The organism is Pseudomonas sp. HD6422, assembly GCF_025377065.1.
In the GTDB taxonomy this organism is placed as follows: domain Bacteria; phylum Pseudomonadota; class Gammaproteobacteria; order Pseudomonadales; family Pseudomonadaceae; genus Aquipseudomonas; species Aquipseudomonas putida_U.
The window spans coordinates 170,529-227,443 of sequence record NZ_JAHWIW010000004.1 but is presented as its reverse complement, the minus strand read 5'-3'; the positions used below and the strand labels follow the sequence as shown (position 1 = coordinate 227,443).

General features: G+C 62.4%; 54 protein-coding genes and 1 tRNA gene (2 of these 55 cut by a window edge). 36 read left to right on the top strand and 19 right to left on the bottom strand.

Features of this window, described 5'->3' with window-relative positions; translation table 11 throughout:
- The 3 genes in view from KY379_RS04550 to KY379_RS04540 are tightly spaced (at most 47 nt apart) and all read right to left on the bottom strand, a layout consistent with a single transcriptional unit that may run on beyond the window.
- A protein-coding gene (locus tag KY379_RS04550) for an IlvD/Edd family dehydratase (protein WP_261239106.1) crosses the window boundary here: on the bottom strand, positions 1-790 show its 5' end (the start). It extends 998 nt beyond the left edge of the window; the window shows 790 of its 1,788 coding nt (coding positions 1-790); it begins with the start codon at positions 788-790; the stop codon falls past the left edge of the window.
- A gap of 30 nt (positions 791-820) precedes the next feature.
- Positions 821-2,209 carry an MFS transporter gene (locus tag KY379_RS04545; protein ID WP_261239104.1) on the bottom strand — a complete coding sequence of 463 codons (1,389 nt, stop codon included), beginning with the start codon at positions 2,207-2,209 and terminating at the stop codon, positions 821-823.
- 47 nt (positions 2,210-2,256) lie between these two features.
- A complete protein-coding gene (locus KY379_RS04540; RefSeq protein ID WP_133326541.1) occupies positions 2,257-3,438 on the bottom strand; it encodes a fumarylacetoacetate hydrolase family protein in 1,182 nt (393 codons plus the stop codon).
- Positions 3,439-3,555: 117 nt separating this feature from the next.
- On the opposite strand from KY379_RS04540, the gene KY379_RS04535 reads away from it, so the two are divergent.
- From KY379_RS04535 to KY379_RS04520, 4 genes are all read left to right on the top strand, one after another.
- Positions 3,556-4,500: a LysR family transcriptional regulator gene (locus tag KY379_RS04535; RefSeq protein ID WP_133326539.1), complete on the top strand. Its 945-nt coding sequence runs from the start codon at positions 3,556-3,558 to the stop codon at positions 4,498-4,500.
- A gap of 100 nt (positions 4,501-4,600) precedes the next feature.
- Positions 4,601-6,184, top strand: a complete 1,584-nt coding sequence (locus tag KY379_RS04530) for an aldehyde dehydrogenase (NADP(+)) (RefSeq protein WP_196171886.1) — start codon at positions 4,601-4,603, stop codon at positions 6,182-6,184.
- Positions 6,185-6,267: 83 nt separating this feature from the next.
- Positions 6,268-7,635, top strand: a complete 1,368-nt coding sequence (locus tag KY379_RS04525; protein WP_230385289.1) for an MFS transporter — start codon at positions 6,268-6,270, stop codon at positions 7,633-7,635.
- Positions 7,632-8,552: a 2-hydroxyacid dehydrogenase gene (locus KY379_RS04520; protein ID WP_196171885.1), complete on the top strand. Its 921-nt coding sequence runs from the start codon at positions 7,632-7,634 to the stop codon at positions 8,550-8,552. The genes KY379_RS04525 and KY379_RS04520 overlap by 4 nt, the downstream gene beginning before the upstream one ends.
- Positions 8,553-8,597: 45 nt before the next feature.
- On the opposite strand, the gene KY379_RS04515 is transcribed toward KY379_RS04520, so the two are convergent.
- The 4 genes from KY379_RS04515 to KY379_RS04500 form a co-directional block, all read right to left on the bottom strand.
- Positions 8,598-11,084, bottom strand: a complete 2,487-nt coding sequence (locus tag KY379_RS04515) for a TonB-dependent siderophore receptor (protein WP_196171884.1) — start codon at positions 11,082-11,084, stop codon at positions 8,598-8,600.
- A 102-nt stretch (positions 11,085-11,186) separates the two neighbouring features.
- Positions 11,187-12,134 carry a FecR domain-containing protein gene (locus KY379_RS04510; RefSeq protein WP_261239101.1) on the bottom strand — a complete coding sequence of 316 codons (948 nt, stop codon included), beginning with the start codon at positions 12,132-12,134 and terminating at the stop codon, positions 11,187-11,189.
- 3 nt (positions 12,135-12,137) lie between these two features.
- Positions 12,138-12,650: a sigma-70 family RNA polymerase sigma factor gene (locus KY379_RS04505; protein ID WP_261239099.1), complete on the bottom strand. Its 513-nt coding sequence runs from the start codon at positions 12,648-12,650 to the stop codon at positions 12,138-12,140.
- A 431-nt stretch (positions 12,651-13,081) separates the two neighbouring features.
- A tRNA-Leu gene (locus KY379_RS04500) sits at positions 13,082-13,166 on the bottom strand.
- Between the two features lie 107 nt (positions 13,167-13,273).
- On the opposite strand from KY379_RS04500, the gene queA reads away from it, so the two are divergent.
- From queA to KY379_RS04470, 6 genes are all read left to right on the top strand, one after another.
- Positions 13,274-14,323, top strand: coding sequence for a tRNA preQ1(34) S-adenosylmethionine ribosyltransferase-isomerase QueA (gene queA / locus KY379_RS04495; RefSeq protein ID WP_133326523.1), 1,050 nt, complete (start codon positions 13,274-13,276; stop codon positions 14,321-14,323).
- 14 nt (positions 14,324-14,337) lie between these two features.
- Positions 14,338-15,453, top strand: coding sequence for a tRNA guanosine(34) transglycosylase Tgt (gene tgt / locus KY379_RS04490; RefSeq protein ID WP_176510082.1), 1,116 nt, complete (start codon positions 14,338-14,340; stop codon positions 15,451-15,453).
- A gap of 40 nt (positions 15,454-15,493) precedes the next feature.
- Positions 15,494-15,829 (top strand): preprotein translocase subunit YajC, encoded by a 336-nt coding sequence (yajC, locus tag KY379_RS04485; protein WP_110735801.1) that lies wholly within the window; start codon positions 15,494-15,496, stop codon positions 15,827-15,829.
- A gap of 64 nt (positions 15,830-15,893) precedes the next feature.
- Positions 15,894-17,756, top strand: a complete 1,863-nt coding sequence (gene secD / locus KY379_RS04480; protein WP_133326519.1) for a protein translocase subunit SecD — start codon at positions 15,894-15,896, stop codon at positions 17,754-17,756.
- 10 nt (positions 17,757-17,766) lie between these two features.
- On the top strand, positions 17,767-18,675 hold the full coding sequence (gene secF / locus KY379_RS04475; protein ID WP_133326517.1) for a protein translocase subunit SecF: 909 nt from the start codon (positions 17,767-17,769) through the stop codon (positions 18,673-18,675).
- Positions 18,676-18,795: 120 nt separating this feature from the next.
- Positions 18,796-19,338, top strand: a complete 543-nt coding sequence (locus KY379_RS04470) for a glycine zipper 2TM domain-containing protein (protein WP_133326515.1) — start codon at positions 18,796-18,798, stop codon at positions 19,336-19,338.
- 68 nt (positions 19,339-19,406) lie between these two features.
- Here KY379_RS04470 and suhB read toward each other — a convergent pair whose 3' ends face one another.
- A complete protein-coding gene (gene suhB, locus KY379_RS04465) occupies positions 19,407-20,225 on the bottom strand; it encodes an inositol-phosphate phosphatase (protein ID WP_133326513.1) in 819 nt (272 codons plus the stop codon).
- 150 nt (positions 20,226-20,375) lie between these two features.
- Here suhB and trmJ point away from each other — a divergent pair, with 150 nt between their 5' ends.
- The 21 genes from trmJ to KY379_RS04360 all read left to right on the top strand — a co-directional run bounded on the left by trmJ (position 20,376) and on the right by KY379_RS04360 (position 39,049).
- Positions 20,376-21,146 carry a tRNA (cytosine(32)/uridine(32)-2'-O)-methyltransferase TrmJ gene (gene trmJ, locus KY379_RS04460; protein ID WP_196171880.1) on the top strand — a complete coding sequence of 257 codons (771 nt, stop codon included), beginning with the start codon at positions 20,376-20,378 and terminating at the stop codon, positions 21,144-21,146.
- Positions 21,147-21,149: 3 nt separating this feature from the next.
- Positions 21,150-21,935, top strand: a complete 786-nt coding sequence (gene cysE, locus KY379_RS04455; RefSeq protein WP_196171879.1) for a serine O-acetyltransferase — start codon at positions 21,150-21,152, stop codon at positions 21,933-21,935.
- 179 nt (positions 21,936-22,114) lie between these two features.
- On the top strand, positions 22,115-22,606 hold the full coding sequence (gene iscR, locus KY379_RS04450; RefSeq protein ID WP_133326507.1) for a Fe-S cluster assembly transcriptional regulator IscR: 492 nt from the start codon (positions 22,115-22,117) through the stop codon (positions 22,604-22,606).
- 53 nt (positions 22,607-22,659) lie between these two features.
- The gene (locus KY379_RS04445; RefSeq protein ID WP_133326505.1) at positions 22,660-23,874 is read left to right on the top strand and encodes an IscS subfamily cysteine desulfurase; all 1,215 of its coding nucleotides are present in this window, start codon (positions 22,660-22,662) and stop codon (positions 23,872-23,874) included.
- Positions 23,875-23,920: 46 nt separating this feature from the next.
- Positions 23,921-24,307: a Fe-S cluster assembly scaffold IscU gene (gene iscU, locus KY379_RS04440; RefSeq protein WP_007929523.1), complete on the top strand. Its 387-nt coding sequence runs from the start codon at positions 23,921-23,923 to the stop codon at positions 24,305-24,307.
- 32 nt (positions 24,308-24,339) lie between these two features.
- Positions 24,340-24,663 (top strand): iron-sulfur cluster assembly protein IscA, encoded by a 324-nt coding sequence (iscA, locus tag KY379_RS04435; RefSeq protein WP_008092567.1) that lies wholly within the window; start codon positions 24,340-24,342, stop codon positions 24,661-24,663.
- A gap of 8 nt (positions 24,664-24,671) precedes the next feature.
- Positions 24,672-25,193, top strand: coding sequence for a co-chaperone HscB (gene hscB / locus KY379_RS04430; protein WP_133326503.1), 522 nt, complete (start codon positions 24,672-24,674; stop codon positions 25,191-25,193).
- 42 nt (positions 25,194-25,235) lie between these two features.
- On the top strand, positions 25,236-27,098 hold the full coding sequence (gene hscA / locus KY379_RS04425) for a Fe-S protein assembly chaperone HscA (RefSeq protein ID WP_261239087.1): 1,863 nt from the start codon (positions 25,236-25,238) through the stop codon (positions 27,096-27,098).
- Between the two features lie 3 nt (positions 27,099-27,101).
- A complete protein-coding gene (fdx, locus tag KY379_RS04420; protein WP_133326499.1) occupies positions 27,102-27,443 on the top strand; it encodes an ISC system 2Fe-2S type ferredoxin in 342 nt (113 codons plus the stop codon).
- 10 nt (positions 27,444-27,453) lie between these two features.
- Positions 27,454-27,654, top strand: coding sequence for a Fe-S cluster assembly protein IscX (gene iscX, locus KY379_RS04415; protein ID WP_133326497.1), 201 nt, complete (start codon positions 27,454-27,456; stop codon positions 27,652-27,654).
- A gap of 89 nt (positions 27,655-27,743) precedes the next feature.
- Positions 27,744-28,175, top strand: a complete 432-nt coding sequence (gene ndk / locus KY379_RS04410; protein ID WP_013971021.1) for a nucleoside-diphosphate kinase — start codon at positions 27,744-27,746, stop codon at positions 28,173-28,175.
- Between the two features lie 24 nt (positions 28,176-28,199).
- On the top strand, positions 28,200-29,345 hold the full coding sequence (rlmN, locus tag KY379_RS04405; protein WP_133326495.1) for a 23S rRNA (adenine(2503)-C(2))-methyltransferase RlmN: 1,146 nt from the start codon (positions 28,200-28,202) through the stop codon (positions 29,343-29,345).
- A gap of 13 nt (positions 29,346-29,358) precedes the next feature.
- Positions 29,359-30,120, top strand: coding sequence for a type IV pilus biogenesis/stability protein PilW (gene pilW, locus KY379_RS04400; RefSeq protein WP_133326493.1), 762 nt, complete (start codon positions 29,359-29,361; stop codon positions 30,118-30,120).
- Positions 30,117-31,142, top strand: coding sequence for a RodZ domain-containing protein (locus tag KY379_RS04395; protein WP_261239084.1), 1,026 nt, complete (start codon positions 30,117-30,119; stop codon positions 31,140-31,142). Before pilW ends, KY379_RS04395 begins: the two co-directional genes overlap by 4 nt.
- Before the next feature lie 3 nt (positions 31,143-31,145).
- The gene (gene ispG / locus KY379_RS04390) at positions 31,146-32,255 is read left to right on the top strand and encodes a flavodoxin-dependent (E)-4-hydroxy-3-methylbut-2-enyl-diphosphate synthase (RefSeq protein WP_133326488.1); all 1,110 of its coding nucleotides are present in this window, start codon (positions 31,146-31,148) and stop codon (positions 32,253-32,255) included.
- A gap of 24 nt (positions 32,256-32,279) precedes the next feature.
- The gene (gene hisS, locus KY379_RS04385) at positions 32,280-33,569 is read left to right on the top strand and encodes a histidine--tRNA ligase (RefSeq protein ID WP_261239082.1); all 1,290 of its coding nucleotides are present in this window, start codon (positions 32,280-32,282) and stop codon (positions 33,567-33,569) included.
- Positions 33,570-33,608: 39 nt separating this feature from the next.
- Positions 33,609-34,250: a tetratricopeptide repeat protein gene (locus KY379_RS04380; RefSeq protein WP_133326484.1), complete on the top strand. Its 642-nt coding sequence runs from the start codon at positions 33,609-33,611 to the stop codon at positions 34,248-34,250.
- Between the two features lies 1 nt (position 34,251).
- Positions 34,252-35,394 carry an outer membrane protein assembly factor BamB gene (gene bamB / locus KY379_RS04375; RefSeq protein ID WP_133326482.1) on the top strand — a complete coding sequence of 381 codons (1,143 nt, stop codon included), beginning with the start codon at positions 34,252-34,254 and terminating at the stop codon, positions 35,392-35,394.
- Between the two features lie 117 nt (positions 35,395-35,511).
- A complete protein-coding gene (der, locus tag KY379_RS04370) occupies positions 35,512-36,975 on the top strand; it encodes a ribosome biogenesis GTPase Der (protein WP_133326480.1) in 1,464 nt (487 codons plus the stop codon).
- A 146-nt stretch (positions 36,976-37,121) separates the two neighbouring features.
- The gene (locus KY379_RS04365; protein ID WP_133326478.1) at positions 37,122-38,270 is read left to right on the top strand and encodes a pyridoxal phosphate-dependent aminotransferase; all 1,149 of its coding nucleotides are present in this window, start codon (positions 37,122-37,124) and stop codon (positions 38,268-38,270) included.
- On the top strand, positions 38,258-39,049 hold the full coding sequence (locus KY379_RS04360; RefSeq protein ID WP_133326476.1) for an amidohydrolase: 792 nt from the start codon (positions 38,258-38,260) through the stop codon (positions 39,047-39,049). Before KY379_RS04365 ends, KY379_RS04360 begins: the two co-directional genes overlap by 13 nt.
- A gap of 268 nt (positions 39,050-39,317) precedes the next feature.
- On the opposite strand, the gene KY379_RS04355 is transcribed toward KY379_RS04360, so the two are convergent.
- A complete protein-coding gene (locus tag KY379_RS04355) occupies positions 39,318-41,873 on the bottom strand; it encodes a sulfite reductase flavoprotein subunit alpha (protein WP_261239079.1) in 2,556 nt (851 codons plus the stop codon).
- A 102-nt stretch (positions 41,874-41,975) separates the two neighbouring features.
- Positions 41,976-44,210, bottom strand: a complete 2,235-nt coding sequence (locus KY379_RS04350) for a TonB-dependent receptor (protein ID WP_261239078.1) — start codon at positions 44,208-44,210, stop codon at positions 41,976-41,978.
- A 221-nt stretch (positions 44,211-44,431) separates the two neighbouring features.
- On the opposite strand from KY379_RS04350, the gene KY379_RS04345 reads away from it, so the two are divergent.
- A complete protein-coding gene (locus KY379_RS04345) occupies positions 44,432-45,112 on the top strand; it encodes a Fe2+-dependent dioxygenase (protein WP_133326470.1) in 681 nt (226 codons plus the stop codon).
- Between the two features lie 3 nt (positions 45,113-45,115).
- On the top strand, positions 45,116-45,865 hold the full coding sequence (locus tag KY379_RS04340; RefSeq protein ID WP_261239076.1) for a tetratricopeptide repeat protein: 750 nt from the start codon (positions 45,116-45,118) through the stop codon (positions 45,863-45,865).
- A 150-nt stretch (positions 45,866-46,015) separates the two neighbouring features.
- Here the strand turns inward: KY379_RS04340 and KY379_RS04335 are convergent, their stop codons facing one another.
- The 5 genes from KY379_RS04335 to KY379_RS04315 form a co-directional block, all read right to left on the bottom strand.
- A complete protein-coding gene (locus KY379_RS04335; RefSeq protein WP_133326466.1) occupies positions 46,016-47,179 on the bottom strand; it encodes a type III PLP-dependent enzyme in 1,164 nt (387 codons plus the stop codon).
- Between the two features lie 530 nt (positions 47,180-47,709).
- Complete coding sequence (locus KY379_RS04330; protein ID WP_261239075.1) at positions 47,710-48,867, bottom strand: betaine/proline/choline family ABC transporter ATP-binding protein; 1,158 nt, start codon at positions 48,865-48,867, stop codon at positions 47,710-47,712.
- A complete protein-coding gene (locus KY379_RS04325; RefSeq protein WP_261239073.1) occupies positions 48,864-49,517 on the bottom strand; it encodes an ABC transporter permease in 654 nt (217 codons plus the stop codon). Before KY379_RS04325 ends, KY379_RS04330 begins: the two co-directional genes overlap by 4 nt.
- Positions 49,514-50,425, bottom strand: coding sequence for a glycine betaine ABC transporter substrate-binding protein (locus KY379_RS04320; RefSeq protein WP_133326454.1), 912 nt, complete (start codon positions 50,423-50,425; stop codon positions 49,514-49,516). Before KY379_RS04320 ends, KY379_RS04325 begins: the two co-directional genes overlap by 4 nt.
- A gap of 15 nt (positions 50,426-50,440) precedes the next feature.
- Positions 50,441-51,151, bottom strand: coding sequence for an ABC transporter permease (locus KY379_RS04315; RefSeq protein ID WP_133326452.1), 711 nt, complete (start codon positions 51,149-51,151; stop codon positions 50,441-50,443).
- 416 nt (positions 51,152-51,567) lie between these two features.
- On the opposite strand from KY379_RS04315, the gene KY379_RS04310 reads away from it, so the two are divergent.
- The 3 genes from KY379_RS04310 to KY379_RS04300 all read left to right on the top strand — a co-directional run bounded on the left by KY379_RS04310 (position 51,568) and on the right by KY379_RS04300 (position 53,900).
- A complete protein-coding gene (locus KY379_RS04310; protein WP_261239121.1) occupies positions 51,568-51,819 on the top strand; it encodes a type II toxin-antitoxin system RelE/ParE family toxin in 252 nt (83 codons plus the stop codon).
- Between the two features lie 73 nt (positions 51,820-51,892).
- Entirely contained in the window at positions 51,893-52,096 is a 204-nt protein-coding gene (locus KY379_RS04305) for a helix-turn-helix domain-containing protein (RefSeq protein WP_261239071.1), read from the top strand.
- 220 nt (positions 52,097-52,316) lie between these two features.
- A complete protein-coding gene (locus tag KY379_RS04300) occupies positions 52,317-53,900 on the top strand; it encodes a peptide chain release factor 3 (protein ID WP_133326450.1) in 1,584 nt (527 codons plus the stop codon).
- Positions 53,901-53,934: 34 nt separating this feature from the next.
- On the opposite strand, the gene KY379_RS04295 is transcribed toward KY379_RS04300, so the two are convergent.
- The 4 genes from KY379_RS04295 to KY379_RS04280 form a co-directional block, all read right to left on the bottom strand.
- Positions 53,935-55,014: a polyamine ABC transporter substrate-binding protein gene (locus KY379_RS04295; protein ID WP_133326448.1), complete on the bottom strand. Its 1,080-nt coding sequence runs from the start codon at positions 55,012-55,014 to the stop codon at positions 53,935-53,937.
- 52 nt (positions 55,015-55,066) lie between these two features.
- Positions 55,067-55,408 (bottom strand): cupin domain-containing protein, encoded by a 342-nt coding sequence (locus tag KY379_RS04290; protein ID WP_196171874.1) that lies wholly within the window; start codon positions 55,406-55,408, stop codon positions 55,067-55,069.
- Between the two features lie 29 nt (positions 55,409-55,437).
- Complete coding sequence (locus KY379_RS04285; RefSeq protein ID WP_261239070.1) at positions 55,438-56,844, bottom strand: NAD(P)/FAD-dependent oxidoreductase; 1,407 nt, start codon at positions 56,842-56,844, stop codon at positions 55,438-55,440.
- Positions 56,845-56,909: 65 nt separating this feature from the next.
- A protein-coding gene (locus tag KY379_RS04280) for an AraC family transcriptional regulator (RefSeq protein ID WP_261239120.1) crosses the window boundary here: on the bottom strand, positions 56,910-56,915 show its final stretch. 804 nt of this gene lie beyond the right edge of the window; 6 of the gene's 810 nt are visible here — the last part of the coding sequence; its start codon lies beyond the right edge, outside the window — the gene reads right to left on this strand; it ends in the stop codon at positions 56,910-56,912.

The window sequence follows — 56,915 nt, the reverse complement described above, 5'->3', positions numbered from 1 at the left end:
AAGCCTCTCGGGTCATGATCGACGACGGGCGTACATCCTGCAGTACCAGTTCGCAGATTCGCCTGCCGGTGGCGTAGGCCATTTGCCCGCGTTCGCGATAGGGGGCGGGGATACTGGCACAGCCTGGCAGCGACATGCCCAGTGCCTCGGCCAGGGCATTCATCGACAGCGCCGTGCCCATGGTGTTGCAATGGCCAACCGACGGCGAGGCCGCTGTGGTCATTTCCATGAAACCTTCGTAGTCGATCTCGCCCGCGGCCATCAGGTTGCGCGCATGCCACAACACCGTGCCCGAGCCGATCAACTGTCCCTTGTGGTGGCCGTCGAGCATCGGTCCGCCGGAGAGTACGATGGCCGGCAGGTCGGTAGTCGCAGCGGCCATGAGGCAGGCTGGGGTGGTCTTGTCGCAGCCAGTGGTGAGCACCACGCCGTCCAGCGGATAGCCATGGAGGATCTCCACCAGGCCCAGGTAGGCCAGGTTGCGGTCCAGTGCAGCGGTGGGACGGCGGCTCTGCTCGGCGATCGGGTGGACCGGAAATTCCATGGGGATGCCACCAGCGTCGCGGATCCCCGCCTTGACCCGCTGGGCGAGTTCGATGTGGTGCCGGTTGCAGGGCGTCAGGTCGCTGCCAGTCTGGGCGATACCGATGATCGGTCGCCCGGATTGCAGTTCGTCGCGGGTCAGGCCGTAGTTCATGTAGCGCTCGACATACAGCGCGGTCATGTCTGCATGGCTCGGATCATCGAACCATTGCTGGCTGCGCAGCGGGCGTTTCGGGGTGTCGGTCATGTGGTTCTCTCTTGTATTTATCGGCGTCGGTCAGCGCTGCAGCACACCGGTTTGTGCTGGGCCATGCATGAAGGAAGCACCGCTGCCCACCGCATCGTCCAGCGCGGTGAGGTCGCGGCCACGGGTTTCGGTCGACAGGCAGGTGCCGATCAGGGTCAGGCCAGTCAGGGCCAGGGTATAGAGGGCCAGCACCCAATAAGCGCCGCCTGCCAGACCCACCAGGAAAATCCCCAGAATCGGTGCAAGGCCGCCGGACAGCATGGCGCCGATTTCACGTGCCAGGGCCACGCCGGAGTAGCGGTAGCGGTTGCCGAACAGTTCGGTGAAGTGAGCGCATTGGGCGCCAAGCATGCTGTTGGCGGCGAGGGCAAAGCCACCGACCACGGCGATGCACACCAGCGTCGAATCACCGCTGTCGATCATCCACCAAGACGGGAAGGCCCACAATGCACCGAACAGGGCGCCACCTCGGTACACCACCAGCCGGCCGAAGCGGTCGGAGAGGGCGCCGAACAGGGGCGTGGTCAGCACGCTGAGCACGCTGGCTGCCAGCACGGCGTTGGTCCCGACGCTGGCCAGGTTGGCACCGTCCTGGCCCAGGTGGCGGCTGGCGAAGCCGGTCAGGAAAGCAATGGAAACCGTAGCGTAGAGCGTCGAGCAACCAGTTTCGGCCATGCGCATCAGGGTGGTCGCTGCCAAGGGACGGCGTGCATTGCGCAGAACGGCGCGCATGGGCGACTCGATGACCTGCTGGCTTTGGCTCAGTTGTTGAAACACCGGGCTTTCCTTGAGCTTCAGACGGATCCACACCGCCATGAAGATAAGTACCACGCTGGCCAGGAACGGTACTCGCCAGCCCCAGTCGAGCAGTTGCTCCTGGGTGAGAGAGGTCTGCATCACGCGGAAGGTGATGGTGGCCAGGGCCAGACCGCTGAACACCCCGATGAACGGCAGCGCGGCATAGAACCCTCGCCGCTCACGGGGTGCCAGTTCGGCCATCAGGGTCGCAGCACCGGTCTGCTCGGCTCCGGCACCGAAGCCCTGTAGCAGGCGCAGTAGCACCAGCAGCACAGCCCCGGTGGCGCCGGTCGGCAGCAGGCCGATCAGTGTAGTGGCGGTGCCCATCAGGGCGATCGTCAGCAACAGCACCAGTTTTCGACCCTTGCGGTCACCCAGCGAGCCAAAGAACAGCCCACCGAAGGGGCGCGCCAGGAAACCTGCACCGTAGGTGGCGAAACTGGCCAGCAGCGCCCCCGTCGTGCCCAGGGATGGGAAGAAGATATGGCCGAAAACCAGCGCCGAGGCCAGACCATAGATGGCGAAATCGTAGTACTCCAGGGCACTGCCAATGGCGCCGGTATAGATGGCCCGGCGCAGTTGACGGGGATCGGGGGAGGTATCCCGGGTTGGGGTATGCATGTTCTGCCTCGCTTCTTGTTGTTATGTGTACGGCGGTGCCCTGAAGGTCAGGGCTTGAGCAAGCCTCGTGCGGCCAGGTTGCGCATCAGCGCGGTCAGGCCAAAGGTCCAGGGAGCGGCCTGGTCGCTGGTAGTGACCCGGTTGCGCAGTTGACCCAGCAGCGGACTGGCGATGCGCACGTGATCACCGGGCTTGTGAGTGAAGCCGGCACCGGCCTGGTCGCGGTCCTCGGTCGGGGCGAACAGCGTGCCAAGGAACAGCACAAAGCCGTCCGGGTACTGGTGATTGTCATTCAAGGTCTGCCGAACCAGGTCTTCGGGGTCGCGACTGATCTGGTCCATGGAACTGCTGCCGAGCAGTTGGTAGCCGTCCTCGCCCACCACTTCCAGGTCGACCACGCAACGGCGCACCGCGTCCAGGTCGAAGGTTTCGTCGAAAAGGCGGATGAATGGGCCTATGGCACAGGAGGCGTTGTTGTCCTTGGCCTTGCTCAGAAGCAAGGCACTGCGCCCCTCGACGTCACGCAGGTTGACATCGTTGCCCAAGGTCGCGCCATGGATACGACCGCGGCTGTCCACCGCCAGCACCACTTCAGGTTCAGGATTGTTCCATGCCGAATGCGGGTGCACACCGATCGCACTGCCGCTGCCGACCGCAGCCAGGACCGGAGCCTTGGTGAACACCTCGGCGTCCGGGCCAATGCCGACCTCCAGGTACTGCGACCACATGCCCTGCTCGATGAGCAATGCCTTCAAGTCCATGGCTTGCTGCGAGCCGGGTCGAACCGCACGCAGGTTATCGCCGATCACCGAACGAACGGTGGCGCGCACGGCCTCGGCCTTGCTGGCATCGCCACCGGCCTGCTCCTCGATTACCCGTTCGATCATGCTGGCGGCGAACGTCACGCCCGCGGCCTTGATCACCTGCAGGTCGACCGGCGCAAGCAGATAGGGTTGGTTGGCGTCGAACGCTTCGCCGCTGTTGCCCAGCAGCGCCTCGACGCTGCCCAGGAAGCGGCCGGGGGTACTGTGCACCGCTTGCACTGGATCTTCGTTTTCAAGCAACTGGCTGAGGGTGGCGAAGCGCTCTGACAGGTCGAACACGCCGTCGGTGCGTAGGGTGATCAACGAAGGACCGCCAGGTTCGCCTGGGGTCCAGGCACGACCGATCAAGGTTCCGGTCAGGCCGTCCTCGGGCAGGGTATTGGCGGGAGTGAGCGTCATCGGCATGGCATCAAAGTCTCTTTGGATCTGGAGAGCTGCACGCTAGGTAAGCCACGCGATAAACTCCAATGGCATCTTTTCACTATTCGATAACATCAGGTTATTGCACCAAAGGTGGATTCCATGTCGGACCTGTCCTTCTCCCACGTCTGTAACTGGCTCAAGTTTCGGCACCTGTTGCTCATCGATACCTTGGGGCGCACGCACAACATGCACCTGGCGGCCCAGCAGATGAATCTCAGCCAGCCGGCGATCAGCAAGATGCTCAAGGAAATCGAGAATCTCCTGGGCTTCGCGCTGTTCGAACGATTGCCTCGAAGCATGCCGCCCACGGCATTGGGCGAGCAGGTGGTGCGCTATGCCCAGATCGCGCTCAACGATGCGCGCAACTTCGTCGACCAGATCGACAACCTGCGCCAGGGTGGCCATGGTCATTTGAAGGTGGGTGGCATCTTCGCCGCCACTGCGGTAGCGCTGCCCGATGCCATCGTCGAGATCAAGCAGCGCAAACCCTTGTTGTCGATCGAGGTGGTGGAACAAACCAGCGATCACCTGATGGCCATGCTCGAAGACAAGCACCTGCACTTGGCCGTGGCCCGCTTTACCGATGTTTCGCAGCACCAGCGCTTCGACTTCCAGCCACTGGCACCCGAGCCGTTCTGCTTCGTGGTCAACGATCAGCATCCCTTGAGTGCGGTTGGGCCGGTGACGCTTGCGCAGTTGCTGGAGTGGCCCTGGATTCTCTATCCCAAGGGCACGCCGATTCGCGGGCGCATGGAGCGTGCCTTCGCTGAAGCGGGGGTGGCGGTGCCACGCAACACCATCGATACCATCTCCATGCAGACCTTCCTCAAGGTGCTGCTTGGCGGACCGATGATCGGCATGCTGCCCCAGGCGATGGTCGAGCCGCACCTGGCCAGCGGTGTGTTGGTCAACCTCGACACGCCGCTGCATCTGACCCCTCAGGATTACGGGATCCTGACTCGCAAAGGCGAGCCCTTGAGCGGTGCGGCGTTGGAGTTTGCCGAGATTCTCGTGGCCAATGCGGGACGTGGACAGGAGAACTGATAACAAAGCGTTATCGGATGATCCCTAAAAGCCATTGGGCAAGAATCGCAGAGCCGCCTAGATTAGCGCCCATCTCTTTCGCAACGCCAAGGGTGCATCCATGACTTCATTCGCAGGTCAACAATTCATCGGCGGGGTTCGCCGCGCTACCGGTCAGGCCACATTGCATAGTGTCGATGCACGCACCGGCCAAGTGATGCCCGGGGCGTTCCATCAGGCAACGGATGCGGAAGTGGACGCCGCCGCGCTGGCTGCTGCGGCTGCCTATCCAACCTACCGGGCCCTTTCCGCTGGACGTCGGGCCGATTTTCTCGACGCCATTGCCGAGGCGTTGGATGCCTTGGGCGCTGATTTCATCGAGACCGTTTGCCGTGAAACGGCACTGCCACCTGCCCGCATTCAGGGCGAGCGCGCACGTACCAGTGGCCAGCTACGACTATTTGCCACGGTGCTGCGTCGGGGTGATTTTGCCGGTGCGCGTATCGACCGGGCGCAACCCCAGCGGACTCCACTGCCACGCCCGGACATCCGTCAATGCCGCATGGGCTTGGGTCCGGTAGCGGTATTTGGCGCCAGCAATTTCCCTCTGGCGTTCTCCACAGCAGGTGGAGATACCGCCGCCGCATTGGCCGCGGGCTGCCCGGTGGTGTTCAAGGCGCACAGCGGCCACATGGCCACGGCGCAGTGGGTCGCCGAAGCCATTGTCGCCGCTGCCGAACGCTGCGACATGCCAGCGGGCGTTTTCAATATGGTCTTTGGTGCTGCAGTCGGCGAAGCGTTGGTCAAGCACCCTGCCATCCAGGCCGTCGGCTTCACTGGCTCGCTCAAGGGGGGCCGAGCATTGTGTGACATGGCGGCGGCGCGACCACAGCCGATCCCGGTGTTTGCTGAGATGAGCAGCATCAACCCGGTGCTCGTGTTGCCCGCGGCACTCGCTGCCCGTGGCGAAACCGTGGCCCGAGAATTGGCCGCTTCGGTGGTGCTGGGCTGTGGACAGTTTTGCACCAACCCGGGCTTGGTGCTGGGCGTACGCTCCCCTGAATTCAGTGCCTTCGTCGAGCACTTGCGTGTGCAGATGGCCGACCAGGCGCCGCAGACCATGCTCAACCGCGGCACGCTGGCCAGTTATGCCCGCGGTGTGGCCGCGCTCAAGGGGCTGACGGGCGTCCGTCATCTTGCGGGTGGTGAACAGCAGGGTGATCAGGCCTGGCCGCAATTGTTCCAGGCTGATGTGCAGCTGTTGTTGGACGGTGAGCCCTTGCTGCAGGAAGAGGTCTTCGGCCCCGCCACGGTGGTGGTCGAGCTGGCCGACCAGGCCCAGTTGCTGGCTGCACTGCACGCTCTGGGCGGACAACTGACCGCGACCTTGATCGGCGAAGCGCATGACTTCGCAGAGGCTGCACCGCTGGTGGCAGTACTTGAGCAGAAAGCTGGCCGGGTGCTGGTCAACGGCTATCCGACCGGTGTCGAGGTGTGCGACGCCATGGTCCACGGTGGCCCGTATCCGGCCACCTCCGACAGCCGTGGCACTTCGGTCGGAACCCTGTCGATCGACCGTTTCCTGCGCCCGGTGTGCTACCAGAACTTCCCCGATGCGCTGCTGCCCGAGGCGCTGCGCGATGCCAACCCCCTGGGGCTGCTGCGCCTGATCGATGGCCAGCCCAGCCGCGACCCGATTCGCTAACGCACTACCGCCGGACGCGGTCGCGTCCGGCGCTCTTTCGATAACAACAATCAGGCATGCACGACATGTCGAGAGGCTTGGCCATGACTCATCAAACTGTCGACCCCGCCAGCGATCAGGCTTTTGAAGATCGCACCTACCGCAAGGTCATCTTGCGTATCCTGCCGGTCCTGCTGCTGTGCTACATGGCGGCCTACCTGGACCGGGTCAACATCGGTTTTGCCAAGTTGAGCATGCTCGACGACCTGCAATTCAGCAACACCGTGTACGCGCTGGGCGCCAGCGTGTTCTTCTGGGGCTACTTCCTGTTCGAGGTACCCAGCAATTTGCTGCTGCATCGCTACGGCGCGCGGTTCTGGATCGCCCGCATCATGCTGAGCTGGGCCATCATCTCCATGGCCGTGGCGTTCACCCAGCCACTGGCGGCGTTCTTCCACCTCGAGTCCAGCACCATGTTCTATGTGCTGCGTTTTCTGCTTGGTATCTGCGAGGCCGGTTTCTTTCCAGGCGTGATCCTGTATCTGAACTACTGGTTCCCGACCCATCGGCAGAGCCGGGTGATGTCCGGTTTCCTGATGGCGATGCCGGTCAGCCTGACCCTGGGCGGCGTACTTTCGGGCTGGCTGATGACCAGTCTGGATGGCTGGCACGACATGGCTGGCTGGCAGTGGATGCTGCTGATCGAAGGCGTGCCTTCGGTAATCATGGCAGTGGTGGTGTTTACCTGCCTGTGCGACAACATCGATAAGGCCGGCTGGCTGTCGGACGCCGAAAAGCGACTGCTCAAGTCCAATCTGCAGCAAGAAGAGCATGGCAAGGTCTCGCGTCTGGGCGAGGTGTTCTTCAGCCCGCGGGTTTGGTTGTTGGTGTTCATTCTGCTGACGTTCAACACGGGCTTCTATGGCCTGGCCTTCTGGATGCCGTCGATCATCAAGAGTGCCGGCGTCAACAGTAGCCTGGAGATCGGCCTACTGACTGCCATCCCCTATGGCGTTGCGGTGATTGCCATGTTCCTCAACGCACGCCACTCCAACCGCACGGGCGAGCGCCGCCTGCATGCTGCGGTACCAGCGTTCATCGGCGGCTGCGGGCTGATTCTCAGTGCGGCGTTCTCCGGCAATGTCGTGCTGTCGATCTTGTTCCTGACGGTGGCCGCCTCCGGTGTGCTCAGTCTGATGCCGATCTACTGGACACTGCCGGGCACGGTGCTGTCAGGGGTGGCCGCGGCTGCGGGCATCGGCATGATCAACGCCATCGGTAACCTGTCAGGATTCACCGGTTCGATGATCACCGCCGTGGCGGAAAACCTCACCGGTGACATCAACAACGGCACCTACGTGCTCGGCTTGTGCCTGTTCATCAGTGGCGCGCTGATTTTGGCGATCCCGGCAGCCATGCTTGGGCGTCCGAAGTCGCAATCGGATTCGCGTTTGGAACTGGAGGCTGCATGAACGGAGCGTACCAACCGGCTCTGTTGATGCTCGCGCCGTTGTTGGCCGAGCATGAGACCCGTCTGGCCGAACGCTTCGTGCTGGTACGCGCATACGATGCCGATGCCCGCCAGGCGCTGCTGGCCGAGCGGCCCGAGCGCTTCGCGGCATTGGTCACCAATGGCGTGCAGGGCGTGCCACCTTTGCTCATGGCGGCATTGCCCAAGCTGTCGCTGATTGCGGTCAATGGCGTGGGAGTCGATGCCATCGACCTGGAGCAGGCGCGCCTGCGGGGGATTCGTGTCAGCACGACCGATGACATCCTCACCGATGCGGTGGCCGACCAAGCCGTAGCGCTGCTGTTGGCATTGTTGCGCCAGGTGTGCCTGGCCGACCGTTTCGTGCGGGCGGGCCACTGGCGCCAGGGCGGCTTCCCACGCCTGGGGACCAGCCTGCGCGGGCAACGGGTGGGCATCATTGGCCTGGGCCGCATCGGTACGGCAATCGCCGAGCGTTTGCGGCCCTTCGGCGTCGAACTGGCTTACCACAACCGACGGGCACTGGCCGGCTGCGAGCATACCTACCATGACGACCCACGTAGCCTGGCCGCGGCCAGCGACATTTTACTGGTGGCGGCAGCGGGTGGTGCGGGCTCCCGGCACCTGGTCGATGCCCAGGTACTGGAAGCGCTCGGTGCAGAAGGCGTACTGGTGAACGTGGCGCGTGGCAGCGTGGTCGACGAGGACGAACTGGTGGCGCGGTTGAGCGATGGTCGGCTCGGCGGCGCTGCGCTGGATGTGTTCGCCGACGAACCCCGGGTGCCCGAGGCACTGTTGGCCTTGGACAATGTGGTGCTGCAACCGCACCTGGGCAGCGCAACGCTGCAGACGCGGCGAGCGATGGCCGATCATGTGGTGCGTGTGGTGCTGGGAGGGTAGAACCGTACAACGCAGGTGCCGAGCGGGCTTGTCCGCGAATGTGGGTCAGAACGTCCCTTTCAAAGTCACCATGAAGTTGCGCGGCTCGCCGTAGAAGTTGCCCCAGCCTGGAGCACCGATGGTTGCGTAATACTTCTTGTCGAACAAGTTGTTGCCATTGAGCGCGACGCTCCAGTTCTGGTCGATGCGGTACTGCACGCGGCCGCTCCACAGCGTGTAGCCAGGTTGCACCACGCGAGTGGTGCCAGTCCTGCGCGAATTGTCGCTCTGGCTGTTCATGCCGGCGCCGAGGGTCCAGCGATCCAGTTCACCGGCCAACTGGTAATCACCCCAGACCTTGAGCATGTGCCGCGGAATGAAGCTGGAAGTGAAAGTCAGTTCGGTCGGGTCAGTGTCGTTGATCGTTTCAAGGTACTTGGTCTGGGTATAGGTATACCCGGCCAGCAGTTGCAGGCGTTCGATCGGCGAGCCACTCACTTCGGCCTCGAAGCCCTGGGCGCGGACCTTGCCACTGTCGGTGTAGCAATACCCATCGCCAGAGCCTGGGCAGACATCGGCGTAGTCGGTTTCGGCACGGTGGTCCTCGATGGTCCGGAATAGATTGAAGGCGGTGTTGAGCGCACCGTCGAGCAGTTCGCCCTTGATGCCTATTTCATAGTTAGCGCCGGTCTTGGGCTGCAACGCCTGACCCTGGGCATTCACCAGATTGCCCTGCGGCTGGAAGATATCCGAGTAGCTGGCATAGGCGGTCCACTGGTCGTTCAGGTCGTAAAGCACTGCAGCGAAGGGCGTGACCTGGCCGTTTTCCTGGCTGCGGTTATGCACCCAGTAATCCCAGGCCTGGGTGTAGGAATCGCTGCTGTTGCGGTACCAGCTGACCCGCGCACCCAGCACCAGGGTCAGCGGCTCGGCCAGCTTCAGCCGCAGGTTGGCATAGGTGCCCCACTGGCGGGTGCGGGAGTCGGTCGGCTCGCTGCCGCCGCGGATCGGGTTGGCCAGGTAGTCGGCCTTGGACGGCTGGGGAAAGTTCGATGATGGGTCGAACGGGTTCTGCGTGCCGCTCAGCGACATCAGGGCGAAATAATCGTGAGTCTTCTGGTCGCTGGCGTTGGCGCCGAAGATGATCTCGTGTTCCAAGCCGAACGCCTCGAACGTGCCGTCGACGTAGCTATCGAAGCCGTAGTCGTCCTGGTCGTAGTCGAAGCGCCCGGCGTAGCGGCTCATGGCCCCGCTGCTGGCACCGACCGGGACCGAGCCCTCGGAGTAGCCGTACTCGATGTTCTGGTTGTTGTGGGTGTAGATCGAGGCAAAGTTCAGCGCCCAGTCTTCGTTGAAACGGTGCTTGAGGTCGGCGAAGGCGGTGATGCGCTGGCTTTGCAGGTCGTTCCAGCTGGCGCCCAGGCAGGTCGAGCGCGACAGCTTGAGGTCGGCGCCATCGGCGTAGCGCGGCAGGCCGTGGTAGCACGGTGAGGCGTCGACATCCTCGTAGGCCAGACCGAAGCCGAGGGTGGTGTCCTCGCTGACGTCCCAGTCGAGGGCGCCGTACAACACCTGGTCCTGGCGATCGGCATTGTCGTAGAAATACTGGCGGTCCTGCAGCGTCGCCACGGCGCGGCCACGCAGGGTGCCCGATTCGTTCAGCGGGCCACCGACATCCACCTGGCCGCGGTAATTATCCCAGCTGCCGGCGGACAGCGTGACCGTGGTGGTGGGCTTGTCCTGGCCGCGCTTGCGGACGAAGTTGACGCCACCGGCAGACGAGCCAGAGCCCTTCATCATGCCGGCAGCCCCCTTCAGAATCTCGACCCGGTCATAGAACGCCATGTCGCTGGAAAAGCTGTTGGCCTGGACGTAGTTGCCGCCCACATCCAGCGGCACGCCGTCATACTGGTATTGGCCGTCGAGATTGAAGCCGCGTGAGTAGAAGTACTTGCCGCCCATGGGCGAGTCGTAGACGGTGATACCCGGGGTCTTGTCCAGCACCTGTTCGAGGGTGTTGAGGTTCTGGTCGTCGAGCATCTTGCGGGTCATCACCGTGACCGACTGCGGGGTTTCACGCAGGCTATGCACGCCCTTGCCGATGGTCACCGCACGAGCGGCGTAGGAGCCCGTGCCTTCCGAGGTTGCGTTCAAGAGCTGGCTGGAGATCGTCGTCGCGCCCAGCTCCAGGGCACCTGCGCTGTCGGGGGCCAGGGAGAAGCTGCCGTCGTCGACGGCAATGATGTGCAGCCCTGTGCCACCGAGCAGAATCTGCAAGGCTTCGCCGGGGCTGTGCTCGCCGCTGACGCCTGGGCTGCGCAGGCCACGGACCAGCTCCGGCTCGTAGGACACGCTGGTCGAGGTGGCGGCGGCGAACTGCTTGAGCGCGGTTTCCAGCGGGCCGGCGGCGATCGCCACGGTGGTCGCGGTCGGGTGTGGCTGGGCGTGCAGCGGCACGCTGGCGAGCACCAGCACGCTACCCAGCAGGGCCCGGCGCAGGGCCTGCTGCAAGGAAGCGTACCGATATCCGCGGATCAGAGGGGTGGAGGGCATGGGAGTTCCTTTCGCCGAGTTGGCCAGGTGAGTGCAGTTACAGACCAAGTCGAATGAGAAAGAAAATCGATAACCCCCAGGCGAAATTTTTTTCAGGGGCATTCAGGCCGGTTGCAACTGCACCCAGTAGCGCGTGAAGTGGCGGGCCTGCAGCGACAGCGTGGTGCACAGGTTACGCAGCACCAGGTCGCTGTCGGCCAGTTGGAACGCGCCGGAAATCCGCAACGCCGCGATGTCGGCCGAACAGCCAAGGTGCCCGCGCCTGTAGCGTCCGAGCTCGCGCAAGAATGCCTCCAGGCGCCAGTCGTGGACCACCAGCATGCCCTGGGTCCAGGCATCTTCGTCACCGCTGGCCGGCTGGACCGCCTGGCAATGTTGCGCGTCGAAGCTGACGCACTGCCCGGCCTCGACACGGGTGACCTGCCCTGTAAGCGAGGCCGGGCGCACTTCCACGGCATGCTCCTGCACGCTGACCTGCGACCCCTCGCCCTCGCGGCGCACCACGAACCGCGTGCCGAGGGCGCGTACCGAACCCTCGGCTGTATGCACGAGCAAAGGCCGGGCCAGTGGGTCCGGGCTGGTACTGATGGCGATTTCGCCGCGTACCAGTTCGATGCTGCGCAGGCGTGCATCGAAGCGGATGTTCACCGCGCTGCCGGTGTTGAGTTGCAACTGGCTGCCATCGGCCAGGGTCAGGTCGCGCCGTTCGCCAATGGCGGTCTGCTCGTCGGCCCGCAATGCTCGCAGCGTCGGTTGGCGCCAGCCGAGCACGCCGCTGCCACCCACGAGCATGAGCACGCCGAGCACCTTGAGACTGGCGCGGCGTCGGGCGAACGCGCTATTGAGGGTGCGCTCGCCGATGCCGGGGGTGATGCGCTCGAGCTTGCTCTGCAGCATACCCACGCGGCTCCAGGCTGCTGCGTGGCTGGGGTCGGCCGCCAGCCAGCGGCTGTGCGCGCCGAGCAGCGCCGGGTCGCTGGGCGCGCAGCGCAGTTCGACGTACCAGCTGGCGGCGGCTTCGAGCACTTCGCGGTTCAGCGCCGGGCTCATGGCTCAGCCCTCCAGGTGCAGCAGGACGTGGGTCAGGGCCCGGGTCGCGTGCTTCTTCACGGTGGTGACCGACAGCGACAGGCGCCGGGCGATCTCCACGTAGCTCAGCCCTTCGAGTTGCGACAGCAGGAACACGCTACGGGTGCGGGCACCCAGGCCATCGAGCATGGCATCGATTTCGACCAGGGTTTCGAGGATCAGCAGGCGTGTTTCCGGCGAAACCTCCAGCGCTTCGGGCTGGGTGGCCAGGGTTTCCAGGTAGGCACGCTCGATCGAGCGGCGGCGGTAGCTGTCGATGAGGATGCTGCGCGCCACGCTGCTCAGGTAGGCCCGCGGTTGGCGCAGGTCGAACACCCGGCGGGTGCTCAGCAGGCGCACGAAGGTGTCGTGGGCGAGGTCCGCAGCAGTCTCGCTGCAGGCCATGCGCTTGCGCAGCCACTGGTGCAGCCAGTCGCTGTGGTCGCGGTACAGGGTGCCGACGGTGTCCTGGGGAGAGGGGGGCGAGGAAGCTGGCATGTGGCGTCAGTTAATGAGAATTGTTTCCAATATTCTCCGACACTGATGGCACTGGATGCAAGCGGGGCTGTAGGGGCGTCATAATTAGGAATTTGCTGCCTGGAGGGCTAGAAGACCGCGCATGTCTGCAGGGGTGAACGGGCTGGGCGGTGTACCGCTTCAGCAGGAATCTGGTAACGATGATTGCGAACTAGGACCAAAAGGGGAAGACCCAAGGGGGACAGATTTAACCGCAGTGCACATGAACGCGAATAGCAGGGCTAAAGCCGATGCTAAGGGCGGTCCGAGGCACTTTTGGCGACCTTGTTCATGAAGCTGGGCAATCGCCATTTGCGACGATCATTCGAGTACGAAAGCATGCACGTTCTTCCTTGAAAGCCTGAATTCCAGGCAAAAAAAAACCTTGCCGAAGCAAGGTTTCTTTCTGGATTTGGTGCCCCGAGGGAGACTCGAACTCCCACTCCTTTCGAAAACGGATTTTGAATCCGCCGCGTCTACCAATTCCGCCATCAGGGCGTGTGGCGCGCAGTATAGAGAGGTGCTAAACGTCGGTCAATCGGGTTTCATGGTCAATTTTCACACATTGGGCTAAACTTCCCGACCCTGCCGAACCGAACATCATCATGCGCGTCGCCGATTTTTCCTTCGAACTCCCCGATTCCCTGATCGCCCGCCACCCTCTGGCCGAGCGCCATGGTAGCCGTCTGCTGGTCCTCGATGGGCCGAGCGGTGCGCTGGCGCACCAGCAATTCCCCGACCTGCTCGAGTACCTGCGCCCAGGTGACCTGATGGTGTTCAACAACACCCGGGTGATTCCGGCGCGGCTGTTCGGCCAGAAAGCCAGTGGCGGCAAACTCGAGGTGCTGGTCGAGCGTGTCCTCGACAGCCACCGGGTACTCGCCCACGTGCGCGCCAGCAAGGCGCCCAAGGTCGGTACGCAGATTCTCATCGACGGCGGTGGCGAGGCGGAAATGACCGCACGCCACGACACGCTGTTCGAACTGCGCTTCAGCGAAGAGGTGCTGCCGCTGCTCGACCGCGTCGGTCACATGCCGCTGCCGCCTTACATCGACCGACCCGATGAGGGCGCCGACCGTGAGCGTTACCAGACCGTCTACGCCGAACGTGCCGGCGCGGTGGCCGCACCCACCGCAGGCCTGCATTTCGACGAAGCGCTGCTGGAGAAGATCGCCGCCAAGGGCGTGGAGCGTGCGTTCGTCACGCTGCACGTCGGTGCCGGTACCTTCCAGCCGGTGCGGGTCGACAAGATCGAAGACCACCATATGCACAAGGAATGGCTCGAAGTGAGCCAGGACGTCGTCGATGCCATCGAGGCCTGCCGTGCCCGTGGCGGGCGCGTGGTGGCAGTGGGAACCACCAGTGTTCGTTCGCTGGAAAGCGCGGCGCGCGATGGCGTGCTCAAGGCCTTCAGCGGCGACACCGATATCTTCATCTACCCAGGCCGGCCGTTCCATGTGGTCGATGCGTTGGTCACCAATTTCCATCTGCCGGAGTCCACGCTGCTGATGCTGGTCTCGGCCTTCGCCGGTTACCCTGAGACCATGGCCGCTTACGCGGCGGCGGTCGAGCAGGGTTACCGCTTCTTCAGTTACGGTGATGCCATGTTCATCACCCGCAATCCGGCGCCACGCGGCCCTGAGGATCAAGCATGAGTCGCACCTGTCGAATGTCCTTCGAACTGCTGGCCACCGACGGCAAGGCCCGTCGTGGCCGCCTGACCTTCCCGCGTGGCACGGTCGAGACCCCGGCGTTCATGCCGGTGGGCACCTATGGCACGGTCAAGGGCATGTTGCCGCGTGACATCGAGGCCATCGGTGCCGAAATTATCCTCGGCAACACCTTCCACCTGTGGCTGCGTCCGGGTACCGAGGTGATCAAGAAGCACAATGGCCTGCATGACTTCATGCAGTGGAAGGGCCCGATCCTTACCGATTCCGGTGGCTTCCAGGTGTTCAGCCTGGGCGCCATGCGCAAGATCAAGGAAGAAGGGGTGACCTTCGCCTCGCCGGTCGACGGCTCCAAGGTGTTCATGGGGCCTGAGGAATCGATGCAGGTCCAGCGTGATCTGGGTTCGGACATCGTCATGATTTTCGACGAATGCACTCCGTATCCCGCCGAGCATGATGTGGCGCGTACGTCCATGGAGCTGTCGCTGCGTTGGGCTCAGCGTTCGAAGAACGCCCATGCGGACAACACCGCGGCGCTGTTCGGCATCGTCCAGGGCGGCATGTACCAGGACTTGCGCATGCGCTCGCTGGAGGCGCTGGAGAACATCGGTTTCGATGGCTTGGCCATTGGCGGTCTTTCGGTGGGTGAGCCCAAGCACGAGATGATCAAGGTGCTCGACTACCTACCTGGCCAGATGCCGGCTGACAAACCTCGTTACCTTATGGGGGTAGGCAAACCGGAGGATCTGGTTGAGGGTGTGCGCCGCGGTGTCGACATGTTCGACTGCGTGATGCCGACGCGCAACGCACGCAATGGCCATTTGTTCGTCGACACAGGGGTGATCAAGATCCGCAACGCGTTCCATCGCCATGATGATTCGCCGCTGGATCCGACCTGTGATTGCTATACCTGCACCAACTTCTCCCGCGCTTATCTCCATCACCTGGACAAATGCGGCGAAATGTTGAGCAGCATGCTGAATACCATCCACAACTTGCGCCATTACCAGCGCTTGATGGCCGGTTTACGCGAGGCTATTCAACAGGGTAAATTGGCCGCCTTTGTCGACGCCTTCTATGCCAAGCGTGGGCTGCCTGTGCCGCCTTTGGACTGACTGTCCGCTCTTATAAACAACTTAGCAACTGGAGTGCCTAATGAGCTTCTTGATTCCCGCCGCCTACGCGGACGCTGCAGCACCTGCCGCTGGCCCAGCCGGTACCGGCTTCGAGTGGATCTTCCTGGTCGGTTTCCTGGTCATCTTCTACCTGATGATCTGGCGCCCGCAGGCCAAGCGTGCCAAAGAGCAGAAGAACCTGCTGAGCAACTTGCAAAAAGGCGATGAAGTTGTCACCAACGGCGGTATCGCCGGCAAGATCGTCAAGGTCGCCGACGACTTCGTAGTACTGGAAGTGTCCGACAATGTCGAACTGAAGTTCCAGAAGGGCGCCATCGCCGCGACCCTGCCTAAAGGCACGCTGAAGGCAATCTGAGTTACCGGTTTTATTTTTCCAGTCGGGGCGCGCAACGCGCCCCGCGTCTTGAACGGGCGGCGTGATGCTGAACAAATATCCTCTGTGGAAATACGCACTGATCGTGTTGGTTCTGGCGATCGGTTTTATTTATTCCGCACCCAACCTCTACCCGGATGACCCGGCGGTGCAGATCAGTGGTGCCAGTTCGGCGCTGCAGGTCACTCAGGCCGACCTCGACCGCGTCACCAAGGCACTGGCCGACGCCAAGATCACCGTCAAGGGCGCGAGCCTGGGCGAGAAGGGCAGTGGACTGGTACGCCTGACCAATCAGGAAGACCAACTGCCAGCCAAGGATGTCGTGCGCAAGGCACTGGGCGATGATTATGTCGTGGCCCTGAACCTGGCCCAGACCACTCCGCAATGGCTGCGCAACCTGGGGGCGAGCCCCATGAAGCTGGGTCTGGACCTGTCCGGTGGTGTGCACTTCCTGTTGGAAGTGGACATGGACAAGGCCATGACGGCCCGCATGAAAGTCTACGAAGGCGAGGTCAAGACCTTGCTGCGCAAAGAGCGCGTCCGCTACCGCAGCCTGCCGCAGCAGGACGGTGCTGTGATGCTGGGCTTCGCCGACGATGCTACCCGCGAACAGGCACGTGCCCTGATCCGCAAGAATTTCAATGATTTCGATCTGACCACCACTGAGCGCAACGACCTCGCCGTGCTGCGCCTGGCACTGACCCAGGCCAAGGTTGCCGAGATCCGCGAATACTCGATCAAGCAGAACCTCACCACCGTGCGCAACCGCGTGAACGAGCTGGGTGTGGCCGAGCCGCTGGTCCAGCGCCAGGGCGCCAACCGCATCGTGGTCGAGCTGCCAGGTGTGCAGGACACGGCCGAGGCCAAGCGTATTCTCGGCAAGACCGCGAACCTCGAGTTCCGCTTCGGTGCCGAACCGGGTGCGTCCAAGGCGACCACCGAGGTCTTCGAGTTCCGTGAAGGCGGCCGCTCCGCGGCGGTCGAGCGTGGCTTGATCATCACCGGTGACCAGGTCACCGACGCCCAGGCCAGCTTCGACGAGCATGGTCGTCCACAGGTGAACATCCGTCTCGACGGTCACGGTGGCGAGTTGATGAGCCGCGCTACCCGCAGCAATGTCGGGCGCAGCATGGCGGTGATCTTCATCGAGCAGAAGCCGGTCACCCGTTACGTCAAGCAGACTGTCGACGGTGTCGAGAAGGACGTCCCGGTCCAGAGCTTCCAGGAAGAGAAGAAGATCATCAGCCTGGCGACCATCCAGTCGCCGCTGGGCAGCCAATTCCGCATCACCGGCCTCAACGGTCAGGGTGAGTCGTCCGAGCTGGCGCTGCTGCTGCGTGCCGGTGGTCTGGCCGCGCCGATGTACTTCGCCGAAGAGCGCACCATCGGTCCAAGCCTGGGTGCCGACAACATCACCAAGGGTATCGATGCATCCCTGTGGGGCATGTTGTTCGTCTCGCTGTTCATCATCGCCATCTACCGTGGTTTCGGTGTGATCGCGACCGTCGCCCTGGCCGGTAACATGGTGCTGCTGCTGGCGCTGATGTCGCTGCTGGGTGCGACCCTGACTCTGCCGGGTATTGCCGGTATCGTCCTGACCATGGGTATGGCGGTGGACGCCAACGTGCTGATCTTCTCGCGGATCCGCGAAGAGATAAAGGCTGGCATGTCGGTGCAGCGCGCCATTCACGAAGGTTTCAGCCGCGCCTATACCGCGATCATCGACGCCAACCTGACCAGCTTGCTGGTGGGCGGTATCCTGTTCGCCATGGGCACAGGTCCGGTCAAGGGCTTTGCGGTCACCATGTCCCTCGGGATTTTCACCTCGATGTTCACCGCGGTCATGGTGACCCGCGCCATGGTCAACCTGACCTGTGGTGGGCGTGACATCAAGAAGCTGTGGATTTGAGGGAGCTACGATGAAAACCATCAATTTCATGGGCGTGCGCAATGTTGCGTTCGCCGTCACCGTGCTCCTCACCGTGTTGGCGTTGTTCAGCTGGTGGCAAAAAGGCCTGAACTTCGGGCTGGACTTCACAGGCGGTACGCTGATCGAGCTGACCTATGAGCGACCGGCCGATCTCAAGTCCGTGCGCACCGAGTTGGTCGACGCTGGCTTCCACGAAGCCGTGGTGCAGAGCTTTGGCGCTACCACCGACCTGTTGGTGCGTATGCCGGGCGATGATCCGCAACTGGGCAACAAGGTTGCCGAGGCCTTGCAGAAAGCGGGTGGCGACAACCCGGCCACGGTCAAGCGTGTCGAATTCGTAGGCCCGCAGGTGGGGGAAGAGCTGCGTGACCAGGGTGGCCTGGGCATGCTGTTGGCGCTGGGAGGGGTGCTTATCTACCTGGCTTTCCGCTTCCAGTGGAAGTTCGCTGTGGGGGCGATTGTCTCGCTGATCCACGACGTGGTGGTCACCCTCGGGATCCTTTCGTTCTTCCAGATCAGTTTCGACCTGACGGTGCTGGCGGCGGTCCTGGCGATCATCGGTTACTCGCTCAACGACACCATCGTCGTGTTCGACCGGGTTCGTGAGAACTTCCGGGTCATGCGCAAGGCCTCTTTGATCGAGAACATCAACGTTTCGACTACCCAGACCCTACTGCGCACCATCGCCACCTCGGTGTCGACGCTGTTGGCGATCGGTGCGTTGTTGGTCTTCGGTGGCGACAATCTGTTTGGCTTCTCCCTGGCGCTGTTCATTGGCGTCATGGCGGGTACCTACTCCTCGATCTACATCGCCAACGTGGTGTTGATCTGGCTGAACCTGAACAGCGAAGACCTGATCCCGCCGGCGAAAACCGAGGGTGTGGACGATCGTCCGTAAAGGGCTTTTCGTACACCGCCTGACGGCAAAAAAGGCGCAAGTGCTGAACTTGCGCCTTTTTTTTCGCTCCAAGGCAGGGAGAAGGCGGGCCAGTTCCCGCGGCAAGTTCAGGAGGTTCATGTGAATAAGTCAATGCTGGTAGGTGCGGTGCTGGGGGCTGTGGCTGTCACGGCTGGAGGTGCTGTGGCGACCTACAGCTTGGTCAAGAAGGGCCCTGAATACGCCCAGGTCACCGACGTGCAACCGATCAAGCAGCAAGTGAAGACCCCGCGTGAGGTCTGCAAGGACGTGACCGTGACCCGTCAGGCGCCGGTCAAGGACCAGCACCAGATCGCAGGTACGGTAGTGGGCGCCCTTGCCGGCGGGCTGCTGGGTAACCAGATTGGTGGTGGTACCGGCAAGAAGATAGCTACGGTGGCCGGTGCGGTCGGTGGTGGCTATGCCGGTAACAAGGTGCAAGAGGGTATGCAGGAGCGTGATACCTATACCACTACGCAGACTCGCTGCAATACCGTCAACGACGTCAGCGAGAAGGTGGTGGGCTATAACGTCAAGTACACCCTCGGTGACAAGGTTGGGCAGGTGAAGATGGATCGCGAGCCGGGTTCGACGATTCCGGTGGACGAGAACGGTAGGTTGATCCTGAGTGAGGCTGGGCAGTGATTTGAATGCCTGGCAACGAGACAAAAAAAAGCACCCCTCGGGGTGCTTTTTTTGTCTGCAATCGGTGCTTAGCGTTTCATGTACTCAGGCAGATGTGGCTGGATGGCAGTCAGCACGGCCTTGAAGCACTTGATGTTGCCAGCGACGATGTGACCCTTCTCGAGGAAGTCGTGACCACCGTTGAAGTCGCTCACCAGGCCACCTGCCTCTTGAATCAGCAGCACGCCGGCTGCCATGTCCCATTCGGACAGACCCGACTCCCAGAAGGCGTCGAAGCGACCGGCGGCAACGTAGGCCAGGTCCAGGCTGGCGGAGCCTGCGCGGCGGATGCCGGCGGTCTGGCCAGTCAGGGCGCGGAACATGCCCAGATAGTTGTCCATGTCGGCCATCTGGTTGTCACGGAATGGGAAGCCGGTACCCAGCAGCGCGCCTTCCAGGCTGGTGCGCGAGCTGACGCGCAGGCGGCGACCATTGAGCTGAGCGCCGCGGCCACGGCTGGCGGTGAATTCTTCCTGGCGAACCGGGTCGACGATCACGGCGTGTTCGAGGCGACCACGGTATTTGCAGGCGATGCTGACGGCGAAGTGCGGGATACCGCGCAGGAAGTTGGTGGTGCCATCGAGTGGGTCGATGATCCACAGGTAATCCTTGCCTTCCTCGCCGGTGCCGGCGTGCAGGCCGGTTTCCTCGCCCTGGATGGAGTGATTCGGGTAGGCCTTGCGCAGGGCGTTGACGATGCTCTGCTCGGCGGCGCGATCAACCTCGGAGACGTAGTCCTTTGCCTCTTTCTCGTCGACCTTGATGCTATCCAGGCGTTCGATGGAGCGGAAAATCAATTCACTGGCGCTGCGAGCGGCGCGCAGGGCGATATTCAGCATAGGCTGCATGGGCGGGTCACCTGGGATGTTAAAGAAGAAAGCCGCACATTCTAGCAGAAAACTTTGACGGCAGAAGTGCCACATTTGCTTTCGTGGCGTTACGCTGGTCGGTTCTGTAAGATCGTTTCCCCCTTTACCTGTATCTGTGAGCACAACACCTTGCTGCAAAATATTCGTGTTGTTCTGGTCAATACCAGCCACCCCGGCAACATCGGCGGCGCTGCACGTGCCATGAAAAACATGGGCTTGTCGCGCCTGGTGCTGGTGCAGCCGAAAGAATTCCCCGCCGCTGACGCGACCGCGCGCGCCTCGGGCGCCGACGACGTCCTGGCCAATGCCCAGGTGGTCGACAGCCTCGAGCAGGCGTTGGTCGGCTGTAGCCTGGTCATGGGCACCAGCGCCCGTGAGCGCAGCATTCCCTGGCCGCTGATCGACCCCCGGGAGTGTGGGGCCAAGGCGGTTGAGCATGCCATCGGCGGCGAGGAAATCGCCCTGGTGTTCGGTCGCGAGCACGCGGGCCTGACCAACGAAGAACTGCAGCGATGTCACTTCCACGTGCACATTCCGTCGAACCCCGACTTCAGCTCGCTCAACCTTGCCGCCGCGGTTCAGGTGCTCGCCTACGAGGTGCGCATGGCCTGGCTGGCGGCCGAGGGCGCGCCTTCCAAGGTCGAGAAGTTCGAAGCCAACTCGTTGCGCAGCAACGAGCCGGCGACCATGGACGAGATGGAGCTGTTCTATGAACACCTGGAGAAAACCCTGGTGGACATCGGCTTCCTTGACCCCGAGAAGCCCAAGCACCTGATGCCGCGTCTGCGTCGGCTGTACGGGCGCAGCGCGGTCAATCGTTCGGAAATGAGCATTTTGCGTGGCATCCTCACCGAGACCCAGAAAGTCGCACGGGGCGAGCCGCATAAACGGAAGGACTGACAGATGTTCGAGCGTCTGCGTGAAGATATCCAAAGCGTTTTTCATCGTGATCCGGCGGCGCGCAATGCGTTCGAGGTGCTCACCTGCTACCCCGGCATGCACGCGATCTGGTTGCATCGCCTTGGGCATGCGCTGTGGAAGCGCGATTTCAAGTGGCTGGCACGCCTGGTGTCGAACTTCGGTCGCTGGATGACCGGGATCGAGATTCATCCCGGCGCGACCATCGGTCGCCGCTTCTTCATCGATCACGGCATGGGGATCGTCATCGGTGAGACCGCTGAGATCGGTGACGATGTCACCCTATACCAAGGTGTGACCCTGGGCGGTACCAGCTGGAACAAGGGCAAGCGTCACCCGACCCTCGAGAACGGCGTGGTGGTCGGTGCCGGGGCCAAGGTGCTCGGCCCCTTCACCGTCGGTGCCGGGGCCAAGATCGGTTCCAATGCCGTCGTCACCAAGGCGGTACCGGCCGGCGCCACGGCGGTGGGCATCCCCGGGCGGATCATCGTCAAGAGCGAAGACAGCGAGGTCGAGGCCAAGCGCAAGGCCATGGCCGAGAAGATCGGCTTCGACGCCTACGGCGTGAGCGGCGATATGCCCGACCCGGTGGCACGCGCCATCGGTCAGATGCTCGATCATCTGCAGGCGGTGGACGAGCGACTTGAAGGCATGTGCGGTGCGTTGACCAAGATGGGCAGCGACTATTGCGCCAAGGAGCTGCCGGCGCTGCCTGAGGATGACTTCGCCGAGGAGGCGCAAGCTGCGCAGCGCGACACTCAGTCGCATTGATCGCGCCGCGGTGGCGGCCCGGTGACATATGGGGCGTGTGCTCACGCCCCATTGCTGCTACAATCGCGCCCGCCTCCCCCATGCAAACCCGACTAAAGCAGTAGGTCTAATAGTTGACTTAAATGCTCGGGAATCGCATACTCGCTCACATCCTGTAACTCCCGTGGTACCCATTAGCCATGCGACTGACTACCAAAGGCCGATACGCCGTGACTGCAATGCTCGACCTGGCATTGCACGCGCAGCATGGGCCTGTGTCTTTGGCCGACATTTCCGAACGCCAGGGCATTTCCCTCTCTTATCTGGAGCAGCTGTTCGCCAAGCTGCGCCGCAGTAGCCTGGTTTCCAGCGTGCGCGGCCCCGGCGGTGGTTACCAGCTGTCGCGGGGCATGGAGACCATCCAGGTAGCCCAGGTCATCGACGCGGTCAATGAATCGGTCGATGCCACTCGTTGTCAGGGCCTGGGGGACTGCCATGCCGGTGACACCTGCCTGACCCACCATCTGTGGTGCGACCTCAGCCAGCAGATTCACGAATTCCTCAGCGGCATCAGCCTGGCCGACCTCGTCATGCGCCGTGAGGTGCAGGAAGTCGCCCAGCGCCAGGACCTGCGTCGTGTCGCAGGTCGTTCCGCCCTGCTGGACAAGATTGAGACGTCCGCCGTCGATTGACCCGGATCCGATGACAGCGACGAGCGACGCCACCGCCTGATAGGAGATACCCAATGAAGTTGCCGATCTACCTCGATTACTCAGCGACCACCCCAGTCGACCCGCGCGTCGCCCAGAAAATGGCCGAATGCCTGCTGGTCGACGGAAACTTCGGTAACCCGGCCTCGCGTTCCCACGTGTTCGGCTGGAAGGCCGAAGAAGCGGTCGAGAACGGCCGCCGCCAGGTTGCCGAGCTGATCAATGCCGACCCGCGCGAAATCGTCTGGACCAGTGGTGCCACCGAGTCCGACAACCTCGCACTCAAGGGTGTTGCGCACTTCTATCAGACCAAGGGCAAGCACATCATCACCTCCAAGATCGAGCACAAGGCGGTCCTGGATACCGCTCGCCAGCTCGAGCGTGAAGGTTTCGAAGTCACCTACCTCGAGCCAGGCGAAGACGGCATCGTCACCCCGGCCATGGTCGAGGCGGTGCTGCGCGATGACACCATCCTGGTGTCGCTGATGCACGTCAACAACGAAGTTGGTTCGATCAACGACATCGCCGCCATCGGCGAGCTGACCCGCTCGCGCGGCGTGCTGTTCCACGTCGATGCCGCCCAGTCGGCAGGCAAGGTCGAGATCGACCTGCAAAAGCTCAAGGTCGACCTGATGTCGTTCTCGGCGCACAAGGTCTACGGTCCGAAAGGGATCGGCGCGCTGTACGTCAGCCGCAAGCCGCGGGTTCGTCTGGAGGCCATCATTCACGGCGGTGGTCATGAGCGCGGCATGCGTTCGGGCACCCTGCCGACCCACCAGATCGTCGGCATGGGCGAAGCCTTCGCCATCGCCAAGCAGGACATGGCCGCTGAAAACGCACGCATCAAGGCCCTGAGCGACCGCTTCTTCGAGCAGGTGTCCAACCTCGAAGAGCTGTACGTCAACGGCAGCCGCACCCAGCGCGTGCCGCACAACCTGAACCTGAGCTTCAACTACGTCGAAGGCGAGTCGCTGCTGATGTCCTTGAAGGACATTGCCGTGTCCTCGGGTTCGGCCTGCACCTCCGCTTCGCTCGAGCCGTCCTACGTACTGCGCGCCCTGGGTCGCAACGACGAACTGGCACACAGCTCGATCCGCTTCTCCTTCGGTCGCTTCACCACCGAAGAAGAAGTCGACTACGCCGCGCAGAAAGTCTGCGAGGCCGTGAACAAACTGCGTGAGCTGTCGCCGCTTTGGGACATGTACAAAGACGGCGTCGACATCTCCAAGATCGAGTGGGCCGCCCACTAAGCAGTCGCCGGCAAGAGCGGCTCCCTGATGAGGAAGGAATTGCACCATGGCATACAGTGAAAAGGTCATCGACCACTACGAAAACCCACGCAACGTCGGCAAGATGAATGCCGAAGATCCGGATGTCGGTACCGGCATGGTCGGCGCCCCTGCGTGCGGTGACGTGATGCGTCTGCAAATCAAGGTCAACGAGCAAGGCATCATCGAGGATGCCAAGTTCAAGACTTACGGCTGCGGTTCGGCCATCGCTTCCAGCTCCCTCGCCACCGAGTGGATGAAGGGCAAGACCCTGGATGAAGCCGAAACCATCAAGAACACCCAGCTGGCGGAAGAACTGGCGCTGCCGCCGGTCAAGATCCACTGCTCTGTACTCGCCGAGGATGCCATCAAGGCAGCCGTGCGCGACTACAAGCAGAAAAAGGGCTTGATCTAAGCCGCCCGTTGCAAGGTAACTGAGGAGCTCCGATGGCTATCAGCATGACAGAAGCCGCCGCCAACCACGTGCGGCGATCCCTCGAAGGGCGCGGCAAGGGCGAGGGCATTCGCCTGGGCGTGCGCACCACCGGTTGCTCGGGCCTGGCCTACGTGCTGGAGTTCGTCGATGAGCTGGCCGATGAAGACACCGTGTTCGAGAACCACGGGGTGAAGGTGATCATCGATCCCAAGAGCCTCGTCTACCTCGATGGCACCGAGCTGGACTTCGTCAAGGAAGGGTTGAACGAAGGCTTCAAGTTCAACAACCCCAACGTGCGCGGTGAGTGTGGCTGCGGCGAAAGCTTCAACGTCTGAGGCTGGCTGTGGGTACTCCTTGTCATTTCGCTCTGTTCGACCTCCAGCCCAGCTTCCGCCTGGACCTCGATAAGCTGGCCACTCGCTATCGCGAGCTGGCCCGCGAGGTGCACCCGGATCGCTTTGCCGACGCTTCCGAGCGTGAGCAGCGCGTCGCGCTGGAAAAGTCTGCCGCCCTCAACGACGCCTACCAGACCTTGCGCAGTGCGCCGCGTCGCGCCCGTTACCTGCTGGCCATCGGTGGCCATGAAGTGCCTCAGGAAGTCACGGTTCACGACCCGGACTTCCTGTTGCAGCAGATGCAGTGGCGCGAAGAGCTCGAGGAGCTGCAGGACGATGCCGATCTCGATGGCGTGGCCGTGTTCAAGAAGCGCCTCAAGGCTGCCCAGGACACGCTCAACGAAGATTTCGCCGCCTGCTGGGATGTGCCTGCCGAGCGTGAACAGGCCGAGCGCCTGATGCGCCGCATGCAGTTCCTCGACAAGCTCGCCCAAGAAGTGCGCCAACTGGAAGAGCGCCTCGACGATTAACCCGGTGTCGCCCGTGATGACGCCTAAGGTATTCAGATAAGCATGGCCCTACTGCAGATCGCCGAACCCGGTCAAAGCCCGCAGCCGCACCAGCGTCGCCTGGCGGTGGGTATCGACCTGGGTACCACCAACTCCCTGGTCGCTGCCGTGCGCAGCGGTCGCAGCGAGCCCCTGCCCGATGCGCAGGGTAATGTCATTTTGCCTTCGGCCGTGCGTTACCTGGCAGGCCATAGCGAAGTCGGCCTGGCTGCTCGCGAAGCGGCACCTACTGACCCGCTCAACACCGTGCTCTCGGTCAAGCGCCTGATGGGGCGCGGACTGGCAGACGTCAAGCAACTGGGCGAGCAACTGCCATACCGTTTCGTCGGTGGCGAGTCTCACATGCCGTTCATCGATACCGTCCAGGGGCCGAAGAGTCCGGTGGAAGTATCGGCCGATATCCTCAAGGTGCTGCGCGAGCGTGCCGAGCAGAGCCTCGGCGGTGAGCTGGTGGGCGCTGTCATCACGGTTCCGGCCTATTTCGACGATGCTCAGCGCCAGGCCACCAAGGATGCTGCGCGCCTGGCCGGCCTGAACGTGCTGCGCCTGCTCAACGAGCCGACCGCCGCGGCGGTGGCTTATGGCCTGGACCAAAACGCCGAAGGTGTGGTGGCCATCTATGACCTGGGTGGGGGAACGTTCGACATCTCCATCCTGCGCCTGACCGCAGGTGTGTTCGAGGTACTGGCCACCGGCGGCGACACGGCCCTCGGGGGTGACGACTTCGATCATGCCATCGCTGGCTGGATCATCGAGCAGGCCGGGTTGTCTTCGGATCTCGATCCGGCCACCCAGCGTCAACTGCTGCAGGCAGCCTGTGCGGCCAAGGAAGCTCTGACCGATGCCGACGCCGTGACCGTCACGCATGGTGACTGGCAGGGCGAGCTGAGCCGCGTGGCCTTCGAGGCGATGATCGAGCCGCTGATCGCCCGTAGCCTGAAGTCCTGCCGCCGCGCTGTGCGCGACAGCGGTGTAGAGCTCGAAGAAGTCGGTGCGGTCGTCATGGTCGGCGGTTCGACCCGCGTCCCACGGGTGCGCGAGGCGGTCGGGGCGCTGTTCGACCGCACCCCGTTGACCTCGATCGACCCCGATCAGGTGGTGGCCATCGGCGCCGCCATCCAGGCTGACACCCTGGCCGGCAATCGCCGTGAAGGCGGCGAGTTGTTGTTGCTCGACGTCATCCCGCTGTCCTTGGGCCTCGAGACCATGGGCGGGTTGATGGAGAAGGTGATTCCGCGCAACACCACCATTCCGGTGGCGCGCGCCCAGGAATTCACCACGTACAAAGATGGCCAGTCGGCCATGATGATTCACGTCCTGCAGGGCGAGCGCGAGTTGATCAGCGACTGCCGATCCCTGGCGCGCTTCGAGCTGCGCGGCATTCCGGCCATGGTGGCGGGTGCGGCGAAGATCCGCGTGACCTTCCAGGTCGATGCCGACGGTCTGCTCAGTGTCGCCGCCCGCGAGCTGGGCTCGGGCGTGGAGGCCAGCATCCAGGTCAAGCCGTCCTACGGCCTGACCGATGGCGAGATCGCCCGCATGCTGAAGGATTCGTTCGAGCATGCCGGCTCCGACAAGCAGGCCCGCCAATTGCGCGAGCATCAGGTCGACGCCGAGCGCTTGCTCGAAGCGGTGCAGGGCGCCCTGGATGCCGACGGCGAACGCCTGCTCAGCGAAGAAGAGCGGATCGCCATCGAGTTCCAGATGCAAGAATTGCGTGATTTGCTGAGCGGCACCGATGGCGCGGCCATCGAGCAACAGACCAAGCGTCTGTCGCAGGTGACCGATGCATTTGCCGCCCGTCGCCTTGATTCGACGGTCAAAGCCGCACTGGCCGGGCGCAACCTGAATGAGATCGAGGAGTAATCGATGCCGCTGGTAACCTTCCTGCCGCATGAGAAGTTCTGCCCAGAAGGGCTGACCGTGGAGGTCGAGCCGGGAACCAATATCCTGGAGTTGGCCCACGAGCACCACATCGAGATGGAAAGTGCATGTGGCGGTGTGTGCGCTTGCACCACTTGCCACTGCATCGTGCGCAAGGGCTTCGACTCGCTTGAAGAAGCCGATGAGCTGGAAGAGGATATGCTGGACAAGGCCTGGGGCCTGGAGGCGCAATCGCGTCTGGCCTGCCAGGTGAAGGTGGCTGACGAGGACGTCACCATCGAGATTCCCAAGTATTCGCTCAACCACGCCGCCGAAGCGCCGCATTGAGGTTTTGTACATGAGTCTGAAATGGGTTGATGTACTTGAGATCGCCATTCAGCTTGCGGAAAGCAAGCCTGAGGTCGATCCTAAATATGTGAATTTCGTCGATTTGCACCGCTGGGTGCTGGCCCTGCCGGAGTTCAGCGACGATCCGTCACGTGGCGGTGAGAAAGTGCTCGAGGCCATCCAGGCGGCCTGGATCGAAGAAGCCGACTGAACGCATTTTGCAGGTTAGGCAATCCCCTGGAACCCGCGTATAATTCGCGGGTTTAATTTTTCGCAACACTCATATTTCTGGAGTTTTCCATGGCTGTTCAACGTACTTTCTCCATCATCAAGCCTGACGCCGTTGCCAAGAACGTCATCGGCGAGATCACCACTCGCTTCGAGAAAGCCGGCCTGCGCGTCGTCGCTTCGAAAATGAAGCAGCTGTCCAAAGCCGAAGCCGAAGGCTTCTACGCTGAGCACAAAGAGCGCGGTTTCTTCGGTGACCTGGTTGCCTTCATGACTTCTGGTCCGGTCATCGTTCAGGTTCTGGAAGGCGAAAACGCCGTTCTGGCCAACCGTGAGCTGATGGGCGCCACCAACCCTAAAGAAGCTGCTGCCGGCACCATCCGCGCCGACTTCGCCGTTTCCATCGACGAGAACGCCGTTCACGGTTCCGACTCGGAAGCTTCGGCTGCCCGCGAAATCGCTTACTTCTTCTCCGCTACCGAGCTGTGCGACCGCATTCGCTAAGCGAGGCAGGTCTTGGGTGATTCCATGAGTGACATGACTGGCAAGATCAACCTGTTGGGCCTGACCCTGCAGGAAATGGAAAAATTCTTCGAGTCCATCGGAGAGAAGCGTTTTCGTGCCGGTCAGGTCATGAAATGGATTCACCACTATGGCGTCGACGATTTCGCCGCCATGACCAATGTCGGCAAGGCCTTGCGCGAAAAGCTCGAGGCCGTTGCCGAGATTCGGGGTCCGGAAGTGGTCAGTGAAGACATTTCCGCCGACGGCACCCGCAAGTGGGTGGTCCGCGTTGCCTCCGGCAGCTGCGTCGAAACCGTCTACATCCCCACCGACGACCGCGGCACCCTCTGCGTTTCGTCGCAAGCCGGCTGCGCTCTGGACTGCAGTTTCTGCTCCACCGGCAAGCAAGGCTTCAATAGCAACCTCACCGCCGCCGAAGTCATCGGCCAGGTGTGGCTTGCGAACAAATCCTTCGGGACCGTCCCGGCCAAGATCGACCGCGCGATTACCAACGTGGTCATGATGGGCATGGGTGAGCCCCTGCTGAATTTCGACAATGTCATCGCCGCCATGAAGATCATGATGGAAGATCTGGGCTATGGCATTTCCAAGCGTCGCGTCACCTTGTCCACCTCGGGCGTGGTGCCGATGATCGACGAGCTGGCCAAGCACATCGACGTGTCTCTGGCCCTGTCGCTGCACGCACCCAACGATGAGCTGCGCAACCAACTGGTACCGATCAACAAGAAGTATCCGCTGAAGATGCTGCTGGAATCGTGCATGGGCTACATGGCGACCCTGGGTGGCAAGCGCGTGCTCACCATCGAGTACACCCTGCTCAAGGATGTCAACGACCAGCCTGAGCATGCTGCGCAGATGATCGAATTGCTGCGCGATGTACCGTGCAAGATCAACCTGATTCCATTCAACCCGTTCCCGCACTCGGGCTACGAGCGGCCGAGCAACAACGCGATCCGTCGTTTCCAGGACCTGCTGCACCACGGTGGTTTCAACGTGACCACCCGAACCACCCGGGGCGACGACATCGACGCCGCCTGTGGTCAGCTGGTCGGCCAGGTCAATGACCGTACCCGCCGCAGTGAGCGTTACATCGCCGTACGCCAGCTGTCCGCCGACGCTGAGCTTCCAGACAGCGCCGTGCGCCACTGAGTCCGGGCCTGCCATGAGCCTGCGCGCTGCGCTGTCGATCCTTGCGCTTTCGCTGCTGGCCGGCTGTGTGTCGGGTGGCGCGCATCATCCCCTGGCCAACAGCCAGGGACGGGCCGAGGCAGGGCGGGCATATGTGCAGTTGGGGCTGGGCTATTTGCAACAGGGTATGACCGAGCAGGCCAAAGCGCCGTTGGCCAAGGCCCTGGCGCTCGAGCCCCGTGATGCCGATGCCCATGCTGCACTTGCCTTGGTCTTTGCCGCCGAAGCAGAGCCGGCGCTGGCCGAATCGCACTTTCGCCAAGCGCTCGCGGCACGCCCTGATGACACGCGAATTCGCAACAACTACGGCAGTTTCCTATATGCTCAGCAGCGTTTCCCCGAAGCTGAGCAGATGTTTCGCCTGGCCAGTGCCGATACCCTGTATCCTGAACGTTCGCGGGTCTACGAGAACCTCGGCCTGACGGCCTTGCGGCTCGATGCCCGCGAGCAGGCACACGCATACCTGACCAAGGCATTGCAACTCAACCCACGGCAGCCCAGGGCATTGCTGGAAATGGCTGAGTTGTCCTTCGAAAACAGGCATTATGTGCCGGCCCGGGATTACTACGATCGTTTCAGCCAGTTGAGCGACCATGGCGCCCGTAGTCTCCTCTTGGGCATTCGCCTTGCCAGGGTGTTCGACGAGCAGGGCACGCAGGCCGAACTGGGCCAGCAATTACAACGACTTTATCCCGGTACGCCGGAATATCAGCAATACCTGTCGGAGCAACGATGAAAGCCGCGCATCCCGAAGTAGCAGCAGCGACTGGCCAGAACCCCGGCGAGCTGTTGCGCCAGGCCCGCGAGAAACGGGATTGGTCGCAAGCCGAGGTGGCCCGTAAGCTGAACCTCACCGTAAGTTCGCTGAACCACGTGGAAACCGGCGCCTTCGACAAGTTGCCGGGGCATACCTTCGCCCGTGGGTACATTCGCGCTTATGCCAAGCTGATGGACATGGACCAGGCGCCTCTGGTTGCCGCCTTCGACCAATACACCGGTACCCATGCCAAGGGCAGCGAGGTGCACTCGCTGGGCCGCATCGAGGAGCCAATGCGGTTGTCGCACAATATCCTGCGTGGCGTCAGCTTGCTGTTGCTGGTCGCCGTGGTGGGGGGTGGTTTCGTTTGGTGGCAGGACCAGGGCAGCCTGCGCGGCAAGGACCTGGCCAAGATGGCTTTGGAACACGTCGAGGTCGAAAGCGCCGACGGCACCACTCAGATTCATCCGCTGGACGAGCCTGAAGACCAGGCAGTGACTGCTGGCCAGCAGCCCGAAGCCGCTCCGTTGCCGCTGGAATCGAACAGTGCCGCGCAGGCTGATGGCACCTCCAGCGAAGCGGCGCCTGCGGCCGAGGTCGATACCGCTGCGAACCCTGGCAACCCTGCCAGCGTGACCTCGGCACCTGCACCCGTGGAACCGTCGGCCCCGGCATCTGCGCCGGCCACTCCGGGCGTTTCGGAACCGGCTAGCGCACCGTCTGCCAACGCCGTTGCCACCGAGGCCATGGTGCCTGCCGGCAGCGGCAAGGTCGCGATCCAATTCACTGCCGATTGCTGGACCCAGGTCACCGACGGCAACGGCAAGGTGCTGTTCAGCGGCATCAAGCGCAAGGGCGATAACCTGGACCTGACCGGCAAGCCACCGTTCGCGGTGCGCTTGGGCTTCGCCCGCGGCGCCCAGGTCAGCTACAACGGCCAGGCCGTCGATGTCGCCCCGTTCACCAGTGGCGAGACTGCTCGCCTGAAGTTGGGACAGTAAGTCATGCACGGCGAATCTCCGATCAAACGTCGCGAATCCCGCAAAATCTGGGTCGGCAATGTGCCGGTGGGTGGCGATGCCCCCATCGCGGTGCAGAGCATGACCAACACCGACACCAACGACGTGGCGGCCACCGTGGCGCAGATCCAGCGTCTGGTCGACGCCGGTGTCGACATCGTGCGCGTCTCGGTGCCGGACATGGACGCGGCCGAAGCCTTTGGCCGCATCAAGCAACAGGTCAGCGTGCCGCTGGTTGCCGATATCCATTTCGACTACAAGATCGCATTGCGCGTGGCCGAACTGGGCGTCGACTGCCTGCGCATCAACCCGGGCAACATCGGCCGCGAAGACCGCGTGCGCGCGGTAGTCGATGCCGCACGCGACCGCGGCATCCCGATTCGTATCGGCGTCAATGCAGGCTCGTTGGAAAAGGACCTGCAGAAGAAGTACGGCGAACCGACCCCGGCGGCATTGGTCGAGTCGGCCCTGCGCCATGTCGAGCACCTCGACCGCCTGGACTTCCAGGACTTCAAGGTCAGCGTCAAGGCCTCCGACGTGTTCATGGCCGTCGAAGCGTACCGCCTGTTGGCCAAACAGATCGTGCAGCCTCTGCACCTGGGTATCACCGAAGCGGGCGGCCTGCGTTCGGGAACGGTGAAATCCGCCGTCGGCCTGGGTATGCTGCTGGCCGAGGGGATCGGCGACACCATTCGCATCTCTCTGGCCGCCGATCCGGTCGAGGAAGTGAAGGTCGGCTACGACATCCTCAAGTCGCTGCACTTGCGCTCGCGAGGAATCAACTTCATCGCTTGCCCGAGCTGCTCGCGACAGAACTTCGACGTGGTCAAGACCATGAACGAGCTGGAGGGGCGCCTGGAGGACCTGCTGGTACCGCTGGACGTCGCGGTCATCGGTTGCGTGGTCAACGGCCCGGGTGAAGCCAAGGAGTCCCATGTGGGCCTGACTGGCGGTACGCCGAACCTGGTCTACATCGACGGCAAGCCGTCGCAGAAGCTGACCAATGACAACCTGGTCGATGAGCTGGAAAAACTCATCCGCCAGAAAGCGGCTGAAAAGGCCGAAGCCGACGCGGCGCTGATCGCCCGTGGCTGACACACAGATTCGTAAGGACATTTCGTGAGCAAATCGCTGCAAGCCATCCGTGGCATGAACGACATCCTGCCCGAGCAGTCACCCCTGTGGCGCTATTTCGAGGGCACCGTGGCCGGCCTGCTGGATACCTATGGGTACAGCCAGATCCGCACCCCGATCGTCGAGTTCACCGAGCTGTTCAAGCGTTCGATCGGTGAAGTCACCGACATCGTCGAAAAAGAGATGTACACCTTCGAGGACCGCAACGGCGACTCCCTGACCTTGCGCCCCGAAGGTACCGCCGCCTGCGTGCGCGCCGTGCTCGAGCACGGCATCACTGGCAACGGCCAGGTGCAGAAGTTGTGGTACATCGGCCAGATGTTCCGCCACGAGCGCCCGCAGAAGGGGCGCTATCGCCAGTTCCACCAGATCGGTGTCGAAGTGTTCAACCTCGACGGACCGGACATCGATGCCGAACTGATCATGCTCACCTGGCGCCTGTGGGGCTTGTTGGGCATCCAGGATGCGGTGAAGCTCGAACTCAACAGCCTGGGCACCAGCGAGGCCCGTGCGCGTTATCGTGATGCGCTGGTCGAGTTCCTCTCGGCGCGTCTGGAGCAGCTCGACGAAGACAGCCAGCGTCGCCTGAAGAGCAACCCGCTGCGTATCCTCGACAGCAAGGACCAGGGCACCCAGGCGGTGCTTGTCGACGCGCCGAAGCTCGAAGACTACCTGGACGAGGATTCGCGTGCACACTTCGCCGGCCTCAAGGCACGCCTGGACGCCGCTGGCATTCCGTTCGTGATCAACACCAAACTGGTGCGCGGCCTGGACTACTACAGCAAGACCGTGTTCGAGTGGGTTACCGACAAGCTGGGTGCCCAAGGCACGGTATGCGCTGGCGGCCGCTATGATGGTCTGGTCGAGCAAATGGGCGGTAAACCGACGCCGGGCGTAGGTTTCGCCATGGGTATCGAACGTCTGATCCTGCTCTTGGAGACCCTGGACAAGGTGCCCGAGTCGATCAACCGCCAGATCGATGTTTACCTGTGCGCCTTTGGCGAACAAGCCGAGCTTGCCGGTCTGCGCTTGTCCGAGAGCCTGCGCGACCGTCTGCCGGGCCTGCGCCTGGCGGTCAATGCCGGCGGTGGCAGTTTCAAGAGCCAGTTCAAAAAGGCCGACAAAAGCGGAGCGCTGTTCGCCCTGATCCTCGGTGACGATGAGCTGGCCAAGCAAGAGATCGGCCTGAAGCCCCTGCGCGGCCAGGGCGAACAACAGAACATTGCCTGGGATGCTCTGGCTGAGCACCTGGAAACCGCGATCGCTCAAGCGTAACGCGGTTCAACAAGCGAATAGGCGAAAAGGAGTATTGGGGTGTCGAGTACTGATGATGATGAACTGGCAGGGATCAAGGACTGGTGGAGCCGCAATGGTAAGCCGCTGCTGACTGGCGCGCTGCTGGCAGGTGTGGTGGTGCTGGGCTGGAACACCTGGCACAAGTACCAGAACAACCAGTCGCAAGGTGCCTCGCAGCTGTACCAGGCCCTGTTGGAAACCAGCCTGACGCCAAGCGGCCAGCCTGATGCGACCAAGGTCGCCGAGCTGTCCGGCAAGCTCAAGAGCGAGTACGGCGGCACCGCTTATGCCCAGTACGGCAGCCTGTTCGTAGCCAAGGTCGCGGTCGAGACCGGCAAGCTCGATGACGCCGCCGCCGAGCTCAAGGGCGTGCTGGACAAGCCGGCCGACGTGACCCTGGGTGAGATCTCGCGTCAGCGTCTGGCTCGTGTGATGGCCGCGCAGAACAAGGCCGAAGACGCACTCAAGCTGCTCGACGGTGACACCGACAAGGCTTTCCTGGCCAGTCGCGAAGAATTGAAGGGTGACCTGCTGGTACAGCTCGGTCGTACCGACGATGCCCACAACGCCTATGAAAAAGCCAAGGCTGCGCTGTCGGATGACGCCGCGGTCGGTGGCCTGCAACTGAAGCTGGACGACCTTGCCAAAGGGGACGCGTGACGTGATCGGTTGGAAACAAGCAGCAGTGCTGACCCTGGCCGTTCTGGCCGCAGGTTGCAGCAGCAACAGCAAGAAGGAACTGCCACCGGCCGAGCTGACCAAGTTCACCGAGGAAGTCGTGCTGAAGAAGCAGTGGAGCCGTTCGATCGGTGATGGCCAGGGCGAGACCTACAATACCCTGGTGCCGGCGATCGAGAACGACCGCATCTACGCCTCCGACGTCCATGGCGATGTCTATGCCCTTGATCGGGTCACCGGCAAGGTGGTGTGGAACAAGGACCTGGACCTGCCGGTATCCGGAGCTGTCGGCGTAGGCTACGGCCTGCTCATGCTGGGTACCCTCAAGGGCGAGGTGATCGCCCTCGATTCCAGCACCGGCGAGGAGCGCTGGCGCTCGCGTGTCACCAGTGAGGTGCTGGCGCCGCCGGCCACCAATGGTGACGTGGTGGTGGTGCAGACCCAGGACGATCGCCTGATCGGCCTGGACGCCACTACTGGCGACCGCCGCTGGATCTACGAAAACACCCCGGCAGTGCTGACCCTGCGTGGCACCGGCGCGCCGATTGCCACCAACCGCCTGGCCGTCGCCGGTCTGTCCACCGGCAAGGTGGTGGCCGTCGACATCAACAACGGCGTCCCGGTGTGGGAGAGCCGCGTGGCGATTCCACAGGGGCGCTCCGAGCTCGATCGTGTAGTCGACATCGATGGCGGCCTGCTGCTGTCCGGTGGCACCCTGTACGTCAGCACCTACCAGGGCCGGGTCGCCGGCCTGGACCTGGAAAGCGGTCGGGTGCTGTGGCAGCGCGATGCATCCAGCTACGTGGGTGTCGCCCAGGGCTTCGGCAACGTCTACGTCAGTGAGGCCAGCGGCACGGTCGAGGGCGTCGATGAGCGGTCCTCCAGCGCACTGTGGAGCAACGATTCGATGGCCCGTCGCCAGCTGACTGCCCCGGAAGTGTTCTCCAGCTACGTGGCAGTAGGTGACTTCGAGGGTTACCTGCATCTGCTCAGCCAGGTCGACGGTCGTTTCGTCGGTCGTGAGCGGATCGACAGCGATGGGCTGCGCGCCCGGCCCCTGGTGGTGGGCGACACCATCTATGTCTTCGGCAACAGCGGCAAGCTCGAGGCACTGACCATCCGCTGAAGCTATGCTTGAGGCCTTGGCGGGCTTCAAGCTGCGGCGTAGGACACGCCGCACGAACTCCGGCCGCTGCCTTGCAGCGGCCTTTGCATTTTCTAGAATTCAAGAGTGGAGAGCCGCATGGTTCCCGTAATCGCCCTGGTGGGACGGCCGAACGTCGGCAAATCCACCATGTTCAACCGACTGACCAAGACCCGCGATGCCATCGTCGGCGACCTGTCGGGCCTGACCCGTGATCGCCAGTATGGCGATGCCTCCTGGCAGGGTCGTTCCTACATCCTGATCGACACCGGTGGTATCACCGGCGATGAAGTCGGCATGGACGAAAAGATGGCCGAGCAGTCGCTCATGGCCATCGAAGAAGCCGACTACGTACTGTTCCTGGTCGACGCCCGCGCCGGTATGACCGCCGCCGACCAGATGATTGCCGAGCACCTGCGCAAGCGCAACAAAGAAGCGATCCTGGTCGCCAACAAGATCGACAACATCGATGCCGACGTCGCTCGCGCTGAGTTCTCTCCGCTGGGCATGGGCAACGCCATTCCGGTGGCGGGCTCCCAAGGCCGTGGCATCAACGCCTTGATGGAGGCCGTGCTCGGCCACATTCCGCGTGACGCCGAGGAAGAAGCGCTCGACGAAGAGGTCGCCGAAGGCGAGGAAGCGACGCGCATCCCGGGTCCGAGCGAGAAGGATGGCATCAAGATCGCCATCATCGGTCGCCCGAACGTGGGCAAGTCGACCTTGGTCAACCGCATGCTCGGCGAGGAGCGTGTGGTGGTCTACGACCAGCCCGGTACTACCCGCGACAGTATTTACATCCCCTTCGAGCGCGATGGCGAGAAGTACACCTTCATCGACACCGCAGGCGTGCGCAAGCGCGGCAAGATCCACGAGGAAGTTGAAAAGTTCTCGGTGGTGAAGACCCTGCAGGCGATCAAGGACGCCAACGTGGTGATCTTCGTCATGGATGCCCGCGAAGGGGTGGTCGACCACGACCTCAACCTGCTCGGTTTTGCCCTGGAAGCCGGCCGTGCCATCGTCATTGCCCTGAACAAATGGGACGGCATGGAGCCGGGCGAGCGTGACTACGTCAAGACAGAACTGGAGCGCCGGCTGTTCTTCGTCGACTTTGCCGATATCCACTTCATTTCGGCTCTGCACGGCACAGGCGTCGGGCATCTGTACAAGTCGGTGCAGGCTGCGTTCAAGTCGGCGGTCACCCGCTGGCCGACCAGCCGTCTGACGCAGATCCTCGAGGACGCGGTCAGCGAGCACCAGCCGCCGTTGGTCAACGGTCGTCGCATCAAGCTGCGCTACGCGCACCTTGGCGGGGCCAACCCGCCGCTGATCGTGATCCACGGCAACCAGACCGACAAGATTCCGAAGTCGTACTCGCGGTACCTGGAAAACACCTACCGTCGCGTGTTGAAGCTGGTCGGTACGCCGATCCGCATCGAGTACAAGGGTGGCGAGAACCCCTACGAGGGCAAGAAGAACACCCTCACCGATCGCCAGGTCAACAAGAAGCGTCGCCTGATGTCGCACCACAAGAAGGCCGAGAAGAAGCGCCGCGACAAGCGCTGATTTCGTGTCGACCTCTCCGCGGGTTCGCCCGCGGAGAGGCTCTTTGATTCAACGCAATCACTCATTGTTTCAACCTTTTTCCTGACTGCTCGATCCGCTATGCTCGGACTCCCCCGTGCCGGATCCACCCCAGGAAAGAGGGCTCCATGATTCGCAGCAAACTGCCGAATGTCGGCACGACCATCTTCACCACCATGTCCCAGCTCGCCGCGCAAACCGGCGCGCTCAACCTTTCCCAAGGTTTCCCCGATTTCAACGGCCCGCAAGCATTGCTCGATGCGGTTGGCCGACACGTCGCCGCAGGGCATAACCAGTACGCACCAATGACTGGCTTGCCGGCCCTGCGCCAGCAAGTGGCGGCCAAGGTCGAGCGCTTGTATGGCGCAAAGGTTGACGCCGACCAGGAGGTGACCATCACCCCAGGTGCCACCGAAGCGATCTTCTGTGCCATCCAGGCGGTGATTCAGGCGGGTGACGAAGTGATCGTTTTCGACCCTTGTTACGACAGTTATGCGCCCTCGGTGACCCTGGCTGGCGGACGCTGCGTGCATGTGCGATTGAGCGATGGCGATTTTCGCATCGACTGGCAGGCGTTCAGCGATGCGCTCAGTCCGCGCACACGCATGGTCATTCTCAACTCGCCACACAACCCCAGCGGGGCACTGATCACCCGCGAAGACCTTGATCAGCTCGCGCGGCTGATTGCCGATCGCGATATCTATTTGATCAGCGACGAGGTCTACGAACACCTGGTGTACGACGGCGTGCGCCATGCCAGCGTGCTGGCCCACGCCGAGCTGTTTGCCCGCGCCTTCGTGGTTAGCTCGTTCGGCAAGACCTACCACGTGACTGGCTGGAAGACGGGCTATGTGATCGCGCCAGTGGCCCTCAGCGCCGAGCTGCGCAAGGTGCACCAATACGTCAACTTCTGCGGTGTCACACCCTTGCAGTGCGCGCTGGCCGATTTCATGGCCGAGCATCCGCAGCACATCGACGAGCTGCCGGGCTTCTACCAGGCCAAGCGCGATCTGTTCTGCGACCTGCTGGAAGACTCGCGTCTGCGCTTTACCCGCACGGCGGGTACATACTTCCAGCTGGTGGATTACTCGCAGATCCGCCCAGACCTGAACGACGTCGACATGGCCCTGTGGCTCACGCGTGAGCACGGCGTGGCGACCATCCCGGTGTCGGTGTTCTACCAGCAACCCATTCCTGAGCAACGCCTGGTGCGCCTGTGCTTTGCCAAACGAGAGGAGACGCTGCGTCAGGCGGCGGAAAAACTATGCGCGATCTGAGCCAACTGCCCAATCTGAAAATCGCCCTGGTGCAGACCACTCTGGCGTGGCACGACCGCGAAGCCAACCACGCGCACTTCGAGGTGCTGCTCGAGCAGGTCGGTGACGTTGACCTGGTGATTCTCCCCGAGATGTTCACGACGGGGTTCTCCATGGAGTCCGAGCGCCTGGCGGAGCCTGAGAATGGTCCGACCTACAAGTGGCTGAAGGCCCAGGCAGCGAAGGTCGGTGCGGTGATCACTGGCAGCCTGATCGTCCAGGCAGCGGATGGCAGTCATCGCAACCGCCTGTTGTGGGCACGCCCGGATGGCGAGATCCTGTTTTACGACAAGCGTCACCTGTTCCGCATGGCCGGTGAGCACAAACACTACACCCCAGGCGAACGTCAGGTGCAGTTCGAAGTCAAGGGCTGGCGCGTGCGTCCGTTGATCTGCTACGACCTGCGCTTCCCGGTGTGGAGCCGTGACGCGCAAGACACCGACCTGCTGCTGTACACCGCCAACTGGCCGGCAGCGCGCCGTCAGCACTGGAATCGGCTGTTGCCGGCACGGGGCATCGAGAATCTGTGCTATGTCGCGGCGGTGAATCGGGTGGGCACCGATGGCAAGGGCTTCGCCTACTCCGGCGACAGCCAGGTACTGGACTTCCAGGGCGAGAGCCTGTTGAGCGCAGGCGAGGCGGATGGGGTGTTCACAGCGGTGCTGAGTGCGGCGGACCTGGCCAGCTATCGGAGCCGGTTCCCGGCCAACCTGGATGCCGATATCTTCGAGCTGCACTGAGCCACTACCGGCCTCTTCGCGGGACAAGCCCGCTCCCACAGGATCTCCACAGCCCTTTAATTCTGTGGGGTACCTGCGGGAGCGCAGGCGAGGCGGATAGGGTGTTTACAGCGGTGCCGATACCTTCGAGCTGCACTGGGACACTACCGGGCTCTTCGCGGGACAAGCCCGCTCCCACAGGATCTCCACAGCCCTTTAATTCTGTGGGGTACCTGTGGGAGCGGGCTTGCCCCGCGAAGAGGGCAGTGCTGGCTACATCGGTTCCCGCTCAGTACACATCCCGCCGATACCGCCCATCCTCGATCAGCTGCTGTACCGCAGCATCACCGAGCATGTCATGAAGCGCTGCATCCACTCCCGCGGCCATGCCTTGCAGGCTGCCGCAGACATACACGCAAGCACCCTCGTCGATCCAGCGCTTGAATTCATCGGCGTGCTCGAGCAGCACATCCTGCACATAGATCTTTTCCGTCTGGTCCCGTGAGAACGCCAGATCCAGGCGCGCCAAGTCACCACTTGCCAGCCAACTTTGCAATTCATCGCCACACAGCAGGTCATAGGCCCGGTTGCGCTCGCCGAACAGCAGCCAGTTGCGTCGCTCGCCGCTGTTGATCCGCGCCCGGAGCAGGCTGCGTAGCCCGGCCAGGCCGGTGCCGTTGCCGATCAGGATCATCGGTGCCGAATGCTCCGGCAGATGGAAGCCGCTGTTGCGACGCAGGCGCAGGTTCAGGGTGCCGTTCAGTGGCAGGTGCTCGGTAAGCCAACCCGACCCCAGGCCCAGCTCGCCATCGGCATGGCGTTCCTGGCGCACGATCAGCTCCAGCACGCCATCGCTGGCGATCGAGGCAATCGAATATTCCCGGCTGCCGATCGGTACCAGCGCATCGACCAGGGCTTGCCCATGCAGGCCGATCAGATGGTCGCGACGGCTTGGCAATTGCCGTCCGGCCAGGGCCTGGACCAGCGTTTCAGTCAGGCCGTCGACCTGAACCGCCGCGTCGGCGTCCAGCGCCAGGCCAGTGAGGAAGGTGCTGATGCGTTGCTGGCTATTGAGCGGCAGGATCTCCACCAGGTCGCCGGCTTCCCAACTGGCGGGCTGTTCAGGTTGCAAACCCAGCAGGTACACCGGCTGGCCTTGGCTCCCGGGATTGAGCCGCTCGCGACGGACCAGGCTCCAATTGCCGAAGCTTGGCGGTTGCCAGGCGGCCACGGGCTGTGCGCCGGTCAGTTGCGCCAGTTCTTGCTGCCATTGTTGCAGGGCCGCCTGATCGGCATTGTCGACCTCGATCGGGCTGAACGCGGCGCTGGCACCACGTTCACCGAGCCAAGCCTGCAAGCGCCGGGCGAAGCCGCAGAAGTGCGGGTACTGGCGGTCGCCCAGGGCGAGCAGGGCGTAGCTGAGGTCGTTCAGGGCCCAGGGCTGGCCCAGCACCTTGCGTTCGAAGCCACGGGCGCTGTCGGGCGCCTCGCCGTCACCGAAGGTGCTGACCACGAACAGCGCGCGACGCGTTTGCCGCAGGTCGTGCTCACGGACGTCGGCCAGGGCGCGGACTTGCACCGGCAGTCCGGCGGCCTGCAACTGCGCGGCGCTCTGCCAGGCCAGTTGTTCGGCAAAGCCGCTCTGACTGGCGAAGCCGATCAACCAGCTGTCGCCGCTGGCCGCCGTGCTGCCGATGTTTCCTCGGGCTGCGCGCACTTTGCGCTGCTTGCGCCGGCGGTCGAGGTACAGCAGCCAGCCGGTGACGAAGAACAATGGCATGCTCAGGCTGGCGAGGGTGAGGATGATTCGCCCCGGTAGGCCGAAGTATTCGCCCACATGCAACGCGTAGACGCTTTGCAGCAATTGCGCCTTGAACGACTTGTCGTCGTAGCGTTCCTGGCGCTTGATCTGGCCGGTGGCCGGGTCGATCACCAAGGTGTTGAAGGCCCGTGGATGTGCGGCGTCATCCTGCAGATAGAACAGGTTCGCCGGTTGGCCACCGGCCGGTGGCAGGCGCAAGTTGTAGGTCGCCAGGCCCGAGCCCGCCGTTTGCTGGAGGGTGGCCCAGATGGCGTCGTAGTCGACCACCAGCGGTGGCGCGTTCTTGTCGATTTTCTGGGGCCCGTGACGGCCTCGGCCTTCTCCGCGCTTGTGCTGCTCACCGGCTGCTGGTTGGTCAGCCAGCAGCCGGTTGAGGCCCTCGCGATACCACTCGTAGGACCAGAACAGCCCCGTCAACGCGAACAGAAGGTAGAACAACAGGCACCAGGTCCCGGCCACCGCGTGCAGGTCCCAGTTGAAGGCGCGGCCCTTCTTGGCCCAATCCAGCGTCAGCCAGGTACGCCAGCTCAGGGCTTTGCGTGGCCAGCGCAGGTACAGCCCAGAGAGGCAGAAGAACACCAGCATCAGGGTGCAGGCACCGGTGATCTGCCGGCCCGTGTTGCCCATGGCAAGGAATCGGTGCAGTTGGAGCATCAGGTTGAAAAAGCCTTGCCCGGTGGCCTCGCCCTTGAGATCGCCGGTGTAGGGGTCGGCATAGCGCAGTTCGCCACGGCGCTCACCAGGGGGCGGGGTGAAGAAGACCCGAGCGGCGTTGCCTTCGCGGACATCCACCCACAGCATCGACACCTTCTCGCCCTGTTCGGCCTCGACCCGGCGTACCAGTTCGGCGGGCGGCAATACCCCCTCAGGGCGCACCTGGACCGTGAGCACGTCGGCGTTGAAGGCGCGCAGCAGCTCTTCCTGGAATGAATAAAGGGCCCCGGTGATGCCCATCAAGGCCAGCACCAGGCCGGCGGTGATGCCGAAGAACCAGTGCAACTGGAACAGCGTCTTTTTCAACACATCGATCACCTTGTATCGCTACCGCGTCCTGCGCGGGGTGCATTATGCCTCGATACGAAAAAACCCCGCTCACTGGAATGAGCGGGGTTCGCGGGCAAGACCTCAGAAGTGGAAGTTCGCGCTCATCAGGGCGGTACGTCCTGGGGCAACGTGAGCATAATGCGGGGCGAAGACCTGATCGAAGTAACGCTTGTCGGTCAGGTTCTGCACGTTGAGCTGCAGGTCGACGTTCTTGGTCAGGCGATAGGTGGCCATGGCGTCGTAGCGCCAGTAGGAAGGCACTTCCACCGAGTTGGCTTCATCACCGAAGCGCGAGTCGACGAACGTGGCACCGGCGCCGATGGTCAGCTGTGGAACGATGTCGTAGGTCGACCAGAAGGTGAAGTTGTTGCGTGGCGTGCTCGGCATGTGATTGCCTTCGTTGGCCGCAGTGGTGGTCTTGACGATCTCGCTTTCCATGTAGGTATAGCCGCCGTAGACCTTCCACTTGCTGGTCAGGTTACCCGAGTAGGTCAGCTCCACGCCCTGTACACGTTGCTCACCGTCCAGGACCTGGTAGGTCGCATTGTCGGGGTCGGTAACCCGGGCGTTGGTCTTGTCGGTACGGAACAGCGCGGCGGTCAGCGACAGGTTCTCGTCGAAGAAGTCCCACTTGGTGCCGATTTCGTAGTTGCGGTTGCGTTCCGGGTCCAGGTTGCTGTTGTTGGTGGCCAGTTCCAGGCCGCCGTTGCCGCTGGATTCGCCAGATGGGTTGCTCGAGGTCGACCAGGCCGCATAGATGCTGCCGTTGGGCAGGGGCTTGTAGACCACGCCGACCTGGTAGTTCCACAGGTGTGCGTTGTTCTCGCGAGAGAACTCGCCTGCTACCGAACCTCGTCCACCGTTGCTGTAGCCACTGGACTTGGTCTGATAGTCGTCGTAGCGCAGACCCAGATTCAGCGACCATTGGTCATTGAAGGTCAGGGTATCGAACACATACGCCGCGCTGGTCTTGGTGTCGGTATCGGTGAATGCCTTGCTGTCGGCGATGGTGCCCGACCAGCTGTCGTCCGGCGACGGATCGTACAGGCTGGTGCAGTCGCCCGAGGCCAGCAACGCTGGGGTGCAGACGGTGCCGGCTGCCGAAGTGATGCTGTAACCCCGGTTGTGGGTATCGGTGTAGGTGAACTCCAGGCCGGTCACCAGGCTGTGCTCGATGAAGCCGGTATTGAACTTGGCGCTCAGGTCGGTCTGGTTGACCCAGCCCTTGGAAGTGGAGTTGCGGTTCTTCGTCGCGCGATACACCGTACCGTTGGCCACGTTGCCCTTGCTATCGTCCGGGTTGGTGACGATGTAGTCGAGCGTCGAGCGCGACATGCGGAAGCTGTTGGACAGCGTGAGGTTTTCGTTCAGGTCGTGTTCGATGCGGATCGTGCCGCTGTCGTTGCTGGTCTTGCGGTAGTCGCGATCGTTCAAACCGTAGAAATTGTCGCGATCGACATGGGCGGGACCGTCGACGTTGTACTTGCTGCGATCGGCGCTGCGGTTCAATGGAATGCCGTAGTCGGGCATATCGTCGGTCTTGAGGTGGTAGTAGCCGACCGTCACGCGGGTGTCGGTGCCCAGGCCGAAGGCGAACGACGGGGCGACACCCCAGCGGCTGACATCCACGTCGTCACGGCCGGCGACATTGGCTTCATGCTTCATGAGGTTCAAGCGCAACGCTGCGGTGTCGGTGAGCTGCTTGTTCAGGTCCAGGGTGGTGCGCTTGGTCTGGTCCGAGCCCCAGGTGAAACCGCCGTTGTAGCTGTCACCGAGCTTGGCGGTCTTGGTCACCAGGTTGAGGCTGCCGCCGGTCGAGCCGGCGCCGGTGAATGCCGAACCAGGGCCCTTGCTCACTTCGATCGACTCGACGTTGAAGATCTCCCGGCTCTGCGATGCGACATCGCGCATGCCATCGACGAACACATCGCTCTCGGCGTTGAAGCCGCGGATGATTGGACGGTCTCCAGCCGGGTTGCCACCCTCACCGGCACCAAAGGTGATGCCTGGCGTGGTGCGTAGCGCATCCACCAGGCTGGTGGCAGCCGTGTCGCGGATCACCTGTTGGGGAATGACGGTAACGCTCTTGGGCGTCTCGCGCAGGGGCGCGGTGTATTTTTTCGAGCTGGAGACGTCAGTCTTGTAGCGGCTGACATCTTCGGTCGCATTGACGCTGGTGGCGTCCAGCGATACCACGGCGCTGTTGTCGGCGTCGGCAGCCAGGGCCATTTGCCCAGAAGATGCGGCAGAGATGGCAACGCCGATCGCCGAGGCGATCCGGCGGGGCGAAGCTGCTGCAGATGGTACGTGAGTCATTGTTGTAGACCTTCCCCAAGGTGTGAAGGCCGCGGATGTTAATGTAAGCAATTGTAAGTCACAATTGAGATTAGTTACCATTCGTGAAGAATTTACAATCTTTACAATTTACCTTTCCGGTTTACATCTGCTGAAACGTCAAAGGTCGCAAAAGGACTTGTGTGACGTAAAAGGGAATCAATATCATTGGCGCCTTAACACATTCTTACGGTGCCGCCGCCATGCTGCTTCACATCCCCGGCTTGTTCGACGACGCTGAACTCGTGCGTATCCGCGAGGCCCTCGAACAGGCCGACTGGGCAGATGGCAAGGCCACGGCCGGGTATCAATCGGCCAAGGCCAAGTACAACCTGCAGCTTCCCGAAGGGCACGCCTTGGCCAAGGAAATCGGCAGTGCGCTCATCGAACGCCTGTGGCGCAATCCACGCTTCATGTCGGCTGCCCTGCCGCACAAGGTGTTTCCGCCGCTGATCAACTGCTACCGCGAGGGCGGTAGTTTCGATTTCCACATCGACAATGCCCTGCGCCAGCCCAAGGGTAGCGCCGAACGGGTGCGTACCGACCTTTCCTCGACGTTGTTCCTCAGCGATCCGCAGAGCTACGACGGCGGCGAGCTGGTGATCCACGATACCTTCGGCGTGCAGCAGGTGAAGTTGGCTGCGGGTGATCTGGTGCTGTACCCCGGCACCAGCCTGCACAAGGTCAATCCGGTGACCCGTGGCGCTCGTTATGCGGCATTCTTCTGGACCCAGAGCCTGATTCGCGAGGACAGCCAGCGCGCGCTGCTGTTCGAGATGGACACGGCCATCCAGCAACTGGCGACCGATGTGCCCGATCATCCTTCATTGCTGCAGTTGACCGGCACCTATCACAATCTGCTGCGCCGCTGGGCCGAGGTTTGACCCGTGTCCTATCCGTTGCGTCGTGAGCAAGTGGTGGATATCGCCGAGCTGAAGGCCATGCTCGAAGGCAGTCCGGGCAGGGCTGCCCAGGCGATCCTGGCGGCAGCGGGGCAGGGGGTGGTCGAGGCGCAGCTGTTGCTCGGACAGATCCTGCTTGATGGTCGCGGCATCGAGCAGGACTGCAGCGTCGCACGGCGCTGGTTCGGCATCGCCGCGCAGCGTGGCAACGCCATGGCGCACAACATGCTTGGGCGGTGCCTGGAGCATGGCTGGGGCGGCGAGACCAACCTGTCCCAGGCGGCCATCCATTACGCCCGTGCGGCTGATGCCGGCCTCGATTGGGGGCTGTACAACCTTGGCAACCTGCTCGCCACCGGACGGGGCGTGCCGGCCAACCAGGCGCAGGCATTGGTCTGCTATGAGAAAGGTGCGCATCTGGGCCATGCCAAGTCGATGAACCTGTACGGGCGTTACCTGGAACAGGGCATTGCCACCGCGCCCAGCCCGGCGCGAGCGGTACGCTGGTACCGACGTTCGGCCGAGGCGGGGGACTTCCGCGGGATGTTCAGCTTGGCGATGGTATTGGTCGAGCGCGGTCAGGTAAGTGAGGCCGCGCCTTGGCTGGAGAAGGCCAGGGTGGAGGGCAATGGCAATTTCCTGCGCGCTGCCTTGGTGACCTTGCAGAAGGCAGGGCCTGTGTTGATGACCTTCGCTGCACGCTATGCCGAGGAGCTGGAACGGCGCGGCGAGTGAGGTTGTCTGTACTGGCCTCTTCGCGGGCAAGCCCGCTCCCACAACGCCACCGTGCCCGAGCCAGAGTGGATCCTGTGGGAGCGGGCTTGCCCGCTAAGAGGCCGGGAAAGATTCACAAAAGAAGACGGGGCCTTTCGGCCCCGTCGTGCGTTACAGGTAGAACGCTTTCAGCGGCGGGAAGCCGTTGAATTCCACCGCGCTGTAGCTGGTGGTGTAGGCGCCGGTCGACAGCCAGTACAGGCGGTCGCCGATGGCCAGGTTCAGGGGCAGGCCATACTTGTAGTGCTCGTACATGATGTCGGCGCTGTCGCAGGTCGGGCCGGCGATGACCACTTCTTCCATCTCGCCTTTCTTCTCGGTCCAGATCGGGAACTTGATGGACTCGTCCATGGTTTCGATCAGGCCGGAGAACTTGCCCACGTCGGTGTAGACCCAACGCTCGACCGCAGTGCGCGACTTGCGGGCGACCAGCACCACTTCGCTGACCAGGATACCGGCGTTGGCGATCAGCGAACGGCCAGGTTCGAGGATGATTTCCGGCAGGTCGTCACCGAAGTCTTCCTTCAGGAAGCGGATGATTTCCTCGGCATAGGTCTCGAGGCTGTTGGTACGGGTGATGTAGTTGGCCGGGAAGCCACCACCCATGTTGATCATCTTCAATTCGATGCCGTCTTCGTCCTTCAGGCGCTCGAAGATCACCTTGACCTTGGCGATGGCCGCATCCCAGACGCTGATGTCGCGCTGCTGGGAACCGACGTGGAACGACACGCCATAAGGCACCAGGCCCAGGTCGCGGGCGAGGATCAGCAGGTCCATGGCCATGTCGGTCTGGCAGCCGAACTTGCGCGACAGCGGCCAGTCGGCAGTGGTGGAGCCTTCGGTGAGGATGCGCACGTACACTTTCGAGCCCGGAGCGGCCTTGGCGATGTTGCGCAGGTCGGCTTCGGAGTCGGTGGCGTACAGGCGAACGCCTTTCTCGTAGAAGTAGCGGATGTCCTTGGATTTCTTGATGGTGTTGCCGTAACTGATGCGATCGGCGCTTACACCCTGGTTCATCACCTTGTCCAGCTCATAGATCGAGGCGATGTCGAAGTTCGAGCCTTTGTCCTTGAGCAGGTCGATGATCTCGACGGCCGGGTTGGCCTTGACTGCGTAGTAGACCTTGGCGAATTCGAAACCTGCACGCAGGTCGTCGTAGGCCTGGCTGATCATCTGGGTGTCGATGAGTACGAACGGGGTTTCCTGCTTGTCGGCGAACGCCTTCATTTTCTGGAAGGTTTCACGTGCGAAATAGTCTTCGACCTGGATCGACATGCTCAGGGACTCCATGGGCAAACTGAATGTTTAAGTGGCTGCAAACTGAACGTCCTCCGTATCCCCACTTTGGTTCGCCTACTCAGTACTTGAGCCGGATGGATCGTTTCCAGCATGGACGTTCGGCGCGCACTTTAGGGCGTGAAGAATGCAGAATCAACAGGCAATCCGGGCGGGATCGTCGCCGAACGACGAGCAGCCGTTTGAATAATCGACTGATGGGGCGGCCTGATGTTCCGTTGCGGGTTTCAAGCGTAAAAAATTGTGGAATAGCCGCTTTCAGCGCCTGGCGGGTAAAGCCCTTTTCATGGGCATTAGCTGACTTACCCGGCGCGGGATTGCCCCGCGAATGCATTCCAGGTGTTCATATTTATGGCCACGAATTGCTTGCGCTGCCGTGACTGAAAAAACGGTAAATTTTTTGTTACCGATGGACGGTTTCACCGGGTTCAGCACAAAACAGCGTCCCGCGAGCGTGGATGGAGACTGCTGGTTTGCAAGAAGGGGGCGCATCACGCCCCCCATTGCACTTACGAAGTCACTGCTTTAGCGGGCGACACGATACTGGTCTTCGCCCCTCGCGATCGCCCCGAGCTCAGGTACGCGGCGATCGACTCCTGGGTCACCTCGCCGAGGAACACCTGCTCGGCATCCAGCACCGGGAGCCACGCACGGTTGAACTCGTACATACGTGACAGCAGGATGCGCAGGTGTTCATCGTGCGCGGCCGTGGCGTTGAACGGACGCAGGAAGTCGCCGCAGGTGCCTTGCTGGCGGTGCATGTCGCGGCGGCGCACATAGCCCAGCGCTTTGTTCTGCGCATCGGTCACCACCACGTAGCGGCGGTCGTGTTCGTCCAGCAGCTCCAGGGCATCGGCCACGGGTGTTTCCGGGCTGACCGACGGGGCGTTGTCTGCCGCGTCCTCGGCACGTACCAGCAGGAGACGCTTGAGGGTGCTGTCCTGGCCGACGAAGTTGCTGACGAACTCGTCCACGGGATGCGCCAGCAGGGTGTCCGGATGGTCCAGCTGAAGCAGCTTGCCGGCGCGGAAGATGGCGATCTTGTCGCCCATCTTGATGGCCTCGTCGATGTCGTGGCTGACCATGATGACGGTCTTGTTCAGGGCCCGCTGCATCTCGAAGAACTCATTCTGGATCATCTCGCGGTTGATCGGGTCGACCGCGCCGAAGGGTTCGTCCATCAGCAGCACCGACGCATCGGCAGCCAGTGCGCGGATCACGCCAATACGCTGCTGTTGGCCACCGGATAGCTCACGGGGATAGCGCTGCAGATACTGCTTGGGCTCGAGCTTGATCATATGCATCAGCTCGCAGGCGCGGTCGTGGCACTTCTGCTTGTCCCAACCGAGCAGGCGTGGGACCACGGTGATGTTCTCCTCGATGGTCATGTTGGGGAACAGACCGATCTGCTGGATCACATAGCCGATGTGACGACGCAGGGTCACTTCGTCCAGTGCGCTGGTGTCCTCGCCGTTGATGAACACCTGCCCGGATGTTGGAGTGATGAGGCGGTTGATCATCTTCAGCGTGGTGCTCTTGCCGCAGCCCGAAGGGCCGAGGAACACGCAGATTTCCCCTTCGTTGACGGTGAGGCTTACAGAGTCGACGGCCTTGACGTCCTTGCCGTTGACGTTGAAGGTCTTGCTGAGGTTCTTGAGTTCGATCATGAGCGCAGTCCTTCTGGAGTCAGGGCACGTTGCAGGGTTTGCAGGAGCAGGTCGGCGACGATGGCCAGCAGGCTGACCAACACGGCGCCGACCAGCAGCATCGACATGTCGCTGCGGCTGATGGAAGTGAGGATGAGTACGCCCAGGCCACCGGCACCGATGGTCGCGGCGATGGTCATGACGCCGATGTTCATCACCACGGCGGTGCGCACGCCGGCGAGGATCACCGGCACTGCGATGGGCAGCTCGACCATGCGCAGGCGCTGGCCGAAGGTCATGCCGATTCCGCGTGCGGCTTCGCGGATACCAGGCTCGACGTTGGTCAGGGCCAGGTAGGTATTACGCAGGATCGGTAGCAATGAATAGAGGAATACCGCAGTGATCGCCGGCAATGGCCCCAGGCCTTGGCCGAACTTGGAATAGAACGGCAGCAACAGGCCGAACAGGGCGATCGACGGGATGGTCAGCAGCACCGTGGCGCTGGCCTGCAGGGGGCCGGCGAGGGCGGGGAAGCGGGTCATCAGGATGCCCAGCGGCACACCGATGAGGATCGCCAGGCTCACGGCGATGCCGACCAGCATGATGTGCTGCCAGGTCAGGTGCAGGACCTGGGCCCAGTCGAGGTGGGCGAAGGTGTCGAGCAGGTTCATGGCTGTACCTCGCTGAGGGGGTGTTCGCGCAGGAAGGCAGCGGCCACGGCGGAAGGGCTCTGGTGTTCGACATCGACCTTGGCGTTGAGCTGACGCATGGTCTCGTCGTCAAGCTGTTCGGCCAGAGGCTTGAGCAGATCGGCCAGTTGAGGGCTGGCGTCGAGCACGGCTTTGCGGATCACCGGGGCGGCGGTGTAGTCGGGGAAGTAGTGCTTGTCGTCTTCGAGCAGCTTGAGATTGAACGCGCTGAGGCGGCCGTCCGTGGTATAGACGAGGCCGGCGAAGACCTGGTTGTTGCGCATGGCGGTGTACACCAGCCCGGCATCCATCTGGCGAATGTTGGCGCGGCCCACCTGCAGGTCGTACATGGCCTTGAGGCCGACCAGGCCATCAGGGCGGTTGGCGAACTCGGTGTCCAGCGCCACCAGGTGGTTGCGATCATGCTCGTCGCGCAGTACCTGGTTGAGGTCGCTGATGGTCTGGACCTGTGGATAGGCTTCGGCGACCTGCTTGGGCAAACCCAGGGCATAGGTATTGCTGAACTTCGACGGGGTCAGCCAGACCAGATCCTTTTTCGCATCCAGTTCCTTGACCTTGGCATAGGTGGCTGCGGCGCTTGGCATGCGTTCTTCGATATGGTTGTACGAGACCAGCGACACGCCGGTGTATTCCCACATCAGATCGAGCTGGCCGGTTTCTTGTGCCTGGCGGGCGAGGTTGCTGCCCAGGCCGCCGGTGACGCGGACGTCAAAACCATTGGCCCTGAGGTACTGTGCGGTGATTTCGGCGAGCACGGTTTGTTCGGTGAACACCCGGGCGCCGATGCGGATCAGCGGTTTGTCCGCCGCTTGGGCGAAACCTGCGAACAGCAGGGTCGCGCCCAGCAGCAAGGCGATTCTTCTCTTCATACAATCCCTCTTTTATTAGGTCAGGCCACGTTCCAGCCAGCGCTTGCTGGAGAAACTCACCGCGGCGTCCAGCGCCAGCGCCAGCAGCGCCGTGCAGGCGGCGCCCAGCAGCAGTTGCGGCTGATTGTTCAGGGCGATGCCGGGGAAGATCAGGCTGCCGAGGCTGTTGGCGCCGATCAGGAAGGCCAAGGGGGCAGTTCCCACGTTCAGGGCCAGGGCTACGCGTACGCCGCCGACGATGATCGGCACGGCGTTGGGCAGTTCGACCTGCCACAGTTGCTGGCGGGGCGTCATGCCGATGCCGGTGGCGGCTTCCTTGAGTGAGGCGGGGACGTTTTTCAGGCCTTCGTAGGTGTTGCGCACGATCGGCAGGAGGGAGGCGAGGAACAGGGCGAAGATCGCGGGGCCTGCGCCGATGCCCAGGATACTCAGGGCGATGGCCAGTACGGCCAGAGGGGGAATGGTGTTGCCAACATTGAAAAACTGCATGAAGCGTTCGGCTTTGTCGACCCGGTGCGGTCGACTCAGGGCAATGCCGGCGGGGATGCCCACGGCTAACGCCGCCCCCATCGAAGCCAGCACCAGCATCAGGTGCGCTTGCAGGTAGAACCCAAGATCGTCGCGGTAGCGTGCGATCGTGTCGATGCCGATCCAATGGACCAGCAGGGCCAGGATGACGAGCACGGCGGCCCATCCCAACAGCCCCTTTCCGTAGCGTTTAGCCACAGGCGGACTCCTTGTGTTGTCGGCGAGCACACTTCTGTGTAGCCGGCCCTCGAGGGCGGCAGGCGGTGTGTTCGCGAGTAGCAGCGTGATGCTTGCCGAGGGCAGCGATCAGGCCATGAGCCGAACCCCGTCGGGCCCGAAAATGCTGATGAAACCAGTCCCCAAGCGAAGCGGCTTGTGAGGGAGTGGACGTCTCCGTGGGCGTAAAGGTTCCCATCTGAGGCGGCATTTGGCCAGCGTTAATCACTGGTAGTGGCGTTTTTTCGCACGAAAAAACAGCGCTTTTCTTGCCTGAAGGCGTTTAATTACCTGCTACCGAGCCATTTGTTCCCTGAGCACAATCACCCTCTGAAATTTCCTCGAAATCTCCTTGAGGGAATATTCCTTTGGGGGTATTTGCGGTGTGGGCAATAGGGATGTGCCCCGAATTCGCGGTCGAGTTCGGGAGGTTGACTCTTGAGGTACAGGATGAACTCTTGGCTCAACTCCATCTGCTCGCATACCGCGGTCCAGCGCTGGGGCGACCTCGTGTAGATACCTTGAAGGGCTCAAGACATTCGAACATGAAAGAGCTGCGGTTTACCGTCGGGGATGGAGTGTGGCGCGTAGCGTTCACATTTGACCCTTCTCGCTGTGCGCTGCTGTTAGTAGCCGGGGATTACCAGTGAGCGTAGGTTTTACCGAAGCCTAATCGAGCGTGCCGATGCACGTTTTGAACGACACCTGTCCAGAGGTTGAGTTATGAAAACGCTTGATGATGTGATGAATGAGCTTTCGCCTGGCCGCAGGGCGAGAATCGAGGCCCGCGGGCTTGAATTGATCTGTGAAGAGATGACCCTGCAAGCATTGCGCAGGCAGCTGGAAATCACCCAGGAAGGGCTGGCGGAACGCCTCGATATCCGGCAGAGCAACGTTTCCAAGGTGGAGCACGCAGAGACATGTTGATTTCCACCCTCCGCAGCTATGTGGAGGCCCTTGGGGGGCATTGGAGCTGGTCGTACATATCCCTGGGCGTCCCCCTGTCACGCTTGACGGATTTTCTGAGGCGCAACTGAAACGCGTCTAGCCGTTACCCTGGACCAGCGTCCAGTGATCGGGTTTTGGTACCCCGCCCAACATCAGGTATGATACTGCCCCTTTCAAATCCCCAGTCAGGCGATTTCCCATGACCAACCAGGCCGCCGAAGTCGCGAAGCGCCGCACTTTCGCCATCATTTCCCACCCCGACGCCGGTAAGACCACCATCACCGAGAAGCTCCTGTTGATGGGCAAGGCCATTGCCGTCGCCGGTACCGTGAAGTCGCGCAAGTCCGACCGCCATGCCACCTCCGACTGGATGGAAATGGAGAAACAGCGCGGCATCTCCATCACCACCTCGGTGATGCAGTTCCCGTACCGCGAGCACATGATCAACCTGCTCGACACCCCCGGCCACGAAGACTTCTCCGAGGATACCTACCGCACCCTGACCGCGGTGGACTCGGCGCTGATGGTGCTCGACGGTGGTAAGGGCGTCGAGCCGCGGACCATCGCCCTGATGGACGTCTGCCGCCTGCGCGACACGCCGATCGTCAGCTTCATCAACAAACTCGACCGCGACATCCGTGACCCGATCGAATTGCTCGACGAGATCGAGGCGGTGCTCAAGATCAAGGCCGCACCGATCACCTGGCCGATCGGTTGCTATCGCGACTTCAAGGGTGTGTATCACCTGACCGGCGACTACATCATCGTCTATACCCCAGGGCACGGCCACGAGCGCACCGAAGCCAAGATCATCCAGAAGCTGGACTCCGATGAAGCCCGTGCACACCTGGGCGATCAATACGACGCGTTCGTCGAGCAGCTCGAGCTGGTGCAGGGCGCCTGCCACGAGTTCAACCAGGACGAGTTCATCAATGGCCAACTGACCCCTGTGTTCTTCGGGACCGCGCTGGGCAACTTCGGTGTCGACCATGTGCTCGATGCGGTCGTCGACTGGGCGCCGCGCCCATTGGGCCGCGTCGCCCACGAGCGGACCGTCGAGCCGGTCGAGGAGAAGTTCACCGGTTTCGTGTTCAAGATCCAGGCGAACATGGACCCTAAACACCGCGACCGCATCGCCTTCATGCGCATCTGCTCGGGCAAGTACGAGAAGGGCATGAAGATGCGCCACGTGCGCCTGAACAAGGACCTGCGCATCGGCGATGCACTGACGTTCTTCTCGTCCGAACGTGAGCAGCTCGAAGAAGCCTATGCCGGCGACATCATCGGTCTGCACAACCACGGCACCATCCAGATCGGCGACACCTTCACCGAAGGCGAGGCGCTGGGCTTCACCGGCATCCCGCACTTCGCTCCGGAGCTGTTCCGCCGCGTGCGTCTTAAAGACCCGCTCAAGTCCAAGCAACTGCGCCAGGGCCTGCAGCAGTTGGCGGAAGAGGGCGCGACCCAGGTGTTCTTCCCAGAGCGCAGTAACGACATCATCCTCGGTGCGGTCGGTGTGCTGCAGTTCGATGTGGTCGCCAGCCGCCTGAAGGAAGAGTACAAGGTCGAGTGCGCCTACGAGCCGATCACCGTCTGGTCGGCCCGTTGGATCAGCTGCGACGACAAGAAGAAGCTCGAGGAATTCCAGAACAAGGCCATGGAGAACCTGGCCATCGACGGTGGCGGTCATCTGACCTACCTGGCGCCGACCCGCGTCAACCTGTCGCTGATGGAAGAGCGCTGGCCGGACATCAAGTTCCGCGCGACCCGCGAGCACCACTGATCATTGAAACAGGGGCCGCAAAGCGGCCCCAGTCTCAATTGCCGGCCTTGATGCTGGTCCAGATCCGCGTCCTGATCCGGTCGATCTTCGCCGGCATCGCCTCCAGGGCATACAACTTGCCCATCACATCCTCGCCCGGGTAGATCATGCTGTTGCCCTTCATGGCCGGGTCCACCAAGCCGTCAGCCTTGAGGTTACCGTTGGCGTACTGCACATGGTTGCTGATGTTGGCCATCACCTCAGGTTGCAGCAGGTAGTTCATGTAGGCGTAGGCCGCTTTTTCGTCGGGCGCATCGGCTGGCATGGCGACCATGTCGAACCACATCGGCGCGCCTTCCTTGGGAATCGAGTAACCCACTTTCACCCCGTTGTGCGCTTCCTCGGCACGGTTCTTGGCCTGCAGTACATCGCCAGAGAAACCCACCACCACGCACACATCGCCATTGGCCAGGTCGCCGGTGTACTTCGACGAATGGAAGTAGCTGATGTACGGTCGCACGCTCATCAACAGCGCCTTGGCCTTGTCGTAGTCCGCCCGGTCCTGGCTGTGGTGCGGCAGACCCAGGTAATGCAGGGCGATCGGCAGCAGCTCGGGGCCGTTGTCCAGCACCGCGACGCCGCAGCTTTTCAGCTTGCTCATGTACTCGGGTTTGAAGATCAGATCCCAGGAGTCGACGGGGGCATTGTCGCCGAGCACTGCCTTGACCTTGTCGATGTTGTAGCCAATGCCGGTGCTACCCCAGAGATAGGGGAAGCCATACTGGTTGCCCGGATCGTTGACCTCCAGCGCCTTGAGCAGCACCGGATTGAGGTTGTGCCAGTTGGGCAACTGCGAGCGGTCCAGGCGTTTTAGCGCCTTGCCCTGGATCTGCCGGGCCATGAAGTGGTTGGAAGGAAACACCACGTCGTAGCCGGAGTTGCCGGTCATCAACTTGCCGTCGAGGGTCTCGTTGCTGTCGTACACATCGTAGGTCGGCACGATGCCGGTGGCCTGCTGGAAGTTCTTCAGGGTGTCGGGTGCAACGTAGCTGGACCAATTGTAGATCTTCACCGTTTCAGCGGCGTGGGTCATGCTGGCGGCCAGCATCAGGGGAGCGAGAAGGAGCGTGCGCATGTCGGGTTTACCTTGCTTTGTCTGTTGTTATCGAAGGCAGGCGATCAGCGGATCAGAAAATGAGGACGTAGGTCTTGCGCACGGTTTCCTGGATGTCCCAGGTGCCGGTGCTGTTGGCCGGTAGCATCAGGGCGTCTCCGGCTTCTATGACCAAGGGCTCGCCACCGTCGGGGGTGAAGGTGCAACGGCCTTTGATGAAATGGCAGAACTCTTGCTGAACGATTTGCCGTCGCCAGCGCCCGGGCGTGCATTCCCAGATGCCGGTCTCGACGCCGTCGCTGCGCTCCACGCAGGTGACCGAGGTGACTGCCACCGGGGCGCCGAGCGGCACCGCGACCGGGTTGGAACTATCGAGCTCGACGCTTTCTGTGTGCTTGAAGTGGGTGATGCTCATGACCGCTGGATCCTGTGTCAGGGGGGAAATCAGTGCATGAAACCTTCCATGAAGTCCGCTAACGAGCTGGCCAGGCGCCGCCTCCAGGGCGCGCTGGCGGGATTGGCGAGGGTCCGGTCCTCGTGGACGAAACTTTTGATGATCGCGTTGTAGCCCAGCCAGCGGCAGGGCTCTGGTGGCCAGCTGGCCAAGCTCGACACGGGACGGTTGTCGAGCACCCAGGGTTGCGCAGTCAGTTCGTTGTGCTGGTTGAGGATCAATGCCGCCAGGGTGCGTCCGCCGAGATTGGTCGCGCCGACGCCTTCGCCGCCGTAGCCACCGGCCAGGGCGATACCGCGCTGCCGATCGCAGAGCATGTGCGGGCGAAAGCGCCTGGCCATGCCGAGGTTGCCGCCCCAGGAGTGCGTGATCCGAACCTGCCGTAGTTGCGGGAACAGTTCGCCGAACAAATAGCGGCGCAGTTCGATCTCATGTTGTTCGAGCGTGAAGTTTTCCCGCAGACGGCCGCCGAAGCGGTAGCCACCGCGGGCGCCGAACACCAGGCGGTTGTCCGCCGTGCGCTGGCCATAGGTGACCTGGCGGCTGCTTTCGCTGAAGGCCTGGCCCTGGGACAGCCCGATTTGCTCCCAGGTCGATTCGGACAAGGGTTCGGTGGCCACCAGCAGGCTTTGCACCGGCAACTGATGCTTGCCCAGCGGCGGCAGGCTGGCGGCATAACCCTCGACGGCGGGCACCGTCCATTGGCAGCGGATGCGAGCCAGGGGCGAGCGCACTTCGCCAGGCTGCCAGTCAATGGCAGGGGTGTTCTCGTAGATCACTACGCCCAGCGCTTCGACAGCCCTGGCCAGACCCCGCACCAGCTTCGCTGGCTGAATGGTCGCGGTGTGCGGACTGAAGATGGCGCCGTAGGCATTGCTCACGCGCAGTTGGGCATCCAGTTGCTCCGGCCGCAGCCAGCGGTAGTCGTCCTCGGTCATGCCCTGGCGATAAAGGTCATCGAGGTAGGCACGCAGGCTGCGCTCCTGCTCGGGGTAGCGCGCAGCACAATACAGTACGCCGCCTTTGCGGTAATCGCAGTCGATGCTTTCGCGCTGCAGCACATCCTGTACCTGGTCGGGGATGCCGTGCAGCAGATCGATGCTGGCGCGTCGGTGTTGCGGTGAAAGCGTGGCCAATAGACGGTCCTCGCCCAGCAGGTTGCCCATCAGCCAACCGCCGTTGCGCCCCGAAGCGCCGAAACCTGCGATCTTGGCATCGATCACGGCGATGTTCAGGTGCGCTGCCTGGCGCTTGAGGTAGTAGGCCGTCCACAGCCCGGTATAGCCGGCACCGATGATGCACACGTCGACCTCCAGGTCGACTTCCAGGGCCGGGCGAGGGGTCAGCGGCTCGTCGAGTTGCTCCATCCACAGGCTGAGTGTGCGCAGGGCTTGCATCGAAGGGTGGCTCCACATCCGTCAGGGTCTGTGGGCGATCCTAGTGGGGGCGGGCCGGAGCTGTCTTACGT

Coding starts and splice junctions, on each gene's coding strand:
- KY379_RS04545 (WP_261239104.1), bottom strand. CDS start 2,209: ATGCATACCCCAACCCGGGATACCTCCCCCGATCCCCGTCAACTGCGC.
- KY379_RS04540 (WP_133326541.1), bottom strand. CDS start 3,438: ATGCCGATGACGCTCACTCCCGCCAATACCCTGCCCGAGGACGGCCTG.
- KY379_RS04535 (WP_133326539.1), top strand. CDS start 3,556: ATGTCGGACCTGTCCTTCTCCCACGTCTGTAACTGGCTCAAGTTTCGG.
- KY379_RS04530 (WP_196171886.1), top strand. CDS start 4,601: ATGACTTCATTCGCAGGTCAACAATTCATCGGCGGGGTTCGCCGCGCT.
- KY379_RS04525 (WP_230385289.1), top strand. CDS start 6,268: ATGACTCATCAAACTGTCGACCCCGCCAGCGATCAGGCTTTTGAAGAT.
- KY379_RS04520 (WP_196171885.1), top strand. CDS start 7,632: ATGAACGGAGCGTACCAACCGGCTCTGTTGATGCTCGCGCCGTTGTTG.
- KY379_RS04515 (WP_196171884.1), bottom strand. CDS start 11,084: ATGCCCTCCACCCCTCTGATCCGCGGATATCGGTACGCTTCCTTGCAG.
- KY379_RS04510 (WP_261239101.1), bottom strand. CDS start 12,134: ATGAGCCCGGCGCTGAACCGCGAAGTGCTCGAAGCCGCCGCCAGCTGG.
- KY379_RS04505 (WP_261239099.1), bottom strand. CDS start 12,650: ATGCCAGCTTCCTCGCCCCCCTCTCCCCAGGACACCGTCGGCACCCTG.
- queA (WP_133326523.1), top strand. CDS start 13,274: ATGCGCGTCGCCGATTTTTCCTTCGAACTCCCCGATTCCCTGATCGCC.
- tgt (WP_176510082.1), top strand. CDS start 14,338: ATGTCCTTCGAACTGCTGGCCACCGACGGCAAGGCCCGTCGTGGCCGC.
- yajC (WP_110735801.1), top strand. CDS start 15,494: ATGAGCTTCTTGATTCCCGCCGCCTACGCGGACGCTGCAGCACCTGCC.
- secD (WP_133326519.1), top strand. CDS start 15,894: ATGCTGAACAAATATCCTCTGTGGAAATACGCACTGATCGTGTTGGTT.
- secF (WP_133326517.1), top strand. CDS start 17,767: ATGAAAACCATCAATTTCATGGGCGTGCGCAATGTTGCGTTCGCCGTC.
- suhB (WP_133326513.1), bottom strand. CDS start 20,225: ATGCAGCCTATGCTGAATATCGCCCTGCGCGCCGCTCGCAGCGCCAGT.
- cysE (WP_196171879.1), top strand. CDS start 21,150: ATGTTCGAGCGTCTGCGTGAAGATATCCAAAGCGTTTTTCATCGTGAT.
- iscR (WP_133326507.1), top strand. CDS start 22,115: ATGCGACTGACTACCAAAGGCCGATACGCCGTGACTGCAATGCTCGAC.
- KY379_RS04445 (WP_133326505.1), top strand. CDS start 22,660: ATGAAGTTGCCGATCTACCTCGATTACTCAGCGACCACCCCAGTCGAC.
- iscU (WP_007929523.1), top strand. CDS start 23,921: ATGGCATACAGTGAAAAGGTCATCGACCACTACGAAAACCCACGCAAC.
- iscA (WP_008092567.1), top strand. CDS start 24,340: ATGGCTATCAGCATGACAGAAGCCGCCGCCAACCACGTGCGGCGATCC.
- hscA (WP_261239087.1), top strand. CDS start 25,236: ATGGCCCTACTGCAGATCGCCGAACCCGGTCAAAGCCCGCAGCCGCAC.
- fdx (WP_133326499.1), top strand. CDS start 27,102: ATGCCGCTGGTAACCTTCCTGCCGCATGAGAAGTTCTGCCCAGAAGGG.
- iscX (WP_133326497.1), top strand. CDS start 27,454: ATGAGTCTGAAATGGGTTGATGTACTTGAGATCGCCATTCAGCTTGCG.
- ndk (WP_013971021.1), top strand. CDS start 27,744: ATGGCTGTTCAACGTACTTTCTCCATCATCAAGCCTGACGCCGTTGCC.
- rlmN (WP_133326495.1), top strand. CDS start 28,200: ATGAGTGACATGACTGGCAAGATCAACCTGTTGGGCCTGACCCTGCAG.
- pilW (WP_133326493.1), top strand. CDS start 29,359: ATGAGCCTGCGCGCTGCGCTGTCGATCCTTGCGCTTTCGCTGCTGGCC.
- KY379_RS04395 (WP_261239084.1), top strand. CDS start 30,117: ATGAAAGCCGCGCATCCCGAAGTAGCAGCAGCGACTGGCCAGAACCCC.
- ispG (WP_133326488.1), top strand. CDS start 31,146: ATGCACGGCGAATCTCCGATCAAACGTCGCGAATCCCGCAAAATCTGG.
- der (WP_133326480.1), top strand. CDS start 35,512: ATGGTTCCCGTAATCGCCCTGGTGGGACGGCCGAACGTCGGCAAATCC.
- KY379_RS04365 (WP_133326478.1), top strand. CDS start 37,122: ATGATTCGCAGCAAACTGCCGAATGTCGGCACGACCATCTTCACCACC.
- KY379_RS04360 (WP_133326476.1), top strand. CDS start 38,258: ATGCGCGATCTGAGCCAACTGCCCAATCTGAAAATCGCCCTGGTGCAG.
- KY379_RS04350 (WP_261239078.1), bottom strand. CDS start 44,210: ATGACTCACGTACCATCTGCAGCAGCTTCGCCCCGCCGGATCGCCTCG.
- KY379_RS04345 (WP_133326470.1), top strand. CDS start 44,432: ATGCTGCTTCACATCCCCGGCTTGTTCGACGACGCTGAACTCGTGCGT.
- KY379_RS04335 (WP_133326466.1), bottom strand. CDS start 47,179: ATGTCGATCCAGGTCGAAGACTATTTCGCACGTGAAACCTTCCAGAAA.
- KY379_RS04330 (WP_261239075.1), bottom strand. CDS start 48,867: ATGATCGAACTCAAGAACCTCAGCAAGACCTTCAACGTCAACGGCAAG.
- KY379_RS04325 (WP_261239073.1), bottom strand. CDS start 49,517: ATGAACCTGCTCGACACCTTCGCCCACCTCGACTGGGCCCAGGTCCTG.
- KY379_RS04320 (WP_133326454.1), bottom strand. CDS start 50,425: ATGAAGAGAAGAATCGCCTTGCTGCTGGGCGCGACCCTGCTGTTCGCA.
- KY379_RS04310 (WP_261239121.1), top strand. CDS start 51,568: ATGTGCCCCGAATTCGCGGTCGAGTTCGGGAGGTTGACTCTTGAGGTA.
- KY379_RS04305 (WP_261239071.1), top strand. CDS start 51,893: ATGAAAACGCTTGATGATGTGATGAATGAGCTTTCGCCTGGCCGCAGG.
- KY379_RS04300 (WP_133326450.1), top strand. CDS start 52,317: ATGACCAACCAGGCCGCCGAAGTCGCGAAGCGCCGCACTTTCGCCATC.
- KY379_RS04295 (WP_133326448.1), bottom strand. CDS start 55,014: ATGCGCACGCTCCTTCTCGCTCCCCTGATGCTGGCCGCCAGCATGACC.
- KY379_RS04290 (WP_196171874.1), bottom strand. CDS start 55,408: ATGAGCATCACCCACTTCAAGCACACAGAAAGCGTCGAGCTCGATAGT.
- KY379_RS04285 (WP_261239070.1), bottom strand. CDS start 56,844: ATGCAAGCCCTGCGCACACTCAGCCTGTGGATGGAGCAACTCGACGAG.